Source organism: Gordonia sp. DT30 (genome assembly GCF_049844915.1).
Taxonomy (GTDB): Bacteria; Actinomycetota; Actinomycetes; order Mycobacteriales; family Mycobacteriaceae; genus Gordonia.
Map to the genome: position 1 here is coordinate 57,672 of NZ_JBNCLY010000003.1, position 57,304 is coordinate 114,975.

The 57,304-nt window shown below is 67.4% G+C and carries 56 protein-coding genes (2 of these 56 only partly in view); 15 read left to right on the top strand and 41 right to left on the bottom strand.

Going from position 1 to position 57,304, the window contains the following annotated elements; all coding sequences use genetic code 11:
- From era to hrcA, 9 genes are all read right to left on the bottom strand, one after another.
- A protein-coding gene (gene era, locus ACLQ3C_RS03955; RefSeq protein WP_425703639.1) for a GTPase Era crosses the window boundary here: on the bottom strand, window positions 1–577 show its 5' portion. The gene continues 335 nt to the left of window position 1, outside the view; 577 of the gene's 912 nt are visible here — the first part of the coding sequence; it begins with the start codon at window positions 575–577; its stop codon lies beyond the left edge, outside the window.
- Window positions 574–930: a cytidine deaminase gene (locus tag ACLQ3C_RS03960; protein WP_425703640.1), complete on the bottom strand. Its 357-nt coding sequence runs from the start codon at window positions 928–930 to the stop codon at window positions 574–576. Before ACLQ3C_RS03960 ends, era begins: the two co-directional genes overlap by 4 nt.
- Window positions 927–2,345: a hemolysin family protein gene (locus tag ACLQ3C_RS03965; protein ID WP_425703642.1), complete on the bottom strand. Its 1,419-nt coding sequence runs from the start codon at window positions 2,343–2,345 to the stop codon at window positions 927–929. The genes ACLQ3C_RS03960 and ACLQ3C_RS03965 overlap by 4 nt, the downstream gene beginning before the upstream one ends.
- Window positions 2,342–2,944: an rRNA maturation RNase YbeY gene (gene ybeY / locus ACLQ3C_RS03970; protein ID WP_425703644.1), complete on the bottom strand. Its 603-nt coding sequence runs from the start codon at window positions 2,942–2,944 to the stop codon at window positions 2,342–2,344. Before ybeY ends, ACLQ3C_RS03965 begins: the two co-directional genes overlap by 4 nt.
- Complete coding sequence (locus tag ACLQ3C_RS03975) at window positions 2,941–4,035, bottom strand: PhoH family protein (RefSeq protein ID WP_425703646.1); 1,095 nt, start codon at window positions 4,033–4,035, stop codon at window positions 2,941–2,943. Before ACLQ3C_RS03975 ends, ybeY begins: the two co-directional genes overlap by 4 nt.
- A gap of 112 nt (window positions 4,036–4,147) precedes the next feature.
- Window positions 4,148–4,918, bottom strand: coding sequence for an alpha/beta hydrolase family protein (locus tag ACLQ3C_RS03980; protein WP_425703648.1), 771 nt, complete (start codon window positions 4,916–4,918; stop codon window positions 4,148–4,150).
- 11 nt (window positions 4,919–4,929) lie between these two features.
- Window positions 4,930–5,679, bottom strand: a complete 750-nt coding sequence (locus tag ACLQ3C_RS03985) for a 16S rRNA (uracil(1498)-N(3))-methyltransferase (protein ID WP_425703650.1) — start codon at window positions 5,677–5,679, stop codon at window positions 4,930–4,932.
- A gap of 13 nt (window positions 5,680–5,692) precedes the next feature.
- Window positions 5,693–6,838, bottom strand: a complete 1,146-nt coding sequence (gene dnaJ, locus ACLQ3C_RS03990) for a molecular chaperone DnaJ (protein WP_425703652.1) — start codon at window positions 6,836–6,838, stop codon at window positions 5,693–5,695.
- A gap of 133 nt (window positions 6,839–6,971) precedes the next feature.
- On the bottom strand, window positions 6,972–8,006 hold the full coding sequence (gene hrcA / locus ACLQ3C_RS03995; RefSeq protein WP_425703654.1) for a heat-inducible transcriptional repressor HrcA: 1,035 nt from the start codon (window positions 8,004–8,006) through the stop codon (window positions 6,972–6,974).
- Window positions 8,007–8,177: 171 nt separating this feature from the next.
- Here hrcA and ACLQ3C_RS04000 point away from each other — a divergent pair, with 171 nt between their 5' ends.
- Complete coding sequence (locus ACLQ3C_RS04000) at window positions 8,178–8,633, top strand: type II toxin-antitoxin system VapB family antitoxin (protein ID WP_425703656.1); 456 nt, start codon at window positions 8,178–8,180, stop codon at window positions 8,631–8,633.
- A 7-nt stretch (window positions 8,634–8,640) separates the two neighbouring features.
- On the opposite strand, the gene hemW is transcribed toward ACLQ3C_RS04000, so the two are convergent.
- The gene (gene hemW / locus ACLQ3C_RS04005) at window positions 8,641–9,873 is read right to left on the bottom strand and encodes a radical SAM family heme chaperone HemW (protein ID WP_425703658.1); all 1,233 of its coding nucleotides are present in this window, start codon (window positions 9,871–9,873) and stop codon (window positions 8,641–8,643) included.
- Window positions 9,849–9,980 (bottom strand): hypothetical protein, encoded by a 132-nt coding sequence (locus ACLQ3C_RS04010; RefSeq protein ID WP_425703660.1) that lies wholly within the window; start codon window positions 9,978–9,980, stop codon window positions 9,849–9,851. Before ACLQ3C_RS04010 ends, hemW begins: the two co-directional genes overlap by 25 nt.
- A 310-nt stretch (window positions 9,981–10,290) precedes the next feature.
- On the opposite strand from ACLQ3C_RS04010, the gene ACLQ3C_RS04015 reads away from it, so the two are divergent.
- Genes ACLQ3C_RS04015 through ACLQ3C_RS04035 form a run of 5 tightly spaced genes read left to right on the top strand, consistent with a single transcriptional unit; the run spans window position 10,291 to window position 15,890 of the window.
- A complete protein-coding gene (locus ACLQ3C_RS04015) occupies window positions 10,291–12,108 on the top strand; it encodes a nitrite/sulfite reductase (protein WP_425703661.1) in 1,818 nt (605 codons plus the stop codon).
- Window positions 12,105–12,872 carry a phosphoadenylyl-sulfate reductase gene (locus ACLQ3C_RS04020; protein ID WP_425703662.1) on the top strand — a complete coding sequence of 256 codons (768 nt, stop codon included), beginning with the start codon at window positions 12,105–12,107 and terminating at the stop codon, window positions 12,870–12,872. Before ACLQ3C_RS04015 ends, ACLQ3C_RS04020 begins: the two co-directional genes overlap by 4 nt.
- A complete protein-coding gene (gene cysD, locus ACLQ3C_RS04025) occupies window positions 12,854–13,825 on the top strand; it encodes a sulfate adenylyltransferase subunit CysD (protein ID WP_425703664.1) in 972 nt (323 codons plus the stop codon). Before ACLQ3C_RS04020 ends, cysD begins: the two co-directional genes overlap by 19 nt.
- Window positions 13,825–15,153, top strand: coding sequence for a sulfate adenylyltransferase subunit 1 (locus ACLQ3C_RS04030; protein ID WP_425703666.1), 1,329 nt, complete (start codon window positions 13,825–13,827; stop codon window positions 15,151–15,153). Before cysD ends, ACLQ3C_RS04030 begins: the two co-directional genes overlap by 1 nt.
- Window positions 15,150–15,890, top strand: a complete 741-nt coding sequence (locus tag ACLQ3C_RS04035; protein ID WP_425703668.1) for a sirohydrochlorin chelatase — start codon at window positions 15,150–15,152, stop codon at window positions 15,888–15,890. The genes ACLQ3C_RS04030 and ACLQ3C_RS04035 overlap by 4 nt, the downstream gene beginning before the upstream one ends.
- Before the next feature lie 40 nt (window positions 15,891–15,930).
- Here ACLQ3C_RS04035 and ACLQ3C_RS04040 read toward each other — a convergent pair whose 3' ends face one another.
- The 8 genes from ACLQ3C_RS04040 to lepA form a co-directional block, all read right to left on the bottom strand.
- Complete coding sequence (locus tag ACLQ3C_RS04040; RefSeq protein WP_425703670.1) at window positions 15,931–16,926, bottom strand: sulfate/molybdate ABC transporter ATP-binding protein; 996 nt, start codon at window positions 16,924–16,926, stop codon at window positions 15,931–15,933.
- Window position 16,927: 1 nt separating this feature from the next.
- Window positions 16,928–17,878 (bottom strand): sulfate ABC transporter permease subunit CysW, encoded by a 951-nt coding sequence (gene cysW / locus ACLQ3C_RS04045; RefSeq protein ID WP_425703672.1) that lies wholly within the window; start codon window positions 17,876–17,878, stop codon window positions 16,928–16,930.
- Window positions 17,875–18,756 carry a sulfate ABC transporter permease subunit CysT gene (cysT, locus tag ACLQ3C_RS04050; RefSeq protein WP_425703674.1) on the bottom strand — a complete coding sequence of 294 codons (882 nt, stop codon included), beginning with the start codon at window positions 18,754–18,756 and terminating at the stop codon, window positions 17,875–17,877. Before cysT ends, cysW begins: the two co-directional genes overlap by 4 nt.
- Window positions 18,753–19,805 carry a sulfate ABC transporter substrate-binding protein gene (locus ACLQ3C_RS04055; RefSeq protein WP_425703974.1) on the bottom strand — a complete coding sequence of 351 codons (1,053 nt, stop codon included), beginning with the start codon at window positions 19,803–19,805 and terminating at the stop codon, window positions 18,753–18,755. Before ACLQ3C_RS04055 ends, cysT begins: the two co-directional genes overlap by 4 nt.
- 319 nt (window positions 19,806–20,124) lie before the next feature.
- A complete protein-coding gene (locus ACLQ3C_RS04060; RefSeq protein ID WP_425703676.1) occupies window positions 20,125–20,325 on the bottom strand; it encodes a hypothetical protein in 201 nt (66 codons plus the stop codon).
- A 229-nt stretch (window positions 20,326–20,554) separates the two neighbouring features.
- Window positions 20,555–21,478 (bottom strand): cation diffusion facilitator family transporter, encoded by a 924-nt coding sequence (locus ACLQ3C_RS04065; RefSeq protein ID WP_425703678.1) that lies wholly within the window; start codon window positions 21,476–21,478, stop codon window positions 20,555–20,557.
- Window positions 21,479–21,606: 128 nt separating this feature from the next.
- Window positions 21,607–23,673 carry a M3 family metallopeptidase gene (locus ACLQ3C_RS04070; protein ID WP_425703680.1) on the bottom strand — a complete coding sequence of 689 codons (2,067 nt, stop codon included), beginning with the start codon at window positions 23,671–23,673 and terminating at the stop codon, window positions 21,607–21,609.
- The gene (lepA, locus tag ACLQ3C_RS04075; RefSeq protein ID WP_425703975.1) at window positions 23,670–25,529 is read right to left on the bottom strand and encodes a translation elongation factor 4; all 1,860 of its coding nucleotides are present in this window, start codon (window positions 25,527–25,529) and stop codon (window positions 23,670–23,672) included. The genes ACLQ3C_RS04070 and lepA overlap by 4 nt, the downstream gene beginning before the upstream one ends.
- A gap of 98 nt (window positions 25,530–25,627) precedes the next feature.
- On the opposite strand from lepA, the gene ACLQ3C_RS04080 reads away from it, so the two are divergent.
- Window positions 25,628–26,299, top strand: coding sequence for an alpha/beta fold hydrolase (locus ACLQ3C_RS04080; protein WP_425703682.1), 672 nt, complete (start codon window positions 25,628–25,630; stop codon window positions 26,297–26,299).
- Window positions 26,296–26,712 (top strand): type II toxin-antitoxin system PemK/MazF family toxin, encoded by a 417-nt coding sequence (locus ACLQ3C_RS04085; protein ID WP_425703684.1) that lies wholly within the window; start codon window positions 26,296–26,298, stop codon window positions 26,710–26,712. Before ACLQ3C_RS04080 ends, ACLQ3C_RS04085 begins: the two co-directional genes overlap by 4 nt.
- Here the strand turns inward: ACLQ3C_RS04085 and ACLQ3C_RS04090 are convergent, their stop codons facing one another.
- The 4 genes from ACLQ3C_RS04090 to ACLQ3C_RS04105 all read right to left on the bottom strand — a co-directional run bounded on the left by ACLQ3C_RS04090 (window position 26,713) and on the right by ACLQ3C_RS04105 (window position 31,660).
- Entirely contained in the window at window positions 26,713–27,561 is an 849-nt protein-coding gene (locus ACLQ3C_RS04090) for a transglutaminase family protein (RefSeq protein ID WP_425703686.1), read from the bottom strand. It abuts the gene before it with no gap.
- The gene (locus ACLQ3C_RS04095; RefSeq protein ID WP_425703688.1) at window positions 27,558–28,541 is read right to left on the bottom strand and encodes an alpha-E domain-containing protein; all 984 of its coding nucleotides are present in this window, start codon (window positions 28,539–28,541) and stop codon (window positions 27,558–27,560) included. The genes ACLQ3C_RS04090 and ACLQ3C_RS04095 overlap by 4 nt, the downstream gene beginning before the upstream one ends.
- Window positions 28,538–30,193, bottom strand: a complete 1,656-nt coding sequence (locus ACLQ3C_RS04100) for a circularly permuted type 2 ATP-grasp protein (protein ID WP_425703976.1) — start codon at window positions 30,191–30,193, stop codon at window positions 28,538–28,540. The genes ACLQ3C_RS04095 and ACLQ3C_RS04100 overlap by 4 nt, the downstream gene beginning before the upstream one ends.
- Window positions 30,194–30,508: 315 nt before the next feature.
- Window positions 30,509–31,660: a sulfotransferase family protein gene (locus ACLQ3C_RS04105; protein ID WP_425703690.1), complete on the bottom strand. Its 1,152-nt coding sequence runs from the start codon at window positions 31,658–31,660 to the stop codon at window positions 30,509–30,511.
- Window positions 31,661–31,870: 210 nt separating this feature from the next.
- Here ACLQ3C_RS04105 and rpsT point away from each other — a divergent pair, with 210 nt between their 5' ends.
- Window positions 31,871–32,131 carry a 30S ribosomal protein S20 gene (gene rpsT, locus ACLQ3C_RS04110; protein ID WP_425703692.1) on the top strand — a complete coding sequence of 87 codons (261 nt, stop codon included), beginning with the start codon at window positions 31,871–31,873 and terminating at the stop codon, window positions 32,129–32,131.
- 128 nt (window positions 32,132–32,259) lie between these two features.
- On the opposite strand, the gene holA is transcribed toward rpsT, so the two are convergent.
- From holA to ACLQ3C_RS04180, 14 genes are all read right to left on the bottom strand, one after another.
- On the bottom strand, window positions 32,260–33,237 hold the full coding sequence (holA, locus tag ACLQ3C_RS04115; protein WP_425703693.1) for a DNA polymerase III subunit delta: 978 nt from the start codon (window positions 33,235–33,237) through the stop codon (window positions 32,260–32,262).
- Window positions 33,225–34,763 (bottom strand): ComEC/Rec2 family competence protein, encoded by a 1,539-nt coding sequence (locus ACLQ3C_RS04120; protein ID WP_425703694.1) that lies wholly within the window; start codon window positions 34,761–34,763, stop codon window positions 33,225–33,227. The genes holA and ACLQ3C_RS04120 overlap by 13 nt, the downstream gene beginning before the upstream one ends.
- Window positions 34,764–35,885, bottom strand: a complete 1,122-nt coding sequence (locus ACLQ3C_RS04125; RefSeq protein WP_425703695.1) for a helix-hairpin-helix domain-containing protein — start codon at window positions 35,883–35,885, stop codon at window positions 34,764–34,766. It abuts the gene before it with no gap.
- Between the two features lie 112 nt (window positions 35,886–35,997).
- Window positions 35,998–36,861: a DegV family protein gene (locus tag ACLQ3C_RS04130; RefSeq protein ID WP_425703697.1), complete on the bottom strand. Its 864-nt coding sequence runs from the start codon at window positions 36,859–36,861 to the stop codon at window positions 35,998–36,000.
- 109 nt (window positions 36,862–36,970) lie between these two features.
- Window positions 36,971–37,717 (bottom strand): diglucosylglycerate octanoyltransferase, encoded by a 747-nt coding sequence (octT, locus tag ACLQ3C_RS04135; protein ID WP_425703699.1) that lies wholly within the window; start codon window positions 37,715–37,717, stop codon window positions 36,971–36,973.
- Window positions 37,714–38,418, bottom strand: a complete 705-nt coding sequence (locus tag ACLQ3C_RS04140; RefSeq protein WP_425703701.1) for a histidine phosphatase family protein — start codon at window positions 38,416–38,418, stop codon at window positions 37,714–37,716. Before ACLQ3C_RS04140 ends, octT begins: the two co-directional genes overlap by 4 nt.
- Entirely contained in the window at window positions 38,415–38,822 is a 408-nt protein-coding gene (gene rsfS / locus ACLQ3C_RS04145) for a ribosome silencing factor (RefSeq protein WP_425703702.1), read from the bottom strand. Before rsfS ends, ACLQ3C_RS04140 begins: the two co-directional genes overlap by 4 nt.
- Before the next feature lie 85 nt (window positions 38,823–38,907).
- Window positions 38,908–39,654 (bottom strand): nicotinate-nucleotide adenylyltransferase, encoded by a 747-nt coding sequence (nadD, locus tag ACLQ3C_RS04150; RefSeq protein WP_425703703.1) that lies wholly within the window; start codon window positions 39,652–39,654, stop codon window positions 38,908–38,910.
- A 74-nt stretch (window positions 39,655–39,728) separates the two neighbouring features.
- The gene (locus ACLQ3C_RS04155; protein WP_425703705.1) at window positions 39,729–41,156 is read right to left on the bottom strand and encodes a vWA domain-containing protein; all 1,428 of its coding nucleotides are present in this window, start codon (window positions 41,154–41,156) and stop codon (window positions 39,729–39,731) included.
- Window positions 41,156–42,109: an AAA family ATPase gene (locus ACLQ3C_RS04160; protein WP_425703707.1), complete on the bottom strand. Its 954-nt coding sequence runs from the start codon at window positions 42,107–42,109 to the stop codon at window positions 41,156–41,158. Before ACLQ3C_RS04160 ends, ACLQ3C_RS04155 begins: the two co-directional genes overlap by 1 nt.
- A gap of 29 nt (window positions 42,110–42,138) precedes the next feature.
- Complete coding sequence (locus tag ACLQ3C_RS04165) at window positions 42,139–43,410, bottom strand: glutamate-5-semialdehyde dehydrogenase (protein WP_425703709.1); 1,272 nt, start codon at window positions 43,408–43,410, stop codon at window positions 42,139–42,141.
- Window positions 43,411–43,547: 137 nt separating this feature from the next.
- Entirely contained in the window at window positions 43,548–44,336 is a 789-nt protein-coding gene (locus ACLQ3C_RS04170) for an HNH endonuclease family protein (protein ID WP_425703711.1), read from the bottom strand.
- Window positions 44,278–46,515 carry an ATP-dependent DNA helicase RecG gene (locus tag ACLQ3C_RS04175; RefSeq protein WP_425703977.1) on the bottom strand — a complete coding sequence of 746 codons (2,238 nt, stop codon included), beginning with the start codon at window positions 46,513–46,515 and terminating at the stop codon, window positions 44,278–44,280. The genes ACLQ3C_RS04170 and ACLQ3C_RS04175 overlap by 59 nt, the downstream gene beginning before the upstream one ends.
- Before the next feature lie 116 nt (window positions 46,516–46,631).
- Entirely contained in the window at window positions 46,632–48,263 is a 1,632-nt protein-coding gene (locus tag ACLQ3C_RS04180) for a DAK2 domain-containing protein (protein ID WP_425703978.1), read from the bottom strand.
- Between the two features lie 367 nt (window positions 48,264–48,630).
- Here ACLQ3C_RS04180 and rpmB point away from each other — a divergent pair, with 367 nt between their 5' ends.
- Window positions 48,631–48,822: a 50S ribosomal protein L28 gene (gene rpmB, locus ACLQ3C_RS04185; protein WP_005180428.1), complete on the top strand. Its 192-nt coding sequence runs from the start codon at window positions 48,631–48,633 to the stop codon at window positions 48,820–48,822.
- A gap of 108 nt (window positions 48,823–48,930) precedes the next feature.
- Window positions 48,931–49,746, top strand: coding sequence for an enoyl-CoA hydratase/isomerase family protein (locus ACLQ3C_RS04190; RefSeq protein ID WP_425703713.1), 816 nt, complete (start codon window positions 48,931–48,933; stop codon window positions 49,744–49,746).
- A gap of 25 nt (window positions 49,747–49,771) precedes the next feature.
- Here ACLQ3C_RS04190 and ACLQ3C_RS04195 read toward each other — a convergent pair whose 3' ends face one another.
- The 3 genes from ACLQ3C_RS04195 to ACLQ3C_RS04205 all read right to left on the bottom strand — a co-directional run bounded on the left by ACLQ3C_RS04195 (window position 49,772) and on the right by ACLQ3C_RS04205 (window position 52,095).
- Window positions 49,772–50,452, bottom strand: a complete 681-nt coding sequence (locus ACLQ3C_RS04195; RefSeq protein ID WP_425703715.1) for a uracil-DNA glycosylase — start codon at window positions 50,450–50,452, stop codon at window positions 49,772–49,774.
- 2 nt (window positions 50,453–50,454) lie between these two features.
- Window positions 50,455–50,976: a gamma carbonic anhydrase family protein gene (locus ACLQ3C_RS04200; RefSeq protein ID WP_425703716.1), complete on the bottom strand. Its 522-nt coding sequence runs from the start codon at window positions 50,974–50,976 to the stop codon at window positions 50,455–50,457.
- A gap of 81 nt (window positions 50,977–51,057) precedes the next feature.
- The gene (locus ACLQ3C_RS04205) at window positions 51,058–52,095 is read right to left on the bottom strand and encodes a thiamine-phosphate kinase (protein ID WP_425703718.1); all 1,038 of its coding nucleotides are present in this window, start codon (window positions 52,093–52,095) and stop codon (window positions 51,058–51,060) included.
- A gap of 159 nt (window positions 52,096–52,254) precedes the next feature.
- Between ACLQ3C_RS04205 and ACLQ3C_RS04210 the strand changes: the two genes are divergently transcribed.
- On the top strand, window positions 52,255–52,500 hold the full coding sequence (locus ACLQ3C_RS04210; RefSeq protein ID WP_425703720.1) for an Lrp/AsnC ligand binding domain-containing protein: 246 nt from the start codon (window positions 52,255–52,257) through the stop codon (window positions 52,498–52,500).
- A 20-nt stretch (window positions 52,501–52,520) separates the two neighbouring features.
- Complete coding sequence (locus ACLQ3C_RS04215; RefSeq protein WP_425703722.1) at window positions 52,521–53,150, top strand: DUF3515 domain-containing protein; 630 nt, start codon at window positions 52,521–52,523, stop codon at window positions 53,148–53,150.
- A gap of 55 nt (window positions 53,151–53,205) precedes the next feature.
- Here ACLQ3C_RS04215 and ACLQ3C_RS04220 read toward each other — a convergent pair whose 3' ends face one another.
- Window positions 53,206–54,213 carry an NAD(P)H-dependent glycerol-3-phosphate dehydrogenase gene (locus tag ACLQ3C_RS04220; protein WP_425703724.1) on the bottom strand — a complete coding sequence of 336 codons (1,008 nt, stop codon included), beginning with the start codon at window positions 54,211–54,213 and terminating at the stop codon, window positions 53,206–53,208.
- A 293-nt stretch (window positions 54,214–54,506) separates the two neighbouring features.
- On the opposite strand from ACLQ3C_RS04220, the gene cofC reads away from it, so the two are divergent.
- Both cofC and ACLQ3C_RS04230 read left to right on the top strand, forming a co-directional pair.
- Complete coding sequence (gene cofC / locus ACLQ3C_RS04225) at window positions 54,507–55,220, top strand: 2-phospho-L-lactate guanylyltransferase (protein ID WP_425703726.1); 714 nt, start codon at window positions 54,507–54,509, stop codon at window positions 55,218–55,220.
- Window positions 55,221–55,279: 59 nt separating this feature from the next.
- Window positions 55,280–57,304, top strand: the 5' portion of a protein-coding gene (locus ACLQ3C_RS04230; protein ID WP_425703728.1) for an RNA degradosome polyphosphate kinase. The gene runs 159 nt beyond the window's last position; only the first 2,025 of its 2,184 coding nucleotides appear in the window; its start codon is at window positions 55,280–55,282; the stop codon falls past the right edge of the window.

The window sequence follows — 57,304 nt, forward strand, 5'->3', positions numbered from 1 at the left end:
GAACCTGCTCGGGTTCGTCGGTGAGTTCACCGTCCGGGTAGAACGCCGGGCCGGGTTCCATCAACGACACCAGCACCTCGGTCAGCACGTCGACCTGCTCGCCGGCGGTCGCCGACACCGGCACCACCTCGCTGTCGGGTCCGAGGAGCTGCGAGAGTGCGAGCAACTGTGCGGCAACCTGCTCTGGACCGACCCGATCGATCTTGGTGACGACCCCGAGCACGGTGGTACCCGGTGCCATCTGACGCACCTGGGAGACGATCCACCGGTCGCCGGGTCCGATCCGCTCGTCGGCGGGCACGCACACGCCGATCACGTCGACCTCGGTGTAGGTGTCGCGGACGAGGTCGTTGAGCCGCTGCCCGAGCAGGGTGCGCGGCCGGTGCAGCCCAGGGGTGTCGACCAAGATCAGTTGGGCGTCGGGCCGGTTCACGATGCCGCGGATGGTGTGGCGGGTGGTCTGCGGCCGGTTGGAGGTGATCGCGATCTTCTCGCCCACCAGCGCATTGGTCAGGGTGGACTTCCCGGTGTTCGGCCGGCCGACGAAACAGACGAAGCCGGAACGGAATTCGGTCATTGCCGGACGTCCGATGCGTCGGCGGCGCGTAGCCGTGTGAGTACTGAACCGCCGGTATCGGTGAGCACGAGCACCGCGTCGGGGCCGATCTCGGCCAGCGTCGCCCGACCAGGGTCGTCGACCGCACCGCCGACGATCACCGCCGCCTCGAAAGTGTTTGCCCCGCTGGACAATGCAGTGGCCAGCGCGACCTGGAGGGCCGACAGCGTCAGCGTCGTCGTGGCGACGTCGGCGCCTGCGTAGGTACGGCCGTCGCCGTCGCGTACCGCGGCGCCCGTCGGCGACTGTGCCCGGCCACGCGCGCCGCGGGCGAGTACCACCAGTTTCTGGTCCTCGTCGCCGAGCTCGCTCACATGGCCTCCTTGTGCTGGGTGTTGGTGCGCTCAGCGTATTCGCCGGTGCGGTGCGTGCGCTCGGCCCCCCGTGAACCATTGCGCCGTGCGCCAGATGTCTCCCGCCGCTCGTCGCGGGCGCCGGACCCTTCGCCGGATGCGGGTTCCTCGACACGCTCGACGCGGACCGTGGTGATGCGTTGGCGTCCTTGCCGATTGGGTCCGCCCTCGGCATGCAACTGCAACCCATGGCTCATCACCCGGGCGCCGGGCAGCGGTACACGGCCGAGTTCGAGACCGACCAGACCGCCGACCGTCTCGACCTCGTCGTCAGCGAGGTCGATGTCGAACAGTTCACCGAGATCGTCCACCGGAAGTCGTGCCGACACCCGGTAGCTGCCGTCGCCGAGATCCTCCACCGGAGCCACCTCACCGGTGTCGTACTCGTCGGCGATCTCGCCGACGATCTCCTCGAGCACGTCCTCGATGGTGACAAGTCCGGCGATCCCGCCATATTCGTCGACAAGCAGCGCCATGTGGTTGTGGTTGCGCCGCATGTCCTCGAGGACCCGGTCGAGCGGTTTGGAGTCGGGGATGAACTCGGCCGGCCGCATCACCGCGGACACGGTGACCGTGCGGGCGTCCTCGCCACGCGTCGAGCGCTCCACGAGATCCTTGAGATAGACCACGCCGAGGATGTCGTCCGGGTTCTCTCCGATCACCGGGATCCGCGAATGACCACTGCGCACGGCAAGACTCGTCGCCTGCGCGGCGCTCTTGTCCTGCTCGATCCAGATCATCTCCGGTCGGGGCACCATCACCTCGCGGGCATTGGTGTCGCCGAGTTCGAACACCGACTGGATCATGCGGCGTTCGTCGGCGGCGACGACGCCGCTGGCCTCGGCGAGGTCGACCACCTCACGCAACTCGACCTCGGTGGCAAAGGGGCCGTTGCGGAACCCCTTGCCCGGCGTCAGTGCGTTGCCGATCAGGATCAGCAGGCGCGTCAACGGTGTGAGCAGGACCCCGAGGATCTGCAGGGCCGCCGCCGACGCCAGGGCAATGGAGTACGCGTGCTGACGACCGAGCGTGCGGGGCCCGACCCCCGCCGCCACATACGACACGACCGCCATCCCCGCGATGGTGACGACCAGGCCCCACCCTAGGCCCAACCGGTCGACGGCGACCACCGCGATCAGCGATACCGCCGAGGTTTCGCACACCACGCGCAGCAGTACCGCCAGGCCGACGTAGGTGGCGCGGGCGGCGAGGATGCGCATCAGCCGCAGCGCACCCGGGCGGCGTTCTTTGACCATGTCCTCGACCCGCGCGATCGATACGGTCGAGACCGCGGTGTCCACCGCCGCAAACACCCCGCTCGCGGCGACGAGGACGAGCGCCGAGATGGCAAACCAGACGTAGGTACCTGCGGTCACTGATCCGGCGAACCCGTGCGCCGTTGCGGCGCGGGGCTCTCGTCACCCCCCGGCGGGTCCGGGAAGGCCCCATCGGTGAACCCGATGTTCGTCAGCAGCCGCGTGTCACGGTCGGACTGTCGCTGCTGCTGCGCCTCGCGGTGGCGCTGCGCGTAGAACTCCTCGAGGAGACGGTTCTGCAGGCCGAACATCTCCTTCTCCTCGTCGGGTTCGGCGTGGTCGTAGCCGAGCAGGTGCAGGACGCCGTGGATGGTGAGCATCGCGAGTTCATGCTCGACGGACCGACGGGTCTCACGCGCCTGCCGGGCGGCGAACTCCGGGCACAACACGATGTCGCCGAGGATGGCCGGGCCCGGTTCCGCGGCGTCGGGACGCCCGCCGGGTACGAGTTCGTCCATCGGGAAGCTCATCACGTCGGTGGGCCCGGGCAGGTCCATCCACTGCATGTGCATGTCGGCCATCGTGGACTCGTCGACACACAGCACCGACAATTCCGCGCCGGGGTGCACGTCCATCGCATCGATTGCGAATCGTGATGCGGCGAGGACCAATTCGGCGGGCACCTCGACGCCGGACTCGTTGGCGAACTCGATGCTCATGAATGCCGGCCCTGACTCGCGGCGCGCCGGGCCGCACGATTGCCGCCGAGGCGATCGGAGTCTCGCAGCCGCGGGTTGGCCCGGGCGGCTTCCTCGGCCCGGCCATACGCGTCGACGATGTCGGCGACGAGCCGATGGCGCACCACGTCCTGACTCGTCAGGGTCGAGAAGTGGATGTCGTCTATACCCTCGAGGATGTGTGTCGCGGTCATCAGTCCACTCCGCGCACCGCCCGGTAGGTCGACCTGCGTGGTGTCGCCGGTGACGACGACCTTGGAACCGAATCCCAAGCGTGTCAGGAACATCTTCATCTGCTCGCCGGTGGTGTTCTGCGCCTCGTCGAGGATGATGAAGGCGTCATTGAGCGTCCGGCCCCGCATATATGCCAGTGGCGCGACCTCGATCACCCCGGCGGCCATGAGCTTGGGGATCGAGTCCGGGTCCATCATGTCGTGCAGCGCGTCATAAAGGGGACGCAGATAGGGGTCGATCTTCTCGCTCAGCGTGCCGGGCAGGAAGCCGAGACGTTCACCGGCCTCCACGGCCGGGCGGGTGAGGATGATCCGGTTCACGCTCTTGGACTGCAGTGCCTGGACGGCCTTGGCCATCGCCAGGTATGTCTTGCCGGTGCCTGCGGGGCCGAGCCCGAAGACGATGGTGTTGTTGTCGATGGCGTCGACGTAGCGCTTCTGGTTCAGCGTCTTGGGGCGGATGGTCTTGCCGCGTCGCGACAGGATGTCCAGCGACAGCACGTCCGCGGGCGACTCCGATGATCCCGCCGACAGCATGGAGACGCTGTGGCGCACCAGATCGGGGGTCAACGGGGTGCCGCGGCCGACGAGGTCGACCAGTTCGCCGAGGACCCGCTCGGAGGCCGCGACCTCGGCGCCGGCGCCGCGCAGGGTCACCTGGTTTCCGCGGACGTGGATGTCGGCGGGCAGCAGCTGTTCGAGTGTGCGCAGATTGACGTCGCTGGTGCCGAGCAGGCCGAACACCACCTCGGGAGGGACATCGATGTTGGAGGTGACCACAGGTCCGCCCCCTGCGGTGCCGCGCGTCGGCGCGCTCACGTCGGGGTTGTCGTCACTCACGTATCAGATCACTCCTGGAGTTCGAGGGGGCGCCGGGTGGCGATATGCGCTCAAGTGTATCCCTGCCCAACAGCCGATCCGCGAGCGAATATTCCGTTCCGGCCCGACCGGGCTACAGGCCCAGTGCCCGGATCGTCTGCCGGTTGCACACGCTGCGCGGGTCGACGAAGGCGTCGTGGCCCTCGTCGCCGACCACGATGAGTTCGGCGGATTGGCCGCGTGCGGCCACCACCTCGACGTAATGCCTGCTCGACTGGACGGGGATGGCGGCGTCCCGGTCACCGTGGATCACCACGACGTGCGCGTCGAAGGGGCCTTGTTCGATGGGCGAGGCCGCCCGATACCGTTCGGGCGCCTGCGCATGGGGCCGCCCCATCAGTGCCTGCACCGACGGCCGCCCGGCCTGGCCCGCAGTCTCGAGGTCGAGTGCGGCCGACTGCGCGACGACGGTGGTGATCCGGGTGTTCGCAGTCCGGGCATCCAACTGCGCGGTGGCCCACACCGCGAGTTGGCCTCCGGCCGAATGCCCAACGACAGCAACCGAATTCCAGTCCACACGCTCGGCGACCGCACGGTCGCACGCGTTGGGGACGGCGCCGTCGAGCGCCCGGATCGCGGCGATGACATCACGTCCGGTGTTCGGCCAGCCGCCGCCGTCCTCGCCGATACGCCGGTATTCGACGTTCCAGACCAGCGCCCCGCGTTCCGCGTACTGCCGGGCGATGGCCGATTCGATCGTCAACGAGAATTCGGTGGTCCAGTATCCGCCGTGGATGAGCACGACCGGCCGTACGGTCGCGGGCAGATCGGCCTCGGCCGCGGCGTGGTACAGATGCCCGAACTGCGAGTTCGCCTCGCCATAGGCGATCGTGGTCCGATGCACCGCGCATCGTCTCACCGTGCCCACCGGTCGGTGAGGACCCCCAGGGCGCCCAGCGCCACCGACGCGGCCGTCGAGGTTCGCAGCACCTCCGGTCCGAGGATCACCGATCGCGCGCCGAGTGCGGTGAGGTCGGCGATCTCGCTGTCATCGAGGCCGCCCTCGGGACCGACCACCAGCATGATCGCGGACGCCTCGGCCAGCGGCAGTTCACGAATCGGCGTCGCGCCCTCCTCGTGCAGAACGGCGACCACCCCGTGACCGGCCATCGTCTCCGCGGCGTATGCGCGCACGTCGATCGTGGTGGCGAGCTCGGTCACCTCCGGAATCCAGGGCCGACGACTCTGTTTGGCGGCAGCCGATGCCGCGGTACGCCACTTGGCCACCCCTTTGTCGGCCTTACCCGCCCAGCGGGCGACGCACCGCGCGGACTGCCAGGGAACGATGCGATCCACCCCGGCCTCGGTGGCCAGGTCGACGGCCAACTCGGATCGCTCGGACTTCGGTAGTGCCTGCACGAGCGTGACCATGGGTTGGGGCCGATCGGTGAACGTGAAACGGTGCGCCACCACACGCAGCGCATCCTTGCCCTCGACGGCGCTCACCTCGCAGGACGCCATGGCCCCGGCACCGTCCCCGAGCAGCAACGACTCACCGGGACGCAGCCGTGCGACGGTCACCGCATGCCGGCCTTCGCGACCGGAAAGGACCATCGACGCGCCGGCCGGCGGTACCTCCTCGACCCAGAACAGCGGCGGACTCACGTGGTCGGACCGATCAGCGTCCGGCGAAGGCGTTGCGCAGCCGGGAGAACAACCCGCCCGGCCCCGCCGCCGCCGAGGTGGTCACGAGATCGATCGAGTCGTCGGAGGCATCGCGTAACGCCGTCAGTGCTTCGGTCTGCGCGGCCGTGAGCTTGCCGGGCACCGTGACATCGAGATGTACGTGCAGCGCACCGCGTACTCCGGTGTTCACATGCGGCATGCCCTGCCCGCGCAGTTTGACGACCTGGCCGGGCTGCGTGCCCGGCTCGACGGTGACCGTGGCGGTATCGCCGAGGATCGTGGGCACCTCATAGCTCCCGCCGAGCGCGGCGTCGGCGATCGGCACCCGCAGCGTGCAGTGCAGGTCGTCCTTGTCCCGGATGAAGACCTCATGCGGACGCTCGCCGACCTCGACGTAGAGGTCGCCGGCCGAACCCCCGCCCGGGCCGACCTCGCCCTGGCCGACCAGCCGGACCCGCATCCCGCTCTCGATGCCTGCCGGGATCCGCACCGTCATGGTCCGCCGTGATCGCACTCGGCCCTCGCCGCCACATTTGGGACAGGGATCGGGGATGATCTCGCCGGTGCCATGGCAAGTGGGGCATTCGCGTACCGTCATCACCTGGCCGAGCAGGGAACGCTGAACAGCCTGGATCTCACCCGCACCCCTACAGGTATCGCAGGTCACCGGCTTGGAGTCGCCGTGGGTCCCCGATCCGTGGCAGGTGTCGCACAGGATCGCGGTGTCGACGGTGATCTCCTTGCTGACCCCGGCCGCGCATTCCTCGAGGTCGAGTTCGACTGCGACCAACGCCGGTTCACCCGGCTGCACGCGGGACCGCGGTCCGCGGCTACCACCGAAACCACCGCCGGAGCCGAAGAACGCCTCGAACACGTCCCCGAGGCCCCCGCCCCCGAAATTTGCGCCGAATCCACCCGCTCCCGGACCAGCCAGCGGATCTCCGCCGGCGTCGACGATCCGGCGCTTCTCGGGGTCACTGAGCACCTCGTAGGCGGTGGTGACCTCTTTGAAGCGCTCTTCTTCGCCCGGGTTCACGTCGGGGTGCAGCTTGCGGGCCATCTGCCGGTAGGCCCGCTTGATCTCCTGGTCGCTCGCACCTTTGGCGACGCCCAGGGTTCCGTAGTAGTCAGTTGCCACGGTTGTCTCGGTCCTTCGTTCTTCAGCTCACGTATCGTGCCGGGGACGCATATAGGTCCCGGCACCTGGGACATACGACGCGACGCGGCGTCGGCCACCACAACCGTCACGGGCCGCGTTCGGGCGTCGGAGGTCACCGCTCGGCGAGCACCTCGCCCACATACTTGGCAACGGCCGCAACCGACGCGATGGTTCCCGGATAGTCCATGCGGGTGGGCCCGACGACGCCGACTCCGCCGAACACGGTGCCCGAAGCACCGTACCCCGTCGACACGACCGAGGTGCCACGCAGGTTCTCCGTCTGGGTCTCCTCACCGATCTGCACGGTGACCCGCCCCATCCGCTGGCTTGTCGCGAGCAGCTTGAGCACCACGACCTGCTCTTCGAGTGCTTCGAGAACCGAATCCATGCCGCCGGTCAGCGGCGCGAAATCGGCTGCCGCCCGTGCGAGATTCGAGGTCCCGGACAACACCACCCGGTCTTCGCCGCGTTCGACGAGCGTCTCGACGAGCACTGTCGCCACGTTGACGGTCGCGACACGGATGTCGGCGGGGGCGTTGTTGGCCACCTCGGCCACTGCGGCGGACGCCTCCTCGAGCCGTTTGCCGTGCAGTGCCACGGAGAACATGTCGCGAAGCCGCACGATGTCGGCGTCGTCGAGATCCTGCGCGAGCGCCACCATGCGCTGCTCGACGCGCCCGGTGTCGGCGATGACGATCAGCAACAGCCGCGACGGCGACAGGGTGATCACCTCGAGGTGACGCACCGACGCCGTGGAGAGCACCGGGTACTGGATGACGGCCACCTGCCGGGTGAGTTGCGCGAGCAACCGCACCGATCGGCGCAGCACGTCATCGAGGTCGACCCCGGAATCGAGCACCGACAGGATCGCGCGCCGCTCGGCCGACGACAGCGGTTTGACCTCGCTGATGCGGTCGACGAACATGCGGTAGCCCTTGTCGGTGGGCACGCGTCCCGAGCTCGTGTGGGGCTGCGCTATGTAGCCCTCGGCTTCGAGCACCGCCATGTCGTTACGGACCGTGGCACTCGAGACACCGAGTTGATGCCGCTCGACGAGTGCCTTCGATCCGATCGGTTCCTGGGTGGAAACGAAGTCGGTGACGATGGCGCGAAGGATCTCGAACCGCCGTTCATCGGTGGTCGACACCGGCCAGACCTCCTCTCGAGCGCCCGCTGCCCTACAGTGGGTGCGTTCCAGTCTACGAAACCGCCGCATCTACCGAACCGGAGCACGCAGTACGGTTGCGCGTGACCCGCCCGCGAGGCGTAGTCGTCGAACATCTCGATCACCGCCCCAACGACCACAGGAAGAGTCCCGATGATCTTCAAAGGCGTCCGGGAGGGCAAACCCTACCCCGATCATGCGTTGACGCATCGTGGTTGGGCCAAGATCCCGCCCCGGCAGTTCCGGCTCGATGAACTGATCACCGTCACCACGGTCCTCGCGCTCGACAAGCTGCTCAGTGAGGACTCCACTTTCTACGGCGACCTGTTCTCGCATGTGGTGCGCTGGAACGGCAATCTCTACCTCGAGGATGGCCTGCACCGGGCAGTTCGCTCGGCTCTGCGCAATCGCACCGTCGTGCACGCCCGGATGCTCGACCTCGACGCGCTCGACCTGCACCCTGATGCCCCACCCCTCGACGAGCAGCTGGCCACCGAAACCGACGAACTCCCCCTCACCCGCGGCGAGTTGCCGCCGCGGGATGCGTCGCCGGGCGGCGGTCACCGGCGGGCGGCACGTGCGACCGGATGGACCCTGCCGCGGCGGTGAGGCCGATTCAGGACCTTTCGCCGGCGACAAGGATGTCGCGCACCACCGCGTCGGCGAGCAGCCGGCCGCGGTCGGTGAGGACCAGCATCCGGCCGACCGGCCGGAGCAGCCCGCGCTCGGTGAACCGCTCGGCGGCCGACAACTCGGCGGCGTCGAGATCATCGCGTCGCAGTCCGCTGCGGCACCGCGCGGTCAGCATCACCGACTCGACGTGCCGGTCCGCCGGCGTCAGCACCTCATGGGCCGCCACCGGCAGGTCGCCGTCGGCCAGCGTCGTCGCGTAGCGCGCCGGGTGTTTGAGATTGGACCACCGCACCCCGTTGACGTGCGAGTGCGCACCCGGCCCCACCCCCCACCAGTCGTGGCTGTACCAGTAGGCCAGATTGTGCCGACACCACGCCGGCTCGGAGGTCGCCCAGTTCGATACCTCGTACCAGTCGAAACCGTTGGCGCCCAGCCGTTCATCGATGCGCGCGTACCGCGCGGCGAGTACGTCGTCGTCGGGCGCAGGCAGCTCGCCGCGCCGCACCCGGCGCGCCAGAGCGGTACCGTCCTCGACGATCAGCGCATACGCCGACACATGATCGACCGGCACGGACAGGACCGCATCCAGACTCGCATCGAGGTCGGCATCGGTCTCGCCAGGTGTGCCGTAGATGAGGTCGAGATTGATGTGGGCGAATCCGGCGTCGGCGGCCTCGCGCGCAGCGGCCACCGCGCGGCCCGGCGTGTGGGTGCGGTCGAGCGTGGCCAATACATGCGGCGCCGCCGACTGCATCCCCAGCGAGATGCGGGTGAATCCGGCCGCACGCAGCCGCGCGAAGAACTCCGGCGACGTGGATTCGGGATTGGATTCGGTGGTGACCTCGGCATCGTCGGCGAGCTCGAACCGACTGCGAACCGCAGCGAGCAACCGCGCCAATCCGTCGTCACCCAGCAGTGACGGGGTGCCGCCGCCGACGAAGATCGTCGAGACCTTCCGGGCGGGCGCGAGCATCCCGGCCGCGAGATCGAGTTCGCGGGTCACCGCCTCGAACCACGAATCCGGCGACGCCGAGGACCCCAGCTCCCCCGCGGTGTAGGTGTTGAAGTCGCAGTAGCCGCACCGGGAAGCACAGAACGGCACATGCAGGTAGAGCCCGAATGGGCGGTCGGGTTCCACCGCGCCGCAGGCCGTCCGGATGTCCTGCGGCGCGAGAGGGGCGGATATGGACGTCACGTCCCCATGATGCGCGCGCATCCGGTGGAACCGAAATCGGACGTCGAGGCGGCCATGACCTCGAGATCACGCTCGCGCCCGCCCGCGGGAATACCCATGTCGCCGCATGCCTTGGTCTCCAACGACATCACCGCTGCGCCGTCGACCCTTCTGGCCCGCCCGACATCGATGCAGGCCAGTTTGCCTCAGCGTGGTGAAAAGTATTCCCAAGTAGACGCCGGACGGAGGCACGTGGCACTATGGAGTGCGTGAATTTCCCCGGGGTGTGGCTCGCCGCGCGACGCCACGTCGATCTCAAGCGCGTCTGCAGCGCTTCCTGTCGTCGCTAGACGACGTCCGGCCCCGGAGAACAACCGCATTTCTCGCCGCGGTAATGCCGCCACGTCACAGCCCAGACCGTGCGATCGCCGGTGCTCGCGTGCCGGTACAGGAGAATTCATGACGTCAACGACGGACCTCACCGAGGCGAACGGTTCGCCCGTACCCGAGAAGTCCGGCCCCGCCCGGCGGAACCGGCCGACGCGAGCCGCCGGCACCCCCAACGGCGGCGACCCCGCCGGTGGCACCGGAGGCGACGAGCGGGCCGTCCGCAAGAAGACGCGCCCGGCCAAACGACGCGCCGAGGGCCAATGGAAACTCGGCTATCGCGAACCACTCAACGCCAATGAGCAGTCCAAAAAGGACGACAACCCGCTCAACGTGCGCGCTCGCATCGAAAACATCTATGCCAGGCAGGGATTCGACTCGATCGACAAGGGCGACCTGCGCGGCCGCTTTCGCTGGATGGGTCTCTACACCCAGCGCACCCAGGGCTACGACGGCACCTACACCGGCGACGACAACGCCGACCTCCTCGAGGCCCCGTATTTCATGATGCGGGTGCGCACCGACGGCGGTCAGCTCGATCTCGCCCAGGTACGCACACTCGCCGGCATCTCCCGCGATTTCGCCCGCGGCACCGCCGACGTCACCGACCGCCAGAACATCCAGTTCCACTGGATCGAGATCGAGAACGTTCCGGAGATCTGGCGCCGCCTCGAGGAAGTCGGCCTCGAAACCACCGAGGCCTGCGGCGACTGCCCGCGCGGCATGCTCGGCTCCCCCCTGGCCGGGCTCCATCCCGATGAGGTCGTCGACGCGACGCCGGCACTGCGAGAGATCAAGCGCCGCTACATCGGTGACCCCGAGTACTCCAATCTGCCGCGCAAGTTCAAGACCGCCGTCTCCGGCCTGCAGGACGTCGTCCACGAGATCAACGATGTCGCGTTCGTCGGCGTCGTGCATCCTGAACACGGTCCCGGCCTGGACCTGTGGGTCGGTGGCGGGCTGTCCACCAATCCGATGCTCGCCCAGCGCGTCGGCGCATGGATCCCGCTCGACGAGGTTCCCGACGTCTGGGAGGGTGTCGTGGCCATCTTCCGCGACTACGGATACCGCAGGCTGCGTTCCAAGGCCCGCCTCAAATTCCTCATCAAGGACTGGGGCATCGAGAGGTTCCGTCAGGTCCTCGAGGACGAGTACCTGCACCGCAAGCTCATCGACGGACCGGCACCCACGCCGCCGACGCACCCGATCGACCACGTCGGCATCACCGATCTGACCAACGGGCTCAAGGCCGTCGGCTTCTCTGCGGTATCCGGACGACTCTCCGCCGAGCTCCTCGACGCCATTGCCGACGCCGCCGAGAAGGCGGGCAGCGACGACGTCCGACTCACCCCGTACCAGAAACTCGTGGTGGTCAACGTCGGCGACGACAAGGTCGCCCAACTCGAAGCGGATCTGACCGTCGTCGGGCTCACCGCCCGCCCGTCGATCTGGCGGCGCAACCTCATCGCCTGCACCGGCCTGGAGTACTGCAAACTCTCGTTCACCGAGACCCGAAGCCGCTCACAGAGTCTCGTACCGCTACTCGAGGAGCGGATGGCCCAGCTCAATGAAACCCTCGACGTCCCGGTCACCATCAATTTCAACGGCTGCCCCAATTCCTGCGCGCGCGTGCAGGTCGCCGACATCGGCCTGAAGGGACAGCTCATCGACGACGGGAACGGAAAACCAGTGGAGGGCTTCCAGGTTCACCTCGGTGGAAGCCTCGGCGAGGATTCGGCCTTCGGACGAAAGTTGCGTCAGCACAAGATCTACGCAACCGAGGCCAACGAATACATCGAGCGGATCGTGCGCAACTTCGCCGAGCAGCGAACCAACGGTGAACGATTCGCGCAGTGGGCCGTTCGCGCCGACGAGGAGGCATTGCGATGAGCACCACCACCGACACCACCGCCCGCGACACCACGCCGGCCGGCCGCCGGTTCGGAAAAGACGAACTGCGCGCACTCGCCGAGCAGGGTGCCGCCGAACTCGGGTCCGACGCGACTCCCGAGGAGCTACTGGCCTGGACCGCGCGGACTTTCGGTGACAACTTTGTCGTGGCCTCCAACATGCAGGACGCCGCGCTGGTGGATCTCGCCGTCAAGCACGTCGATCAGGAACTGCTGGGCGGGGATCCGGTCAAGGTGTTGTTCCTCGACACCGGTTACCACTTCGCCGAAACCATCGGCACCCGGGACGCGGTCGAGCAGGTCTACGGCGTCGAGATGGTCGATCTGACCCCCGAGCACAGCGTCGCCGAGCAGGATGAACTGTTGGGCCGCAATCTGTTCGCGCGGGATCCCGGCGAGTGCTGCCGGTTGCGAAAGGTGGTGCCGCTCAAGGCTGGTCTGCAGGCATACGACGCGTGGGTGACCGGCATCCGTCGGGTGGAGGCACCCACTCGCGCCAACGCGCCGCTGATCTCCTTCGACGAAGGCTTCGGCCTGGTCAAGATCAACCCGATCGCCGCCTGGTCCGACGAGCAGATGCAGGACTACATCGACGCCAACGGTGTGCTCGTCAATCCGTTGGTCGACGAAGGCTATCCCTCCATCGGGTGTGCCCCGTGCACGGCCAAACCCGAACCCGGATCCGATCCGCGCAGCGGCCGCTGGGCCGGCCGCGCCAAGACAGAATGTGGGTTACACGCATGACCGTCACCGATTCCTCCACCGACCCCGCCTCCGTGGCCGTCGGCGCGCTCGCCGACACCGACGAGTTCACCACCCTCGATGCACTCGAGTCCGAGGCGATCCACATCTTCCGTGAGGTCGCCGGCGAGTTCGAGCGACCGGTGATCCTGTTCTCCGGCGGCAAGGACTCCACCCTGTTGCTGCATCTGGCACTCAAGGCGTTCTGGCCGGCGCCGCTGCCGTTCTCGCTCCTGCACGTCGACACCGGCCACAACCTGCCCGAGGTCCTCGAGTTCCGCGATCAGGTGGTCGCGCGTCACGATCTGCGCCTGCATGTGGCCAAGGTCGAGGACTATCTCGCCGACGGACGCCTGACCGAGCGCCCCGACGGTGTCCGCAACCCACTGCAGACCATCCCGTTGCTCGATGCGATCACCGAGAATCGCTTCGACGCGGTCTTCGGCGGTGGCCGCCGCGACGAGGAGCGCTCGCGCGCCAAGGAGCGGATCTTCTCCCTGCGCAACGCTTTCGGCCAGTGGGACCCGAAACGTCAGCGCCCCGAGTTGTGGAATCTCTACAACGGCCGCCACGCCCCGGGCGAGCATGTGCGCGTGTTTCCGCTCTCGAACTGGACCGAGCTCGACGTGTGGCGTTACATCGCCCGCGAGCAGGTGCTGCTGCCCCAGATCTACTACGCCCACCAGCGGGACGTGTTCGAACGCGACGGCATGTGGATGACCCCCGGACCGTGGGGTGGACCGCGCGAGGGCGAACAGATCCGACGACTCTCGGTGCGTTACCGCACCGTCGGTGACGGATCGTCGACCGGCGCGGTGCTCTCGGACGCCGCCGACAACGAGGCCGTCCTCGCCGAGGTCGCCGCGTCGCGACTGACCGAGCGCGGCGCCACCCGCGGCGACGACCGGGTGTCCGAAGCAGCGATGGAAGACCGAAAACGTGAAGGATACTTCTGATGGCGAACAACACTCTCGGACACGTCCCCGATCTGCTGCGCATTGCGACGGCCGGCAGCGTCGACGACGGCAAGTCGACCCTCGTCGGACGGCTGCTCTACGACACCAAATCGGTTCTCGCCGACCAGATCGACGCCGTCACCAAGGCCTCGGTCGACCGCGGCCTCGCCGGTCCGGACCTCTCGCTGCTGGTCGACGGACTGCGCGCCGAACGTGAGCAGGGCATCACGATCGACGTGGCCTACCGCTACTTCGCCACCCCCACACGCTCATTCGTGCTCGCCGACACGCCCGGGCACGTCCAGTACACCCGCAACACCGTCTCCGGCGCATCCACCGCACAGCTGGTCATGCTGCTCGTCGACGCCCGCAATGGTGTTGTCTCCCAGACACGTCGACATGCGGCGGTGATGGCGCTGCTCGGGGTCCCGCAACTGGTGCTGGCCGTCAACAAGATCGACCTGGTCGACGACGCCGCGAGCGTTTTCACCGAGATCGCCTCGGAATTCCGCGATCTCACCCGAACGTTGGGTTGGTCTGACGATCAGGTGACCGCAATCCCGGTGTCGGCGCTACACGGCGACAACATCGCCATCCGGTCGCAGAACACACCGTTCTACGATGGCCCCACCCTGATCGAGTTCCTGGAGACGGTCCCGAACGGCACCGATGCGGCGACCGGACACAAGCATTCCGAGGTGGGCCTGCGATTCCCGGTGCAGTATGTGATCCGTCCCCGCACCACCGAATACCCGGACTACCGCGGTTATGCGGGTCAGATCGCAGCCGGGCGCGTCTCGGTCGGCGACCAGGTGGTGGTGCTGCCGTCCGGCGTCCGGACGACGGTCACCCAGATCGACACGGCCGATGGACAATTGGCCACCGCCCACACCGGCCGGAGTGTCACGTTGCTCCTCGCCGACGATGTCGACATCTCGCGCGGTGACCTCATCGCCTCGGCCGGCGACGCGCCCGAGCCGGTCCAGCAGTTCTCCGCCACCGTCTGCTGGCTGGCCGACAAGCCGCTGCGCCCAGGTGCCCGGCTACTGCTCAAACACGGCACCAAGACCACCCAGGCCATCGTCGGCACCCTCGACGTGCTGTTCGACGAACAGAATCTGGCGCTCACCGACGCACCGGACACATTGGAGCTGAACCAGATCGGTCGCATCACCGTACAGACAGCCGAGACGATCCCCGCCGACGACTACCAGGTCAACCGCGAATCGGGCAGCTTTCTGTTGATCGATCCGCAAGGTGGCAACACGCTGGCCGCCGGCCTGGTCGGCGACGCGCTCGCGTCGCTGCACCTCAAAGAGCTGGTGTGAGTCCGACCCTGTTGCTCGTCGCGCACGGCAGCCGTGATCCCCGATTCGGGGACACGGCCCGCCGGGTGCGAGATGCGGTGGCACAGCGTTTGCCGCATGTGGAGGTCCGGCTGTCCTACCTCGGTCTCGACGAACCCACGGTGGCCGACTCGATCTCCTCGGTCGACGGCGAGCTGGTGATCGTACCGCTCCTCCTGGCGCCCGGGTATCACAGCGAGATCGATCTGCCCCGCATCGTCGCCGCCGAATCTACGCCGGCCGCGGTGGTGATCACCGACGTGATCGGTCAGGCCTCGCTGACCTCGGCGCTTGCCGACCGGCTGGCGCAGGCCGGGCCCGGCGACTCCGACGGGATCCTTGTCACCGCGGTGGGATCGTCGAATCCCGCTGCGGCGCTTGTGGTTCGGCGTCGCGCGATCGAGCTGTCCACTCGCCTGCACCGACCGGTCGACGTGGTCTTCGCGACCCAGCTCGGTCAGGACGAGATCAAGCTGCGGGGCGCCCTTCGCCGACTGTCGGCGGCCGGGGCCCATCGGATCGCGCTGAGCCCGTACTTCCTGTCCGCCGGATTGCTGATCGAACGCGTGGAGGAAGCCCTCGACCGACTCGCCCCGGGCGCGTTGGTGGCCGGTCCCCTCGGGGCACATCCCCACGTCGTCGTCGCCATCCTCGATCGCTACCGAACGGCACTGCCGCGGTTGCGGTCCGGGGATCTGACCGCCGAGCAGCGGACCTGAACCGAACGCCCGCGCCGCCACCTGGCGTGTGTCTGCTTGCTCAGCTATCGGTCAGCGCCGCCACCTTGGTCGCCCGCGCATAGATCGTCTCGCCCGCCTGCAGATTCAGGGCGTTCTGGTCACCTCTGGTGATCTGTGCCACGAACTCCTCACCGGAGGCCGCCGACACGAGTTCCACCCGCGTCTCGAAACCCAGGTTCACCACTCGTTGAACGGTGGCCCGCAGGACACCGGTGTCGAGCGTCGGATCGGTTGCCGGCCATGCCAACTCGGGGGTGCGACCGATCCGGATGTCGTGCGGCCGGACGAGTTCGCCGTTGAGACGCACCGTGGAACCGAGGAACGACGCCACGAACGGATTGACCGGGCGGTCGTAGAGATCGTCGGGAGATCCGACCTGTTCGATCCGGCCCTTGTTCAGGACGGCGATGCGGTCGGAGACGTCGAGCGCCTCCTGCTGATCGTGGGTGACCAACACCGTCGTCACGTGCACTTCCTCGTGCAGACGACGCAACCATCGGCGCAGTTCGTCACGGACCTTGGCATCGAGCGCACCGAACGGTTCGTCGAGCAGCAGCACCTTGGGATCGACGGCCAGCGCACGCGCCAATGCCATGCGCTGCCGCTGCCCGCCGGAGAGTTGGGCGGGGAATCGCCTCTGGAACACCGTGAGTCCGACGATCTCGAGAAGTTCGTCGACCTTGGCATCCACCTCGGCCTTGGGCCGCTTGCGGATCTTGAGGCCGAAGGCGATGTTGTCGCGGACCGTGAGGTGCTTGAACGCGGCGTAGTGCTGGAAGACGAATCCGATGTCACGCTTTTGCGGCGCCTTCTTCGACACGTTGTCGCCGTTGATGATCACGGTGCCCGAGTCGAGGGCGTCGAGGCCGGCGATCGCGCGCAGCAGCGTCGACTTCCCCGAACCGGACGGACCGAGGAGCGAGGTCAGCTGACCGTCGGGGATGTCGATGGACACATCATCGAGGGCCGCGAAGTCGCCGTAGCGCTTGTTCGCGCCGATCACCGAGATGGACATGTCAGACGCCTTTCTGGCGGGCGGTGAGATTCTCTGGAACACGCTCGGCGACAAGCTGATGCGCATCGATCGCTTCCGGGCCGTGCGGCACCGTCAGCTCGGCTTCGACCACGGCGTCCGCGCCGGTCGACTCGCTGGCATCGGCCAGCCGGGACCTGGCACGCCGGTCGACGAACGACATCAGGACCAGCACCACGATCGCGACGAACATCAACAGCGTTGCGGCCGCATACGCACCGAATTCGTTGTAGTCGTCGGTGTAGCGGGAGTTGACCAGCAGCGTCAGGGTCTGGGAGATGCCCGGATAGTTCGACGACACCATGGTGACCGCCCCGTACTCACCGAGCGCTCGCGCCACCGTCAGCACGATGCCGTAGGTCAGGCCCCACCGGATCGCCGGCAATGTCACACGCCAGAAGGCCTGCCAGGCATTGGCTCCGAGAGTTGCTGCGGCTTCTTCCTGTTCGGTACCGATCTCCCGCAGGACCGGCTCCACCTCACGCGCGACGAACGGCAAGGTGACGAACAGCGTTGCGAGTACGAGTCCCGGGAATCCGAAGATGACGCGGAAGCCGAGACTCTCCACACCCCCGAACCAGCCGCCGTATCCCCACAACAGGATCAGGGCCACACCGGCGACGACCGGCGACACCGCGAACGGCAGGTCGACGACCGCCTGCAGCAGTCCCTTGCCGGGAAAGCGTCCACGTGCCAGGGCGAGTGCGGTGAGTACGCCGAACACGACGTTGAGCGGAACGACGATGACCACGATCAGCAGACTCAACTGCAGGGCCGAGATCGCCGCCGGGGTGGTGATCCAGTCCCAGAACTGCACGATCCCGTGCTCGAAGGAGCGGTAGAAGATGGTGCCGACCGGCACGATCAACAGGATGAACAGATAGACGAGCGCAACGGTACGCAGCCCATAGCGGGCCAGCGGGGATACCTTCATCGATCCGCATCCTCCCGAGTCGACTGCCGCCGGCCCGCAATACGCAGGATCAACAGCGTCACGAAGGCTATGAGCAGCAGCACCACCGAGATCGCCGCGGCGTTGACCGGCGCATCGATCTCGATCTGCTGCTGGATGTACTGCGAGGCCACCTGGGTCTCGCCGGGGATGTTGCCGCCGATCAGCACGACCGAGCCGAATTCCCCGATCGCCCGGGTGAAGGCGAGTCCGGCTCCGGTCAGGATCGACGGGAGCAGCGCGGGCAGGATGATCTTGCGGAACGTCGTCCAATTCTTGGCGCCCAGAACCGCAGCGGCCTCTTCGACGTCGACGTCGAGTTCGAGAAGCACCGGCTGCACCTGGCGGATCACGAACGGCAGTGTGACGAAGGTCAGCGCGATCACCAGTGCCGGCTTGGTGGCGTTGAGCTGGATGTCCAGTGGACTGTTGGGTCCGTACAGGGAAAGCAGCACGAGGCTGGCCACAATCGTCGGCAGCGCGAACGGCAGGTCGATGATCGCGTTCACGAATCCCTTGCCGGGGAAGTCATCTCGCACCAACACCCACGCGATGATGGTGCCGAAGACCACGTTGATGGCCGCCGCCACCACCGACACGAGCACCGTGATCCCGAGTGCGTCGAGAGCGGCCGGCGCGGTGACCGCATCCCAGAACCCGCTCCACCCGTCGTCAAAGGACTGCACGGTGATCGCGGCGAGCGGCAGCAACACGATGATGCTGAGCCACAGCCACGCCACCCCGATGGTCGCGGGGCTGACACCGGTGAAAGTGCGTGCGCGTCCGAGAAACCCACCAGGCGGCCGTGATTGCGGGCGTTCGCCCGCGTCCGGGGTGGTCGTCGAGACGTTCGAGGTCACTGTCTGCCCCCTGCGTCGTAGATCTTGGTGATCGCACCGCTGGTCCCGAACAATGCCGAGTCGACGGCCTTCCAGCCGGTGAGGTCCACGCCGTCATTTTCGGCGGCGGTCCCGGCACCGAGGACCTTACCGAGATCTTTGATGGTCCACAGCTTCTCGATGGTGCCGGGGAACAGGTCGCGGGTCTCGGCGATCACCGACGGCACCACCGGACGGAAACCCTGCTTCGCCCAGATCCGCTGCGCCTCGTCGGTGAACAGGTAGCCCACAAATGCGCGCGCCGCCGCGAGATCCTTGGTGGTGTTGACGATCGCGACCGGATTCTCGATCTTGAACGTCTGCGGCGGGATGAGGTACTCGACCTGGTTCTGCGGGCTCGCGTCCGCGTTCGCCCGGTCGAGCATGATGGCCTCGTTCTCATAGCTGATCAGCACGTCGCCCTGCCCCTGCTCGAAGGCCGTGGTGGCCTCACGACCGGATTTCGGGACGACGCGCACATGGTCACGCACGAGTTCCGACACGTAGTCGAGGCCGGCCTGCGGATTGCGTCCGCCGTTGCTCAACGCCGCGTACGGGGCGAGCAGGTTCCACTTCGCCGAACCCGAGCTGCCCGGATTCGGGGTGACCACCTGAACGCCCGGCTTCAGCAGGTCGTTCCAGTCGTGGATGTTCTTCGGGTTGCCCTTGCGTACGACCAGTGCGACGACCGAACCGAATGGCGTGCTGTTGTTGGGCTCCTGCTTCTTCCAGTCCTTGTCGACCAGGCCGGCCTTCACCAGCCTGGTGATGTCGGGTTCGACCGAGAAGTTCACCACATCGGCCGGAACTCGCCGGGCCACCTTGCGGGACTGGTCACCGGAGGCACCGTAGGACGAGGAGAAGCCGATGTCGGCGCCTGCTGCGGTTGCCCGAAAGGCCGGGATGATGTGGTCGAAACCGGGTTTGGGCGTCGCATACGCCACGAGGTCGAGGTGACGGCTGCCGCTGGAGATGTCCACACCACCGGGTTCGTCGGTGGAACCACCGCCGCAACCGGAGAGCGCGGTCATCGCGAGGGCCAGCAGAAGCACCAGTACCGGCGTACTGCGTCGCGAGATGACGGCAGCGCTCACTGACACGTTCCTCCATGATTGGGCTGTGCACGATCCGATCCCGAACGCCGATCGGGTCCGAGGGACAGCGGAGGTCTCCATCGACCACTGCCCCGGCGGACGACTCACGCTAGCAATCACATCGGGCCGGACTGACCCGCTCGGACGTCCCTCTTTACCCGGCCGCGCCGAGATGCTATCGCGTCAGGAGCCAGGCGAGCAGGATGAGAACGACCAGCGCCAGCAGCGCCCAGGTCACACGTGAACGGATCACCGGTTACAAACCCTTCCTGTCCTCATCGGCGAAGCGTCGCCGATCGATCACCGACATCACGCCGTCGACCAGCGCATTCAGCACAATCGCGACGAGGATGGCGCATGGCACCAGAACGACGAGGGTGACCAGCAGCTGTGGCACGAAGGCCAGGCCGGTCAGCCATTCCTCCACGCCATCCCACCAGGCGAGTAGGCCGCTCACAGTGATCTCCTCATCCATCGGCGGTCGTCGCCGGAATTTCGTTCAGCATGATTGGAAATCCCGGTTCGTACGATTCGGGCTCGTCGTCCGGGGCTGCCCGGACCGCGTGTCATGGTATCGCCACCACAGGTGATGGCCCGCCGGTCCCCTCGACCGTACGCCGTGGACGCGTACGGTCCACTTCCCAGCAGGTTCGGCGATCGGTTGCCGGTCCGGGGAACCCGTCCGGTCAGTCCGGGCGATCGAGCCGCCACGATTCGTAGGCGCGTGGGTCGTCGATGGGTTCCATGTGGATGGTGACCCGGAGATGGTCGAGCGCTCCATGTAATTCGGTCTCGACCCGTTCGGCGAGGTCGTGTCCACGGTCGATGGTCCACTCACCCGGCACCAGCATGTGCATCTGCAGGAATCGCTCATGGCCGGACTCTCTGGTCCGGATGTCGTGGAAGTCGATCCGCTGTGCCCGGAACACGTTGAGGACTGCGTCGATTTGCGCCAGGTCCTCATCTGGCAGCGCGGCGTCGAGGAGCCCTCCACCCGATCGCCACACGAGCCGGCCACCGACGACGAGGATGTTGATCGCGACGAGTATCGCGACGATCGAGTCCAGTGGCTGCCATCCGATCACGATCACCAGGAGCACTCCGACGACCACGCCGACGGTGGTCCACACGTCGGTCAGCAGATGCTTGCCGTCTGCCTCGAGGGTCATCGAGCGGTGCCTTCTACCTGCTCGGAGCAGGACCACGGCGACGGCGCCATTGATCACCGTCGCGACGACCGAGATCACGAGTCCCAGCCCCAGCGCCTCGAGTTCGGCCGGATGCAGCAGACGATCGACGGCGGCCACGATGATGGCGATCGCCGCGGCAACGATCAGTACGCCCTCGAACACTGCCGAAAAGTACTCGGCCTTGGCGTGACCGAAGTTGTGTTCGGCGTCGGCAGGTCGCGAAACCACCCGCAGCGCAAGGAATGCTGCGATGGCTGCGGCCAGGTTGACCAGTGATTCCAGTGCATCCGACAGCAGACCGACCGAGCCGCTGACCCGCCAGGCCACCAGCTTCAACACGATCACGACGATGGCGGTCGCGATACTCAGCAGCGCGTAGGGCGTCAGATCCTGACGCGTCTGGGCGGACCCGGAAGCCATGGGCTCATTCCATCACGATCGTCGGGGCCGTCGGCTTCCCGCTCAACGATTTGCTTCCCGCTCGACGAGATCATCGAGCGGGAAGCAAATGAGTGCGCGGGAATCACTGGGGATGCCTCTGCGCACCCTCACCCGACCAGGCCGCGCCGGCGCATCAACGGACCGATCTCCGGCCGGTGGCCGATCAACTCTTCGTGCGCTGCGAGCGGTTCCACACTGTCGCCGCGCGACAGCGTCGACTCGGCGAACCGTCTTCCGTTCTCCCGGCGCAGACCGCCCCCGGCCAGGAACCAGCGTTCGGTCTCCGCGTCGAGTACCTCCGACCAGATGTAGGAGTAGTAGCCGGCCGAATACCCGCCGCCGAAGATGTGATTGAAATAGGCGCTGCGATATCGCGGGGGGATCAGGTCGGTGCCGACACCGGATTCGCTCAGCGCCCGTGCCTCGAACTCCTCGACATCGTCGACCGCGTCGGCTTCCTCGACCGAGAGCCGGTGCCATGCCAGATCGAGAGCCGACGCCGCCAGGTATTCGATGGTGCCGTGGGCGGTGTCGGCGCCGGCGTTCGCACGGGCGGCATCGGCGAGCTCGTCGGGAATCGCCTCACCGGTCTCATGGTGACGCGCGTAGTTCGCGAGGACCTCGGGGTGCAATGCCCACATCTCGTTGACCTGCGAAGGGAATTCGACAAAGTCCCGGGGCACCGACGTCCCCGACTGCGACGGATAGTCGACTGCCGACAACAGGCCGTGCAACGCATGCCCGAACTCGTGGAACAACGTGGTGAGCTGGTCGATGCTCAGCAACGCCGGCTCACCATCGGCGGGCTTGGGCACGTTGAGGACATTCACGACGATGGGCCGGGTCGCCAGGACAGACGACTGGTCCACGATGTTGTTCATCCAGGCGCCACCACGCTTGGACGGTCGCGCGAAGTAGTCGCCGAGGAACAGCCCGATGCTGGTGTCGTCCTGGTCGAAGACCTCCCAGATACGGACGTCGGGGTGGTAGGCACGCAGGTCGGGGCGTTCGGTGAACCGCAGACCGTAGAGCCGGCCGGCCGCAAAGAACACTCCCCTGGTGATGACCGTGTCGAGTTCGCAGTAGTCGGCGAAGCCGTCGAGATCCACCGGAGCACTCGAACGACGCTGTTGTGCAAGCCAATACGTCGCATCCGCGGCGCCGACCTCGACCGAGGAATCCTGGCTACGCGCGAACTCGGTGAGCGCAGCCAGCTCTTTGTCACCGGCCACCATCGCCGAGGAGATGAGTTCGCCGAGCAGGTCATCGACCGCGGCCGGATCCGGTGCGGTCTGCTCGTCGATCACGTATTCGGCGTGATCGCGATATCCGAGCAGCTGTGCGCGCCGCGCCCGCAACCGCACGATCTCCAGAATGAGCTCGCGGGTGTCGAACTCGTTGCCGCGTGAGCAACGCGATACCGATGCGTCGAAGACCCGCCGGCGTGTGGCCGGATCGGAGAGCTCGGTGAGCACCGATTGGCTGGTCGGCAGTTCCAGACCGATCAGATACCCCACGTCGTGCCCGGCCTGCTCAGCGGCGCGCCGCGCCGACGCGAGATAGCCGGTCCCGAGGCCGGCCAACACCGCGACATCGTCGGCGTAGACCGCCGACGCGTTGGTGTCGTCGAGAATCCGCTGCGAGAAGGTGGTCGTCAGATATGCCAGGCGCGCAGAGATCTCGCGCATCTCCTGCTGCCCGGGCGCGTCGAGCGCCGCCCCCGCGCGCACGGATTCGCGGTAGCGCGTTTCCAACAAGCGCCGCTGAGGTTCGCTCAGTCCGAGATCGGCGATACGCGCGTGGAGGTCCGAGATCCGGGCGAACAGCGCCGGATTCATGGCGACGGTGTTCCCATGATCGGTCAGCCGGGTGGAGAGTTCCTGGGAGATCGCGTTGCGTTCGGGGTTGGCGTCCGACCCGACGAGATTGAAGAAGATCCCCGACGCCCGCGCAAGATCGCGCCCCGACAACTCCAGCGCCTCAATGGTATCGGTGAATGTCGCCGGTTCGGGCAGCTCGGCGATCTCGGCCACCTCGTCGAGATGTGCGGCCATCGCCGCGGTGAAGGCGGGCAGGAAGTCGTCGTCGGAGATCGAGGCGAAGTCGGGCAGTCCGTGTGGAAGTTCACTATGCGCCAGAACCGGATTAACCTTCGGCCCGCTCGATGTCATCATTTTCCCTTCGGCTTGTCACCCTGCGAATCCGTCGACAGCGCCGCCACGAACGCCTCCTGTGGCACATCGACCCGCCCGATCGTCTTCATGCGCTTCTTGCCTTCTTTCTGCTTCTCCAGCAGTTTGCGCTTACGACTGATGTCACCGCCGTAGCATTTGGCGAGAACATCCTTACGGATCGCCCGGATATTCTCGCGCGCAATGATCTTCGCTCCGATGGCCGCCTGGATCGGTACCTCATACTGCTGACGAGGGATCAGTTCTTTCAGCTTGAGCGCCATCTTGTTGCCGTAGGTGTAGGCCGCGTCACGGTGCACGATGGCGCTGAACGCGTCGACGGCTTCGCCTTGCAACAGAATGTCGACCTTGACCAGGTCGGCCTCCTGTTCACCGGCCTCCTCATAGTCCAGACTGGCGTAACCACGGGTCCGGGACTTCAGCGAGTCGAAGAAGTCGAAGATGATCTCGGCCATCGGCATGGTGTAGCGCATCTCCACCCGCGTCTCCGACAGATAGTCCATGCCGCCGAGCTCACCACGCCGCGACTGGCACAATTCCATGATGGCGCCGATGAATTCGCTCGGAGCGATGATCGTCGTCTTGACGATCGGCTCGAAGATGTTGCGGGCCTTGCCCTCAGGCCAATCCGACGGATTGGTGACGATGTGTTCGGCACCGTCCTCCATGACCACCCGGTACACGACATTGGGCGCAGTGGAGATCAGGTCGAGATCGAATTCGCGCTCGAGTCGCTCCCTGGTGATCTCCATGTGCAGCAGCCCGAGAAACCCACAACGGAAACCGAACCCGAGCGCCACCGACGTCTCCGGGTCATAGGTCAGCGATGCATCGTTGAGCTGCAGTTTGTCAAGCGCATCACGCAGCACCGGATAATCCGATCCGTCGACCGGGTACAGCCCCGAATAGACCATCGGCCGCGGTTCGCGGTAGCCGGTCAGCGGCTCGGTTGCGCCGTTCCGGGCGGCGGTGACCGTGTCACCGACTTTGGATTGGCGCACATCCTTGACGCCGGTGATGAGATAACCCACCTCCCCGACACCGAGACCCTTCGACGGCTTCGGGTCCGGCGAGACGATGCCGACCTCGAGCAGCTCGTGGGTCGTACCGGTCGACATCATCGCGATCTTCTCTCGGGGAACGACCTTCCCGTCGACCACACGCACGTAGGTGACCACACCCCGATAGGTGTCGTAGACCGAATCGAAGATCATCGCCCGCGGCGGCGCGTCGGGATCGCCCTGCGGGGCCGGAACCTGCCGGATGACCTCGTCGAGTAGCGCGGGCACCCCCACGCCGGTCTTTCCCGACACCCGCAGGACGTCGTCGGGTTCGCAGCCGATGATGTGCGCGATCTCTGCGGCATATCGGTCGGGATCGGCCGCAGGCAGGTCGATCTTGTTGAGCACCGGAATGATGGTCAGATCGTTGTCCATCGCGAGATACAGGTTCGCCAGCGTCTGCGCCTCGATGCCCTGTGCGGCGTCGACCAGCAGCACGGCCCCTTCGCACGCCTCGAGCGCACGCGAGACCTCGTAGGTGAAGTCGACGTGCCCGGGGGTGTCGATGAGGTGCAGCACGAATTCCTCGACGGTGCCGTCCGCGCGCGTCACCGTCCAGGGCAGCCGCACGTTCTGCGCCTTGATGGTGATACCGCGCTCACGCTCGATGTCCATCCGGTCGAGGTACTGCGCGCGCATGTCCCGGTCCGCGACCACACCGGTGAGCTGCAGCATCCGGTCGGCCAGGGTCGACTTCCCGTGGTCGATGTGCGCGATGATGCAGAAGTTCCTGATCTGCGCGGGATCGGTGAAGGTGGTGTCGGCGAAGCTGGGAATCGGACTACTCCTCGGTCAGAACACGGTGCTGCTTCCCACCAGTTTCTCATGCGAGCCCGACCTGGCGCCGGGGCCACGGTCTGACCGGGCGCGATAGCGTGGGACCCGTGCCTGCGCCCACGACCGAACTCGTCGACGACGATGACGTCGTCGCCACCGTCCACCATCCTGCGCAGTCCGCGATTGCGACCGTGATCCTGGCCCACGGGGCCGGCGGAAACCGGGACAGCGCGATCCTGGTGGCTTATGCCGACGAACTGTGCGCGCGGAGCCTGACCGTCGCGCGGATCGACCTTCCCTACCGGCAACGACGCCCGAAGGGTCCGCCCAGTCCATCGACGGCCGCCGCCGATCGTGACGGGATCCGGGCGGCGTGCGCGGCATTGCGGGGGCATTCACGCGGCCCCCTGATCATCGGTGGCCACTCCTACGGGGGACGCCAGGCGTCCATGGTCGTCGCCGAGGATGGCGGCGCCGCGGCAGCCGGTCTGCTACTCAGCTCATATCCGCTGCATCCGCCGGGCAGACCGGACCGGTTGCGGACCGAACACCTGCCGTCGATCACCATCCCGACCCTTGTCGTCCACGGTGCGTCCGATCCGTTCGCGGCCACCGACGAGATCCGGGCGGCCCTCGAGTTGATCCCCGCACCGACACATCTGGTGGAGATCGACAAGACCGGCCACAGCCTCGACCCGACGAAGAAGCCGACCGCTACGCTCGCCGCCGATGCCCTCGAGGCGTTCCTGCTGCCGCGGATCATCACATGAGGCGCCGAATCAGCCGTGCCACCGCCGAGCTGGCGCGGGCGGTCAGCTACTCCCCCGACCTCGACGGCGCGGCCGATCCGGGCGAGATCGTCTGGACCTGGGTCGAATTCGAGGACGACCCGACCCAGGGGAAAGATCGCCCGGTCCTTGTGGTCGGCCGTGATCGAAACGAGGAGCAGACCGACGACGTCCTCGGACTCATGTTGTCCAGCAAGGAGTATCACCGCGACGACGCCAACTGGGAGTCGCTCGGTTCCGGCGCCTGGGATACGCAGCACCGGGAGAGCTTCGTACGTCTCGACCGGGTGCTCGTCGTCGACGCCGACGGCATCCGCCGCGAGGGCGCGATCCTGCCGCGCGAGCAATTCGACGCGGTCGCAAGCCGATTGCGCCACAGCTACGGCTGGCGATGATCACGCCAGCCGCGTGATCTCCACGACGACATCGAGATCGGTGGCCTGCCCGCCGGTGTAGATGCCCTTGAGCGGCGACACGTCGGAGTAGTCGCGTCCGACCCCCACCGACACGTGTTGCTCGGTGATCGACGTGAAGTTGGTCGGGTCGAATCCCCACCACCCACCGGTCCACGCCTCGATCCAGGCATGACTCTGGCCTTCGACCGTCTTGTCCACGGCCGCTTCGGGTTCGGGGTGCAGATAGCCCGACACGTAGCGGGAAGGTATGCCGAGGCCACGCAACATCAGCAGGGTGAGGTGCGCATAGTCCTGACAGACGCCCTTGCGCTCATTCCACGCGTCGACGGCGGTGGTATGGACCCCGGTGGTGCCCGGTACGTACTCCATCTCGTCGTAGACATACCGGCAGACCGCCTCGACTGCCTCCTCCGGGTCGAGGCCCTTGACCAGTCGTCGCGCGGCAGCGGTCAGCGATCGATTGCGCGGCACATACGTTGTGTTCGAGAGCGTCTCGTCGTACCGGTCCTCGACGTCTGTGTTCCGGATGCCTTCCCAGTCACGTCTGCGTTGGGCCCCGGGACGGTCGCCGGCTTCGGTCTCCACGACCGACATGCCCGACACCTCCAGTTCCTCGTGTGGCGCATGGAGATCGAAGGCGGTGACCGCCGACCCCCAGTAGTCGGTGTAGCGATAGGAACGGGTCGCCGGGACGGTTTCCACCCGGTTCACGATGACGTTCTGCCTGCCATCGCTACGCGGCGTCAGGCGGGCTTCGTTGTAGGACGAGGTGACCGGATTCTTGTAGGCGAATCCCGTCGAATGCACGACCCGCAGTCGCCAGCTCACAATTCACTCTCCTCGATGACATGTTCTTCACCGTCGCTGACCCGGGCATCCGCCCACGACACGTATGGGGAGACATGGAAGTACTGGGCGGTGACCGCCTCGTTGACCGCGCGACAGGTGTCCTGCAGATCCAGCAACCGCTCCTGCAGACCATCCAGCAGATCCCCTGGCTCCAGGAACTCCAGCGAACTGCGTGCGCGACCGAGCAACAACAACGCCTCGGCCTGCGCGCCCGTACGGCTGGGCCCCTTCTCGAGATCGGCCAGGTGATGTTCGGCGACGCGGAGCGCATGGAACACCGATCGCGGAAACAGCCGGTCGAGCAACATGAATTCGACGATGTTCTCGGCGTTGATCACGCCCCGGTAGGTACGCAGAAAGGTGTCGTGGGCGCCGGCGGAGACCAGCACGTTGACCCAGGCGGGTGACCCGGCACGATCACCGGCGCGCGCGAGCAACATCCGGATCGTCATGTCCACGCGCTCGACCGAACGTCCCAGCAGGAGGTATCGGTAGCCGTCGTCGTGGCTCAGGGTGGCGTCGGCGAGGCCGGCGAACATGGCGGCCCGGTTCTTCACATACGACAGGAATTCGTGCGGGCCCAGGCGTCGCGACCGTCGCTCGGCGTCGGCGAGTCCGTTGTAGGTGGTGTTGAGACATTCCCACATCTCACTCGACGTGACTTCCCGGGCGCCCCGGGCATTCTGCCGTGCCGAGCGAATGAGGTCGACGATCGATCCCGTCGAACCCTTGGCGTAGGCCACCCGCTCGGTGAGCGCCCATACATCGAGTTCTGCGCCATTTGCCGGCGGGTCGAGACCCAGCACCTGGATCACCTGACGCACCGAACTGTCGACGTCGGCAGTGGCGTCCTCGAGCAGCTGGTGTATCGCCACGTCGAGTAGCCGTGCCATGTCGTCGGCACGCTCGACGTAGCGCCCGATCCAATAGAGCGACTCGGCGTTTCGGGCGAGCATCATCGGCCATCACCGCCTGGTGCGACCGGCACCGACTGCGTCTGCGTCATCGAACCCGTCGTCTGACTCTGGATGCCGTGGGATTGCATGCCCTGGGTCTGGATGCCGTGGGATTGCATGCCGTTGGTCTGAATGTCCTTGCTCTGCTGCTGTTGTTGTTGTTGGGTCTGGGCGACCAGCGGGTCAGGAGCACTCTCGGCAGGCCGCGCCGCCGCGACACTGCTCTTGGTGACCACCTTGGCGCCCGCGAGTTCACGTTCGCCCTCGGAGGAGCGCGTGGCCAGCACCCACGTGTCCTTGGACCCTCCGCCCTGACTCGAATTGACCACGAGCGACCCCTCCGGCAACGCCACCCGGGTGAGTCCTCCGGGCAGCACCCACACCGACTCGCCGTCGTTGACCGCGAACGGACGTAGGTCGACGTGGCGGGGACTGAGGTTGTCGCCGGCCTTGGTCGGCACCGTGGACAGCTGCACGACCGGCTGCGCAATCCAGCCGCGCGGGTCGGCGCGCACCTTACGGGCGAGTGTGTCGAGTTCGGCACCGGTGGCGTCGGGCCCGAAGACGATGCCGTAACCGCCCGATCCCTCAACGGGTTTCACGACGAGCTCGTCGATTCTGTCGAGTACCTCCTCGCATTCCTCGGGCAACCAGCACCGCAAGGTGTCGACGTTCGACAGGATCGGCTTCTCACCGAGGTAGTAGTCGATGATCTCCGGCACATAGGTGTAGATCAGCTTGTCGTCGCCGACGCCGTTGCCCACCGCCGACGAGATGACCACATTGCCTGCGCGCGCGGCGTTCAGCAGTCCGGCAACGCCGAGCATCGAGTCCGGACGGAACTGCATCGGATCGAGATATTCGTCATCGACGCGCCGATAGATGACATCGACACGCTGTTCGCCCTCGGTCGTCCGCATGTAGACGACGTTGTCGCGGCAGAACAGATCTCGGCCCTCGACGAGTTCCACTCCCATCAATCGGGCAAGCAGCGAATGCTCGTAGTACGCCGAATTCGCCACCCCCGGGGTGAGGACGACGATGTTCGGGTCGGCCTCGTTGAAGGCGGCCGAAGCGCGCAACGCCCGCAGCAGGTGGCTGGGATAGTCGGCCACGGCACGCACCTTGTGGGAGGAGAAGAGGTCGGGGAACACGCGAGCCATCGTGCGCCGGTTCTCCATCACATATGACACGCCGGATGGAGATCGCAGATTGTCCTCGAGGACCCGGAAATCTCCGTTCGCGTCGCGGATCAGGTCGATACCCGCGACATGTATGCGGACGCCGTTGGGCGGCCTGATGTTTGCCGCCTGCCGATGGAAGTGTTCACACGAATGAACCAGCCGTTTGGGCAACACGCCGTCACGCAGGATTTCCTGCTCGCCATAGACGTCGTCGAGGAAGAGCTCCAGCGCCTGCACGCGCTGGGTGATCCCGGCTTCGAGTTTGGACCACTCGCCGGCTGAAATCACCCGTGGCACAACGTCGAGCGGGAACGGACGCTCCATACCCGAGAGCGAGAATGTGATGCCCTGATCGATGAACGCACGTCCGAGAGCGTCGATACGTCCCTCGATGTCGGCACGTTCGGATTCGGCCATCACCTTGAAGATTCCGCGATAGGCCGGCCGCACGTCACCGTTGCCGTCGAACATCTCGTCGTAGGCCACGCCAAATGATCTAGCCGCCTCGTAGTCGGCGAAAATCCCTGTCTGCGTCGGCTTTACGACAACCTTCGCCGATTTCGCCTTCCCCTGCCGGGCATTCGGTGCCGATTTGGGCTCGACCTTGGCGGCCGGTGTACGCCCCGGGGCGGTCTTCGCGGTGGACGTCTTACGCACCTTCTTCGCGGGCGTATCCGTCTGTGCAGGACTCATAACCTGACATGGTGCCTCAGATCGACCGATTCGGCATGGTGGTCGCGCGACGCGCGGTTCACCCATCACCTCTCGATGATCGCGCGCACCCGGTCAGGCTCCGGCTCTCGAGGAACTGCCGATGGAGCGACGCGCGGCCAGTATGCGCCGTCGGGCGCGGCGCACCAGATTCATCGCCCGCGTCTGCGGCGCGGGCCCGATGCTGGGCATCGGCTCGCCCAGGATCATCTCGGCGAGTACGTCGAGTGCCGCGTCGAGGACGTCCTCGGCCGGGGTGACCGCCGCCGAGTCCCCGGCTACCCGGGACACGCGCAGGTCATCGAGCGAACCGACCACCGGGTATCCCGCTGCCTCGATTCCGCCGATCATCACGTCGGCCCGATCGGCCACCCAGGCACGCTGGTCGGCTGACAGGCCGCGCGCCGCACCGCTGGAACGGCCGGCCATGATCTCGGCAACCACGCGTTCCTTCACCACACGTTCGTAACGCGGCCAGTCCACGACGTCGGGCTGGAGGCGCCCGTTGAGCCGCCGTAGCAATTCCGTCTGTGCGCTCGACAGCGACGAGTTGAGATTCGGCACCGGAACGGTGAGCGGGGCCGGATCGACGCGAAGGACCGAGAGGAACCGCTCCCACAGTCCGTCACCGGCGGCAGGAGTCCGCGGCACTGTCACGACGTGAATGCGCTCGGGGCCCACCACTGCCGCCCAGCGGGCCAGGATCTGTACATAATCCTGGAACTCCCAGAACGGCTCGGTATCGGTCAAGTGCTCCGACGAGGTAGTGGCCTCGGCCTGCTCCCGCACCGAGATGAAGAACTCGTCGAAGGACGCACAGCGCTGATTCTTGACGTTCTCTTGCCACACCGAAGGCAGTTGACGCGCGAGATCGCGCACGGTCGCGATCACCTGCACCTCATCGGCAAACGACAGATCGTCGACGAGCCGACCGACCGACTCCGTGGTCGCGGTGGCGAGGAGTTCGTGGGAGATCAGCGACGTCTGCGGCCACGGCCGCATCTGCGCGACCATCGCCGGCCAGGCATCGGCGAAGGCGGGATCCACCCAGTCCAGGTATCGCTCGGGCTGCAGATGTACCGCGGCGTGGAAGTGATCAGAGATCACATTTCCCGGATACAGCAGGCCCGATTCGCCTAGCGCGAGGTCGCGGTTGTGCCACAGTCGATCCTGCAAATGGGTGGTACCGGTCTTGGGTAAGCCGATGTGAACGTAGACGACGGACATGGTTTCTTCACCGTATCCCCGCCGCCTGCCGTATCCCGCCGCCTGCCGGATTCCCGGGGCTCCGGCCACGGCGCACGACGACGGCAATTTTGGGGCCGACCTCACCGACTGGTAAACTCGATCGCTGTCGCAGCGTCACGAGCGCCCGTTCGCGGATTTGCGTCTGACCTGCCGAAACAAGCACGAACCAAACAAACGAGGTACACACGCGTGGCAAATATCAAGTCCCAGATCAAGCGCAACCGCACCAATGAGGTCCGGCGTCAGCGCAACCAGTCGGTCAAGTCTTCCCTGCGCACCGCGATCCGCGGTTTCCGTGAGGCCGTGGACGCCGGCGACAAAGACAAGGCAGGCGATCTCCTCGTGAGCACCAGCCGCAAGCTGGACAAGGCTGCGAGCAAGGGCGTCATCCACGCCAACCAGGCGGCCAACAAGAAGTCGGCGATGGCGGTCGCCGTCAACAAACTCTGATCCTCGTCTGAAGCGACGGTCGCATCTTGAGCGGCCGAGAATTCTTCTCCTCACCCCGGTGACTCCCACGCGGTCGCCGGGGTGAAGTTCGTGCACCGGCGTGGTCCGGCGGGCGCCGATCGTGTCCGTCAGCCGGCCCGCCGCCGGCCGGCCGGGCGGAGCGATGCGATTCGGGCAACCGCATCGGTCAGTGCGAAGTCGGCGTCGGCGGCCTGTCCTTTCACATCACCGTTGAGCGCGGCCGCCACGACCACCGCCGCCGCGATCGATTCCGAATCCCACGCCCGGCCCTGCGCCTGGGCATTCTTCACCCGCCGGGGCGACATGCCCAATTCGGCCGCCGCCGACGCATCGACATTTCCCAGCGCGCGGACCCGCGCGATCGCGTGCACGGCTTCGGCCAGCGCGTCGGCCAGCAGCACCCGTGGAACTCCGTGATGGAGGGCCCACGCCAGCGACTCCAGGGCGCCGGCGCGATCGCCCGCGACCGCCTTGTCGGCGACCTCGAACCCGCTGACCTCCGGGCGGCCCTGGTAATACAGCCGGACCGAATCCTCGTCGACCCTGCCGCCGGTGTCGGCGACGAGCTGGCTGCACGCGGCCGCGAGTTCTCGTAAACTCGCACCCACCGACTCGACGATCACCTCGACGACATCGTTGGGGACCCGCACGTCCAGGGTTCGAAACTCGTTGCGCACGAAGGTCATACGTTCCGACGGCCAGCGTGGGGCGACACATTCGTGCACGGTTGCCCCGGCCTTGCGAAGATCGGCGGCCAGCGCCTTGGCGCGGCCGCCACCGCTGTGGATCACCAGGAGGGTGATGCCGTCGGGCAGTGCCCTCGCCGTCTCGGAGATGAGGGCGGCCGGCTGCTTTCCCGCGTCGGCGGCCGACTCGACGACCACCATCCGCTCGTCGGCGAACAGGGACGGACTGAGCAATTCGGCCAGTTCCGGACCAGTCACGTCACCGGCGCGCACCCTGGTGACCGGGACGTCGCCGCCGCTCGCGGCACGACGCTCGGAAACGACCGCGTCGACGACTCGGCCGGTGAGGAAGTCGTCGTCCCCGACGAGCAGATGCAGGCGTTCGGTCACGGCGCCCATCGTGCCAGACCGCGCCGACACCGGGCCAGTGCCCGCCGCAGCCCGTCGCCGTCGATCCGACGCGCACCGGCCACCGCCGCGACGACCGTGGCCGACAACCCGGTGGCCACCGCCAGCCCGGACCAGCCATCGGGTATCTCGATCACTGCCCACTGCGCCGACCCGAGGCGCTCGGCGCAACTGATCATCCACCACATCTCCGGTGCCATTGCCCGGATCAGCAACTCCGAGGCCATCATTCCGATGCCCTGAGCACCCCCGATCCCGCCGATCAGGGCAGCCGCGGTCCCGACGATGCCGATCACCGCGACCACCGGAGCCACCGCCACATTGGCCACGACCGATACCAGACTGAGGGTGCCGGACAGATACGCGATCATCGGCGCGGTGGTCACCTGTGCCGCGACCGCCATCGCCACCAGCTCGGCCACCCCGCCCGGGACCCGCGCCGCGCGCAGCATGTCACGGACTCCCGGTGCCACCACGACCAGACCGGCGGTCGCCACGACCGAGAGGACGAATCCCGGCGCGCGCGCCAGTTCCGGCCACCACACCAAGCCGCCGATCACCGCCCCGCCGAGCGCCGGTAGTGCCTGCACACGTCGTGACGAGAGCACCGCGAGCAGTCCGACGGCACCCATCATGGCTGCCCGCAACACGCTCGGCGACGGGCGCACCAACACGACGAAGCCGATGATGGACAGTGCCCCGGCGATCACGACCACCTTCGGCGGGGCACCGCCGAGCCGCAAGGCGAAGATGACCGCGCCGCACACCAACGCGAAGTTCGCACCGGAGACTGCGGTGAGGTGCAGCAGTCCCGCGTCCCGGAAGTCTTCCCGCACATCCGGATCGAGGGCGCTCTCGTCGCCGAGAACCAAACCGGGGAACAGTCCGGAGGCCTTGGGTGACAATGCCCGCGACGAGCTGCGCTGCAACCGGTCGCGCAGGTGCGCGGCGAGTCGTTGCATCGGGGGTGGCCGGCCCAGCCGTTCGGGTGTGCCCGACGCACGCAACCGGGCGACCACCAGCTCGCCCGGCCGCGCGGACCCCACGGTCACCACCGCGCGAACCCGCTGCCCCGGCGACAGGTTCGCCCACGACTGCGCGTTCCCGATGAGTTCGGCCGAGGCTGCCGGCACCGATCGCCGCGCGACGGCGTGGATCTCGACGCGGGCGCGAACCGTCCCCGCGGACACCGGGCCGAACGGGACCGGGTCTTCTTGTAGGGACAGCCACATCGTCACCTTGCCGTGCATCTCGTGAACCGGGTGCCGGTCACGGGTCTCCAGCCGCATCGCCATCGCCGTGGCGCAGCCGGCCGCGAGCAGCGCACATATCAGTGCCGGACCCGTGAACCCCCACCGCAGCCGGCCGGCACACCACATCGCGGCGACGGCGAGGCCCAAGAGCGCTGCGCCCACCGCGATCATCACCGCTGTGCGGACCGTCGCGCCCAGGCAGACGCCGGTGACGATCCATACCGCAACCGACGGCAACAGCAACCGCAGATCCTGGTCTCGCATTCACACCGTCACCAGGCTGCGTAACTTGGCCAGTCGCGACGGACCGATCCCGTCCACCTCCGCCAGTTGGTCGACGGAACTGAATGAACCGTTGCGCGTGCGCCATTCGATGATCGACTTGGCGGTGACCGGGCCGACGCCCGGCAATGCGTCCAACTCGCTTTCCGACGCGGTGTTCAGATTCACCAGAGTTCCGGCAGCGCCTGCCGACCCCGAGGTGCCTCGCGCCGGCGGGGTTTGTGTTCCGGCCGCAGACGGATGCGGGCCCGCGCCCGTCGGAGGCGGGCCCGCTGCGGGGGCACCGGCGGCCGCAACCACCGCGCTTCGCAGCGTGAGTTGCCCCTGTCCGTCGGTGTAGCCGACCAGGATCTGGTCGCCATCGCGGAGTACCTGTGCCAGATTCAGCGATACCGTGTCGGCGCCGTCGCGGGTACCACCGGCTGCCGCCAGCGCATCGGCGACCCGGGAATTCGCGTTCAGCCGTACCAATCCCGGTCTATGGACGAGGCCGACCACGCTGACGACGACCTCGGCGGCGGGTGTGGCGGGCGGTGTGCCCGGCCCCGAACCGCCTGCCGGCGTCGCCCCCGACGTCGCCGGCGCGGCACCGGGCGTCGGGAAGTCCACCGCGGGCGCCTCGTCGGACCCGCGGAACAGGCCATAACCTGCGATCACACAGGCCACGACACCGACGAGAATGATCGCGATCGCCGCCGGTGGCGCAACCGCGAACCGTCGTCGTGGTGGGTCGTCGGGCTCATCGAGGTCATCGGAGTCGTGGGGCTCGCCGAACGCACCGCGCTCGCCTTCTCCGAAAACAGTACGGCGACTGCCGGTTCGGTGATCGGGCTCGGGTGGGTCCAGCCAGGCCGGCAACGCGACCGCTCCCCACCGGTCGTCGACGGGGGCCTGTTGCGCCACGGGCTCGGCCTGTTGCGCCACGGGCTCGGCCTGCGGCGCCTCGGGCTCGGCACCGACATCGTCGTCGGCGGCAGGCACGGGGACGGCCGCCGCCGTCGGTGGACGGTCGAGCCCGGTGAGTCGGTCGAGGGCCGACCGACGCCGCGTCCCGGCGGGACCGACCTCACCGGCCCGGCGCGGTGTCCGTGCGGTGTCACTCATGCGGCGAGCCTAGGAGGCGCGGACCACGTCTGGGAGCGTCCGTCTACCCGGCGGACGAGTGCTGTGGAACGACGCGGTTCTGTGGAGAGCCGTTACGCCCGGCCGGCCCGCGTCAACCGATGTCGTCGGCACCCACGATCGGATCCAGATGCGTCGTCACGGTCACCCCGAGCGCCCCGGGACCGACGTGGGTACCCAGGATGGGGCCGAGATCAACGGTGAGCTCAGAGGTCACCAGGCGCAGGCGAGTGCGGACCTGCTCGGCCAGATCGTTTGCGGCATCGGGGTTTTGGCAATGCTGAATACCAAGGGTGACCACGCGTCCGTCGGCGAAGTCGACAGCTGTGTCCACCATCTTCGCCACCGCCCGCGAAAAGGTACGTTGACGCTCACGCAGTGTCAGCATGCCGTCGTCGAGCGCCAGAATCGGTTTGATCGACAATGCGGAGCCGAACAGTTTTCCCGCCGCGCTGATCCGTCCGCTGTTGCGCAGGTTGTCGAGGCTGTGCACGCAGATCAGGGACTCGATGGTGGACGACTGCCGGATCGCAGACTCATAGACGCGATCCCGGTCGGCACCTGCGCCGGCCGCCTGAGCGGCCGCGATGGCGACGAAACCGAGACTCAAACCCACCGCACGGGAATCGACCACCCGAACCTGGCCGGGAAAGTTCTCCGCGGCCAGCCGCGCCGCGCCCCACGTTCCCGACAGGCGCCGCGACATCATGACCGCGACCACGCCGTCGCCCGCGCCGGCCTCGACTGCGACACCGAACGCCTCGGTGAGCTCGTGCGGATTCGCGCCCGACGTGGTCACTCCCGGCTTGGTGATCAGGTCGCCGGGGATGTCGTCGACCCCATCGCGATAGTCGACGCCGTCGAGCGCCACGTGCAACGGCACCACCATGATCTGGTAATGATCGGCGATCGCCCGTGGGAGACGAGCCGAGGAATCTGTGACGACAACGACAGGCACGCGTCTACGTTAGCCGTTGCATTCGGGCGGCCCACGCCGGTGCGTGTCACCGCGACATGCGCCGGCGTCACGGGCGCCGGTCATCCGACCGATACACCCATGCCACCGATCAGGGACGCAGGACCGGTTCGACCACGTCGGTGACGGCGTCGGCGATCTGCGCGTGACACTCGAATCCCCAGTGGATGCCGTCGGGGTTCATCTCGACGGCCGGGTCGGCGAAGAGATCGCGGGTGATCGGATAGAAATCGACTGTGGGCAGCCCCGCACCGGTGGCCCACCGCAGCATCGCCGCGGTGGTCGGCACCCGGCCGGTGTGCACGCTCCCGTAGTACGGGCTGCGGTGCGTCGGGGGCAGACACACCACGATCGGCAGCTCCGGCCGTAGCGAACTCAGCGCGCCGCGGATCCTTTCGAGATGTTCGATGGTGACCTTGGGCGGCAGCGCCATCGGCCAGCCGATCCGTGCCGCCCGCGGCTGCACCCATTGGTAACCGGTGCGGACGCTCTGGCGCAGCCGCGGCGGCCGCAGATAACGGATCTGCTCACGCAGCGCGGTCGGCAACGGTGACGGCAGACTGTCCATCCCGCCGATCGCGATCACCACAACCCGGGCCGCGGGAACCGCCGCCCAGATGTTCGGGTCCTGGGTCAGCGCCCACCACACGTCTCGGCTGGTCCAACCGATCCGCCCGAACAGACACGTCGACAGACCGACCCGATCGCCGACGAGATTCGGCCAGATCCGCCGATCGTCGGCGGGCAGCCCGCCGCCCGGACCGTAGTAGGCCAGCGAATCCGACAGCACCAGCACAGAACCGTCCGCCGAGTGCGCCGGATGGCGGCGATCGATCACTGGATCGCCGCGTCGGCTGCCTCCGCCGAGGCGTTCCAGACGTCGAGCCGCCACCGGGGGGCCTGGCCGGGGAGTGCGTGACCGGACAGTTGCACCCAACTGGTGTTGGCCAGTCCGCCCAGCACCGGCCAGCGCTGCACCGGCAGATCCAGCAAGGCCGCCGTCAGCGCGGCGATGACGCCGCCGTGGGCGACCAAGACCACCGGTGACTCCCCACTCCCCCAATCACCAAGCGCCTCAACGAGTTCGTCGACCACTGGCACAGCGCGGGCGGCGACGTCTGTGCGGCTCTCGCCCCCGGGCGGTGCCCAGGTGGCATCATCGCGCCACCTCGCCCGCGCTCCTGGCATCGCATCGTCGACCTCGAGGTGTGTCATGCCCTGCCAACTGCCCAGATGCGTCTCGCGCAGGCGCACGTCGGTGTCGACGGAAAGCCCGGTGGCCCGTGCCAGCGCCTCGGCGGTATCACGGGCGCGTCGCAGATCCGAGGACCGGATCAGTATCGGACGCTTCTCCGCCAGTGCTCCGGCAGCCGACTTCGCCTGCTGCACACCGAGTTCGGATAGCTCAGTGTCCAGCTGCCCCTGCATCCGGCTGGCCGCATTGTATTCGGTTTGTCCGTGGCGCAACAAGATCAGTCGACGTACCACCGGCGTCAGACGCTCGACCGAGGTGTCACCGCCGTCGGGATCGCCACTCACTTCACGTCCCCGGCGGACGTGTCCCCGGCCGGCGCATCATCGACCGGACCACTCGTGACGTCCACGGTCGGACAGTCCTTCCACAGACTCTCCAGTGCATAGAAGGCGCGCTCGTCGGCATGCTGGATGTGGATGACGATGTCGATGTAATCCAGGAGCGCCCAACGACCTTCGCGGGTCCCCTCGCGGCGGGCCGGCTTGTATCCGGCCGCACGCATCTTCTCCTCGACCTCGTCGGTGATCGCGTTGACCTGCCGCTCGTTGTCGGCAGAGGCGATGACGAACAGATCGGTGATGACCAACTGTTCGGAGACATCGATGACGGTCACGTCGTGGCCGAGTTTGTCCTCGGCGGCCAGCGCGGCCACCTGCGCCATCGTCCGTGCCTCGGCTGATGCAGTCACACAAGTCCTTTCCTGCGTTGAGTCGGCGACCCCGCGGGGCCGCCGGTTCTCTCCGGTTCTGACGTCGGTATCGCGCCGCGCGTGATCATGGCGCCGACACGCGTGGGGAATTGTTCCGTAACGGCCGGTAGAGCCGGCGTTTGGCGATGTACTGCACCACCCCGTCGGGTACGAGATACCACACCGGCCGCCCGTGCGCGGCGCGCTCCCGGCACTCGGTAGAGGAGATGGCCAGTGCCGGGATCTCCAGCATCCGCAACGTATCCGGCGGCAGATCCTGCAGATGCTGGGCCAGATGGCGGACGTTCAGCTCGTAGCCGGGCCGGCTGACGCCGACAAAGTTGGCGAGCTCGAACAGCTCCTCCCAGTTCTGCCACGACAGGATCGACTCCAGCGCATCGGCGCCGGTGATGAAGAACAGCTCGGCGTCGGGCAGGGTCGCGCGCAGGTCGCGGAGCGTATCGACGGTGTAGGTATAGCCCGCCCGGTCGATGTCGACCCGGCTCACCGAGAACTGCGGGTTGGAGGCGGTCGCGATCACGGTCATCAGGTAGCGATCCTCGGCCGGCGACACCTGCTTGCTGTGTTCCTCGTCGAGGCCGCGCTGCCTGTCCGCACCACCGCGGGGCAAGCCCACCGGTTGCGCACCCGCCCGCTCGGTGCCGTCGAGAAGCTTCTGCCATGGCCGGCCCGTCGGCACGAAGATCACCTCATGTAGCGAGAAGCGATGGGCGACTTCGCTGGCCGCGACGAGGTGACCGTTGTGGATCGGGTCGAATGTGCCGCCCATCACGCCGATTCGGCGGCGCGCCTGCGGGCGGTCGATGGACATGGAGGGTGAGTCTACGCGGTGTCACCGGCCGAGCGGGTGACGGCGCCGCCGATACCGCAGGCGGCGGCGGCCGCTCACACCGGAAGCAGGTCGCCGATGACGGTTGCCAGCTGCCGGGCGTTACGGCATTCGAACATGTCGATGACCTCCGCATACTCGTCGGCCACCGAATCACCGGTGCCCCACTCGGCGCCCGGCTCGGGATTGAGCCAATAGGCGTGGCGCGCCCGCTCGACGAGTTGCGCGAGGAGCTCGGTACGGGCAAACCCGAAGTTGGTGCGGGCGTCCCCGAGGATCAGCAGAGCCCCGCGATGGGTCAGCGTCTCGGCGTACTCGCCGACGAATCCGCGCAGCATGTTCCCATAGTCGGAGTGCCCATCACGGGTGATCAGCCGCGCCGTCTCGATCATCTGTGACATCGCGGCGCGGGTGTCTCCGCCGAATCCGGCGTCGGCATCGTTGCGTGGATCGAACAGATCGGTCACCTCGTCGACGCTGTCGATGAATGCGAAGACGCGGACCTTCGAGAACTGTTGGCGCAGCGCATATACGAGGTTGAGGGTAAACGCCGAGAAGCCGGCGACCGAGCCGGAGACGTCGCAGATGACGATGAGCTCGGGGCGTCCGGGCCGGGGTTTCCGGTGGCGCAGTTCGATGGGGACACCGCCGGTCGACATCGACGCACGCAACGTGGCGCGTACGTCGGCCGGCCCACGGCGCGCACGGCGCCGACGGGTCTCGAGCCGCGAGGCCAGCAGCCGCGCCAGCGGGTCGACGGTTCGGCGCAACTCTGCCTGCTCTCTGGCCCCGGCGGTGAGGAAGGCGATGTTCTCGGGCAGCTTGGGCACCGCGTACTCGCCGACGCGTTCACGCCCGTTGCGGGCCGACATCCGGCGCTGGGTCTCGCGTTCGATCGCGGCGCGCACCACCGCGGCCCGGTCGCGGGCGGCACGCCGGAACATGGGTTCGGTGCCCACGTCGAGTTCCGCGGGTCGGCCACCGGCCATCGCGGCCGCGATCCGGGCGATCAGTGTCTGCGGCTCGATCGACGAGAGCGCCTGGTAGGCCGAATATGCATCGCCCCGCGCGGACTCGTACCGGCCGAGCACCTCCACGATTTCGGCGACCATCGCGTCGAGACGACCGTCGGACTCGGCGTCGGGGTCGGCGAGCACGCGCGCCAGTTCGTCGCGGGTCGCGGCGATGTCGACCGCACCGTCCTCGGTGCGCGGCAGTTCCTCGGCGGTCGACCGTGCGCCCGGGGCGGCCGGAAACCACAGGTCGAAGAGCCGGTCGAACGCCGTGCGGTGCAGATGGTCGTCGAGCAGTGTCGCCGCCAGGCCTTCTCGCAGACTGCGGCGGTCCAGCAGGTCGAGCACCTCGACCGCGCGGGCTGCGTCGATCAGATTCGACGGCCCCACCACGACGCCGCGGCGCCGCAGTTCGTCGACGAAGTCGGTGAGGTGCGCGACGAACGGCGCGGTGTCCGGCCCGGCCGTCATCAGCCGAGCTTGAGTTCTTTGATCGCGGTGTTCAGATCCGGCCGGTGTTTGAGCACCACTCCCAGGGTGCGGGCGATCAGTCCGTTGTCGAGACCGCGGCCCGACCGCGCTCGGTGGTCGGGATCCTGACCGGCACCGAGCGCCAGCAGCGTGTTCGCCCAGTCGATCGTCTCGGCCACCGACGGCTTCTTGCGGATGTCCAGACCACGCAGCACCCCGACGACCCGTATCAGCTCGGCGGCCAGCGAATCCGAGAGTGCGGGTACCCGTGACGCCAGGATCTCCTTCTCCCGCTTGGCATCCGGAAAGTCGATGTACAGGTATAGGCAGCGCCGTTTGAGCGCTTCGGACAGTTCCCGGGTGGCGTTGGAGGTCAGCAACACGATCGGGCGCCGCGCGGCGACGACAGTTCCCATCTCGGGGATGGTGACCGCGAAATCGCTGAGGACCTCCAGCAGCAGCCCCTCCATGTCCACATCGGCTTTATCGATCTCGTCGATCAGCAGCACCGTGGCGCCCGGCCGCGAGATGGCCGTCAGCAACGGCCGCGGCAGCAGGAATTCCTCGGAGAAGATGTCGGTCTTGGCCTCGGCCCAGTCGCGGGTGCCGGTCGACTGGATGTGCAGGATCTGTTTGGCATGGTTCCACTCGTAGAGGGCACGCGCCTCGTCGATGCCCTCATAGCACTGCAGCCGCACCAATTCGGCGTCGGTGGCCCCGGCGATCGCCTTGGCCAACTCGGTCTTGCCGACCCCCGCGGGGCCCTCGACCAGCAGCGGTTTGCCGAGGCGATCGGCGAGAAAGGTGGCGGTGGCGGTGGCGTCGTCGGCGAGGTATCCGGTGCCGCGCAGCCGGGTGGCCACGTCGGGCACATCACGGAACGACGGTTGCACGGTGGCCTCGGGGTGGGCACTGCCCGAAGTGTGGGCTCGCGCCGGTGTCTGCGGTGTCATGGGTTCACCTGTGTCTTGTCTATCGGGTTTCACGCCGGCCGGATATGGCCGTCGCCCCAGACGATCCATTTGGTGGACGTCAATTCGGGCAGACCCATCGGACCGCGGGCATGCAGTTTCTGCGTCGAGATGCCGATCTCCGCGCCGAAACCGAACTGCTCCCCATCGGTGAACGCGGTGGAGGCGTTGACGATCACCGCCGCGGCGTCGACGCGGTCGGTGAATTCCTGCGCCGCGGACAGATCGGTGGTGATGATGGCCTCGGTGTGTCCGGTGCCGTAGGTGTCGATGTGCGCGACCGCGGCATCGAGACCGTCGACGATCTTCATGGCGATGTCCATCGACAGATATTCATCGGCCCAATCGGTTTCGGTCGCCGGCTCCATGCCGTCCTCGTCGCCGTGGATGACCACCCCCTGCGCCTGCAGCGCCTGACTGATCTTCGGGACGGCCTCTGCGGCGATGGCCTTGTCGATGAGCACCGTCTCGGCGGTATTGCACACACTGGGGCGACGCGTTTTGGCGTTGAGGACGATTCGGGTGGCGATATCGATGTCGGCGAGGGCGTGCACGTAGACGTGGCAGTTGCCGGTGCCGGTCTCGATGGTCGGCACGGTGGCGTTGGCGACCACCGCATTGATCAACCCGGCACCGCCGCGCGGGATCACCACGTCCACCAGGCCGCGCGCCCGGATCAGCGCGGTCACGCTGGCCCGGTCGTCGCTGGGCAGCAGCGCAACGGCATCAGCGGTCACTCCCTTGCTGCTCAAGGTGTCTCGCAGAATTCGCACGAGTTCGGTATTGGACGAGGCGGCCGAGGAGGACCCGCGCAGCAACACCGCGTTCCCGGACTTGAAGGCGATCCCGAAGGCATCGACGGTGACGTTGGGGCGCGCCTCGTAGACGATGCCGACCACCCCGAGCGGTACCCGCTCCTGCCGCAGCCGCAACCCGTTCGGCAGGGTCTTGCCCGCAATGACCTCGCCGATCGGATCGGCCAGCAGCGCGACCTGCCGCAAGCCGGTGGCGATCGCGGCGACGCGCTGCGGGGTCAGTCGCAGACGGTCGAGCAGGCTCGCCTCGGTTCCGGCGGCCTCGGCGCGCGCGATGTCCTCGGCGTTGGCCGCCACGACGGCTTCCGTCGCGGCCTCGATCGCGTCGGCGGCGGCGAGCAAGACATCGTTCTTGGCGGCGGTGGTCACTCGGCCGAGCGCGCGTGATGCGACCTTGGCGGCCTTGGCCAGGTCGGTGACGATCTGCTCGACGCCGGTGTCGGCGGGACTGACGGCGGGTGCGCTCACGGATTCCTCCCGAATGCTCTCCCGACCGCGATACTCGGCGATCCCAATGCTCCACCACACCGGCCGGGTTATGACGACCACCAGACTACGTGCGGTCCTCGGCGCGGCCCAACGTCGACCCCGCCACCGGCCCGCGGTCAGCAGGACTCGAGGACATCAGCGAGGACCTTCCGGCTCGCCATATCGATGCTGAGTCCGTATCCGGCGACCACTTCGACGAATTGGACCGCGTAGCGGCAGTGGAACGCCGTCAGCGGCGGCATCCACACCGCCGGTTCGGCATCGCTCTTGGCCTGATTCGACTCGCCGTCGACCGCCACCAGATTCGCCGGATCGTTGGCGAAGTCGGCGCGACGCTCCGCGGGCCACGACCACGCGCCCATATCCCATGACAACGCCAACGGGACAATGTGATCGATCTGCGCAGCGGTGGCACCGCGATCACGGCGGAACACCACCGTGTCACCGGTGTACGGGCTGCGGAACTCGCCGGAAAGGATCGCCGACGGGCAGGACCGGACCGGTCCGACGGTCACGTCCGAGAGGTCGCGGCGCAGGATGTCGTTACGGGTGTCGCACCCGTTGTGCCCGCCGCGCACCGACACCGCGTCGGTCCACGCCACGCCGAATGCGCCGCGCTCATAGTCGTCGCGATCGGGCCGTCGCGGTACCGTCGGCACCCGGACGAGGACCGCGAGTGCCGCCACCGCGTGTGCATGTGCGGCGGGATCAGGACGCGCGCGATCGAGGTTGACCGTCACCGCGACGATCAAAGCCGTTGTCACGCAGGCGATCAGAATCACCCAGCGACGAATCGGCCACGAGACGGCGCCCGGGGCGCCCACCCGGCCGCGTGCCGCCGGACCGCTACGACTTGTCCAGGTATGCGATCTTGTCCGGAACCAGGATCGCGTCGACCAGAGCATCCATTTCAGGGTGGTCGGCCAGTGTCCGGTCCGCAGCGGTGATCTGCTGGGCCAGTTCGCGGGCGTCGGCGATGATGTCGGCGTCGTCGAGGAGCGACAGGAAGTGCAGCGACGTCTTGCCGCCGGATTGCAGCGAGCCGAGGACATCACCCTCCCTCCGCTGTTGGAGATCCACCCGGGCCAGGACGAATCCATCATTGGACGCAGCGACCGCCCCCAGTCGTTCCATCGATTTCGATTCCGGTGCACTTGTGGTCATCAGCAGGCACAACCCGGGCAGGCCACCACGGCCGACGCGGCCGCGCAACTGGTGGAGCTGACTGACGCCGAAGCGTTCGGCATCGACGATCAGCATCATGGTCGCGTTGTGGACGTCGACGCCGACCTCGATCACGGTCGTTGACACCAGGATGTCGATCTCACCGCGCCCGAAGGCGTCCATCACCTCGGCCTTCTCCTCGGCCGGCAGCCGTCCGTGCAGCATCGCGATGCGGTGTGCGCCCAACGGGGACGCGAGCAGCTCGTGGTACTGGTCGAGCACCGCCACGGTCTGGTCCTCGGCGTCGTCGGTGGCGTTGCCCTTCTTCTTCGCCGGCGCCTTCGCCGGCGTCTTCGCGGGTGCGTCGGGATCGTCGCCGATCCGTGAGCACACCACGTAGACCTGCCGTCCCGCGGCGACCTCCTCGGCGACACGCGCCCACGCCCGGTTCACCCATTTGGCGTTGCCGGTCGGCACGACGGTGGTGGTGATGGGCCTGCGGCCTGCGGGTAGTTCGGTCAGCACGGAGGTGTCGAGATCACCGAACGCCGTCATGGCGACCGTGCGCGGGATGGGGGTCGCGGTCATCACGAGCATGTGGGGCACGACGCCGTCGCGGCCCCGCCTGCGCAGGGTGTCACGCTGTTCGACTCCGAAGCGATGCTGCTCGTCGACCACGACCATCCCGAGGTCGAAGAACGTCACGTTCTCCTCGAGCAGAGCGTGGGTACCGATGACGATCCCGACCTCTCCGGTGACCACGTCGAGCAACGTTTGGCGTTTGTCCTTCGTCTTCATCGAGCCGGTCATCAGCGCGACCCCGGTGGCACCGTCGGCCGCGCCGAGGCGACCGGCCGTCCCCAACTCGCCGAGCATCGACCCGATGGTCCGATAATGCTGGGCGGCAAGGACTTCGGTGGGCGCGAGCAGCGCGCATTGATGTCCGTTGTCGACGACGCGCAGCATCGCGAGCACCGAGACCAAGGTCTTACCCGAACCCACCTCACCCTGGAGCAGTCTGCTCATCGGCTGCTCACGACCGAGATCGTCGCCGATCTCGGCGCCGACATCTCGCTGTCCGGCCGTGAGGGTGAACGGCAGCCGCGACAACAGGCGTTCCTCGAGTCCGCCGGGGACGTATGGACAGGCGGGTGCGGTATCGGTGCGCCCGTCGAGCCGGCGCTGCGCCAGCACCAACTGGATCGCGAGTGCCTCATCGAATTTCATGCGATCGCGGGCCGGAGCGATCTCGGCATCGGAATCGGGCAGATGTACCGCGCGGATCGCGTCGTCGGTCCGGATCAGTCCGTGCGTGCGACGCTCCTCGTCGTCGAGGGCTTCCGGCAGCGGCCCCAAGAGATCGAGAACACGACGGACGGCGCTCCAGATCTCCCAGGTCTGGCAACTGCTCGTCGCGGGATACATCGGGATGATGGCCCGGTCGAAAAGCGCGAGTAGCGGATTCGGCCGGGACGGGTCCGATCCGCTCGCCCGGCGTTCGAGTTCGTACATCTCGGTCATCATGGGCGAGCCGATGACCTTGTCGACGTCGGCGCCTTCTTCGGGAAGAACCAACCACTGTGGATGGGTCAGCTGCGGCTGCTCGCGGAAGAACTTCACCGTACCGGCCAGCATCACGCGGGTACCGGGTGTGAGGATCTTCAGTAGCCGGCGGGCATGGAAGAAGCTGACGTCGAATGACTGCTTCTCGTCGTTGACGGTCACCTTCAGGAACTCACCGTGACGCTTGTGCATCTGGATCATCTGCGCCCTGGCGACCCGACCGATGATGCTGACCCACTCGCCCTCGTCCAGATCCTGCGCTGCCGAGGCCTGCCCACGGCGCACATACCGGCGCGGCGCGTGGCGCAGCAGCTCGCCGACGGTGGTCGCCCCCAGCGTGGCCAGACCGGCCGCCATCTTCGGGCCCAGCACCGCCTCAAGCGAATCCGACGGTTCGGCGCTCGTCGCTTCCGGACATTCCCCGGGGTCTGGAGCACCACCGGAACCCGGGCGGTCGGGTGAGTGTGCGGCCACTACTCGATCCCGACCTGGATCAGATCGTCATGCTGGCCGGTGGGATACACGGCGAGTTCGATTCCGGCATAGTTGCGTCGCATGTGTTCGCGCAGGGAGTCCAGGGCGGCCTCGTCGACGTCGGAGCCGGCCAGGACGGTCACCATCTCCCCACCGGTCGCGAGCATCAGGTCCAGCAGCGCGGTGCCCGCCTCGATCTGGTCCGGAGCGATCACCAGCACGTCGGAACCGATGAAACCGAGGATGTCACCGACCTCGCAGGTGCCCGCCAGCGTCATCACTTTGGTGTGGGCACGCCGCAACGAGCCCCAGCGGGCGCCCGCGGCCGCCTCGGCCATCGCGTAGGCGTCGGCGTCGGCCGACGCGGTGGGATCGTGGACGGCCAGCGCGGCCAGGCACTGCGCCATCGACAGGGTCGGCAGGGACACCACCGACCGCTGTTGCGAGCGGACGTCGGCGGCCACGGAGACGAGGTCCTGGCTGGTCATCGCACCGTTGGCCATCACGATGACGTGGGCGGCATCGGTGTCGCGGATCGCCTGGGCCAGCTCGTCGGTGCCGACGCCGTCGTCGGCGCGCACCACCGCCGCGCCGGCTTCGGTGAACAATGCCGCCGCCCCCTCACCCCGCACCACCGCGACGACGGCGCGTTTGAACCGCGGCGGCGGCTCGGCGGTGTCGACCTGCGAACGGATGGCGTCGAGGGCGAAGCAGCTGATCCGGATGTCCGACATCTGTCCGACGACCAGACCCACCTGCACCGCCTTGCCGGGATCGCAGGTGTGCACGTGTACCGAGAAGCGTTCACCATCACCGCTGGAACTGTCACCGACGATGACGACGGCATCGCCGATCGCCTCGAGATCGGTGCGCAGTTTTCCGATGAGTTCGCCGGCGCCACCGTCGAGGAGGTACATCACCTCGAAATCCATCTCCGAGGATTCAGTACAGGGCGTGTCCGCGGGGTGGCCGGGCCGACCGCCGCCCGTCAGCGTGCCGCGGTAGCTTCGGCGACGCGCCGACACCCCGGTGATGACCGCGACCAGCGAGTCCAGCAGGACCAGGAATCCACGCGCGCCCGCGTCGACGACACCGGCGTGCGCGAGCTCGGGAAGTTGGTCGGTGGTCTCGTCGAGTGCTTCGGCGGCGGCGTCGGCGATCGCCCGGACGAGATCGCCGGGCGAGTCCTCGGCATGGTCGGCAGCGGTCCGGGCTGCGACGGAGATGACGGTCAGCACGGTGCCCTCGCGTGGCTCGCTGACCGCCCGGCGGGCGGCCAGTCCGGCCAGCCGCAATCCGGCACCGGTGAGGTAGGACAACGAGAGCTCGCCGGGCGCGGCGACCTCGACCGCATCGGCCACACCCACGAGTACTTGCGAGAGGATGATCCCGGAATTGCCGCGCGCCGCGCCGACCGCGGCATCGGCCAATGCGCGCGCGACGGTCGCGATGTCGGCGCCCTCGGATAACGCGGCCGCGGCGTCGGCGGCCGCCCGCATGGTGTGGGCCATGTTGCTGCCGGTGTCGGAATCGGGGATGGGAAAGACGTTGAGATCATTGATCTCACCCCGTGCGGCGTCGAGCGCATCGGCAGTGGCCGCGGCCCAGTCCCGCAGCAGCTGCGGACTCATGGTCTGTGTGATGCCACCCTCGAACGCCACCACGACCACCTCCCACCGACACCGCGCCCACCATCGGTGGGCCATCCAACAGTCCGGTTGTCGGCGCCGGCGCCGACAACTGTGTTCGAGGTTACTCGTGGCCGCCGACGAATCCGGCACCGCCGGATCTGCACCGACGGATCTGCACCGACCGACCCCGCGGGCGACCATCGGCCGGATTTGGTCGTCGGCACCGCTCCCGCTATTCTTGCAGGGTTGCCTTGCCGCGAACGTGGCTCCGTCACCGGATGTACACATCGTCGTACCCCGTCCCCGGACGCCCGCAGCTGCGGCAGGCTGACCGAGAACCACACCCACTCACCCCGAGGAGTTCGATATGGCTGCCGTCTGTGACGTCTGCGGCAAGGGTCCGGGCTTCGGCAAGTCCGTTTCGCACTCGCACCGCCGCACCAACCGCCGGTGGAACCCGAATATTCAGTCGGTTCGCGTCGAGGTCGCACCCGGCAACCGCAAGCGCAAGAACGTGTGCACCTCCTGCCTGAAGGCCGGCAAGACGACGCTCGCCTGATCTCGAGCCGGTCGACGACCGGCCTTGATGGCTGCGAGACCCGACCCGACCGAGCAAACGCTCGGCCCGGCGTCGGGTCTTTTTCGTGTTCGCGTTACGGTGACCGCCATGACCGCGAGTACCGATACCCCTCCCTCCCCCGTCATCCAGTCCGGCGACGTCCTGACCATCGCCGTGTCCAGCGCCGCGGCCGGCACCTCACTCGACGACCGGGCGGTGATCGAGGGCGCCGCGGCGCTCGGCGAGATCGCCCGCGGGGAACGTGCGGCCGGCGCGATCCTGCTGATCGGTACCGGGGCGAATTTCTGCGCCGGCGGCAATGTCCGGGCTTTCGCCACCGCCGAGAACAGACCCGCCTACCTACAGCAGATCGCGAACGATCTCCACATCTTCATCCTCGCGCTGGCCGCCGCCGACCGGCCCGTCGTCGCCGCGGTGACCGGTTGGGCCGCCGGCGCCGGCATGAGCATCGTGCTCCACGCCGACGTCGCGATCGGCGGTAGCCGAACACGGCTGCGCCCTGCCTATCCCGGAATCGGCCTCACCCCCGACGGCGGCATGTCCTGGACCCTGCCCCGCGTGGTCGGCGCCGCCCGGGCCCGGGAGATCATCCTCACCGATCGGGTACTCGACGCCGACGAAGCGGTGTCCCTCGGCATCCTGTCGCGGGTCGTCGACGACGCGCAGGTGACGGCGCAGGCGCGCGCCACGGCGGAGAAACTTGCGGCCGGACCACGGTCGGCGCTGGCCGCAACCCGCCGGCTGCTCACCGCGTCGGCGACCACGTCACTGGCCGAACAGCTTGTTGCCGAAGCCAATTCGATCGCCGCGCGCAGCGGCGACGCGGAGGGCGTCGAGGGGGTCGACGCGTTCATCGGCAAACGTGCCCCGGACTACGCCGCGGTGCGTGCACAGACCCGGTGAACCGGGCGCGGGCAACCGCACCCGCTCAGGACGGTAATCGCCAGTCGACGGGCTCGCCGCCGAGGTCCTCGAGTTCGTCGTTCGCCCGGGAGAACGGCCGCGACCCGAAGAACCCGCGGCTCGCCGACAGCGGCGACGGATGGGCCGAGACGATGACAGGCACGTCGGGCATCCACTGTTGCAGTCCGGCTGCGTCACGGCCCCAGAGGATCGCCACGAGCGGCTCGTCGCGGGCGACGAGCGCCTTGATGGCGCATTCGGTGACCTTCTCCCAGCCCTTGCCCCGATGCGACGCGGGTTCACCGGGCGACACGGTGAGCACCCGGTTGAGCAGCAGAACACCCGAGCGTGCCCACGGAGTCAGATCGCCGTTGGCCGGACGTGGGTAACCCAGATCTGCGCAGTACTCGGTGTAGATGTTGCCCAATGAGCGCGGGAGGGGCGAAACCTCCGGCGCCACCGAGAAACTCAGGCCGACCGCATGCCCCGGAGTGGGATAGGGGTCCTGGCCGACGATGAGCACCCGGACATCGTCGAACGGATGGGAGAACGCGCGCAGCACGTTCTCCCCCGCGGGCAGATAACTGCGTCCGGCCTCGCTTTCGGCACGCAGGAACTGCCCCATCTGGGCCACGACGTCGGCCACCGGTTCGAGGGCATCGCCCCATCCGGGATCGATGAGTTCGGGAAGTCGCTTGGGCGCCATACTCAGTCGAGCCTCCGCAGCGATTTCCGGTAGTACTGGGCGTTCTGGAAATACATCTCGACATTGAGCTCGAGGTGATCGGCGGGCACCTCGTATCCCTCGCGCACGCGCGCCGGGACACCGAGCGCCATCCGCCGGGCCGGGATCTGTGCGTCGAAGGGCACGACCGCACCGGCACCGACGATCGCACCATCACCGATCGCGGATCCGTTGAGTACCACCGATCCGGACGCGATCAGCACGTCATCGCCGATCGTCGAACCCTCGATGTGCGCGTTGTGCCCGACGACGCATCCGGCACCGATGACGGTGGGATGGATGGGCGTGCAATGGATGACGGTGCCGTCCTGGATGTTGGTGCGGGCCCCGATGGTGATGGTGCCGTAATCCCCGCGCAGCACCGCCCCCGGCCAGACCGAGACACCATCGGCGAGTGTCACCGCACCGATGACGGTCGCGTCCGGGTGGACGTAGACGTCGTTTCCCAGTTCCGGTTCTCGGTCGTCGAGTGCGTAGATCGCCATAGGGGGAATCTAATCACCGCCGGAGGTGCCGGCGGCCCTGCCCCCTTGGTGGACACCGGCGTTCGAATCCGCGCGGTGCGATCACTCGGCGAAGGCGCGCCAGCCGCTGAGCCCGCTGATGTCGCGCCCATCGATGGTGACGTGTGCCGGCCCCGCCTCGACCGCACCGATCACGGTCCACCCGGGCGGCACCGCATCGGATTCGATCGCGACGAGCAGTTCGTGATCCTCACCGCCGGTGAGTGCCCAGGTCCGCGCGTCGGCGCCGAGCAGTCTCGCGACGTCGTCGACCGCGGCGCGGCGCGGCACGGCGGCACCGGTCACCGCCAGCGCCACATCCGACGAATTGGCAATCGTCAGCAACTCTTCGACGAGCCCGTCAGAGATGTCGGTCATGGCATGTGCACCTGCCCGCGCCGCCACCACACCTTGGCGCGCATCCGGTTCGGGCAGGAGGAAGGCCGACACCACCTCGGCCCTCGGGTCCCGCTCACGCTGCCAGCGGGCCATCGGCGGCGACCCGGACCGGGAGAGGACCGCGAAGCCGGCAGCGGCCGTCCCGAGTGGGCCGCTGACGGCCAGCACATCGCCCGGACGTGCCCCCGACAACGTCACCGGAGTGCGACCGTCGAGCGCCCCGACCGACGTGATGCTCACCATCACCTCGTCCGCGGCGACGAGGTCGCCGCCGAGAACCCGGGCACCCAGTCGGTGGGTGGCGGCGACGATGCCGCCGTTGAGATCTGCGAGCCAGCCCACGGTCGTGCGGGGCGGACAGGCCAGGGCGACGACGACGCCCACCGTCCGTCCGCCCATCGCGGTGATGTCGGCGGCGCTCTGTACGACGGTGCGGGCCCCGATCTGTTGTGGGGTCGACCAGTCGAGCCGGAAGTGCCTGTCCTGCACGGCGGTGTCGGTGCTGATGACCGTCGGCCCGACGTCGAAGACCGCGGCGTCATCGCCCGACCCGATCACGATGTCGCCGCCGCCGGGCAGTTCACGGTCACCGGTCGCCGCGCCGGTGAGCATCGCGATCACCGCCCGCTCACCCACCTCACCCAGCGACTTCGCCCGGTCCACATCCGGCCCGGTGGGTGCGCCGAGGTCGTCCGATGGCACCTCGACTCCCCTCGTTCGCGCTGCCGACTCGCCACGCAGGGGGTTGTCGGCGACAATGTGTGCCAGCAGTGTAGTGGTTGCGGGACTGCGTCCCGGTCAGCGCGACACCGCCTGCGGGGTCATCAGCCCGATTCCCGCGACGTGGCAGATGTGGAGAGGATGGCCGTGGTTCAGGCATACATACTGATCCAGACCGAGGTCGGACGTGCAGCTCTGGCAGCGGCGACCATCGCAGAGATCTCGGGCGTCGCATCGTCCGAAGAGGTCAGCGGGCCCTACGATGTGATCGTCCGCGTCGACGCCGCCGACGCCGCACACCTGAGCAACGATGTGGTCCCGCAGATCCAGAAGGTCGACGGCATCACCCGCACCCTCACCTGCCCGGTGGTGACAGCCGCGCACTGAGGGCCCACTAGGGTGGGCATGTGAGTTCGCCCGATGAGCCCCACGGCAGTGGACCGGAGCCGGAACCTGCTGGAACCCCAGAACCGGAGCCCGCCGACCACGAGCAGCCAGAGCAGGACCACACCCGGCACGACCACCGTTCGGGTCCGCGACTGAGTCCGGCACTGATCGCGACGCTCATCACGATCCCGGTGATGGTCATCGTCGGTTTCATCACATTCGCGGCGCTCAAGTCGTCCGACCAGCCGAAAACCCCGGTCGATTCATACGCTTCCGCCGGATCGGCCTCCGGGGCCGACTGTGCCAAGTTGCTCGGCGCACTGCCCCCCACATTCGACGGTTTCGGCAGCAAGCAGGTCGACGGGGACACCGCGACGTGGTCGGGATCCGACGGCGCCGACCCGGTGACCGTTCGCTGCGGGGTGGGCCGGCCGAGCGAACTCGCGCCGTCGAGCAACCTGCAGACGGTCAACGGGGTCCAGTGGTTCATCACCGACACCATCGACGGTCGCGGGCAGGCATATGTCTGCGTCGATCACCGGCCATACGTGGCGCTATGGGTCCCGGCGTCCGGCGGCAACGCGTCCATCACCGATGTGTCGGCGGCCATCGGTCGGGTATTGCCGCCCGGCCCACTCGATTTCGGGTAGCGACGACAGCTCTCGTCCCGGTCGACGCCGTCCCGGTACACCGGTCGGCGGCCGATCAGTCCCGGTAGACCTCGGGCTTGGTGGTCCGGCCGAGCAATGACGCCACCGCGTCGGCGACCGACACCCCGGAGTGGCAGACCCCATGCACGGCGTCGGTCAGCGGCATCGAGACCCCATGCTTCTCGGCGAGCGCCCGTACCGACGTGCAGGACTTCACTCCCTCGGCGACCTGCCCGTTGGTCGCGTCCTGCGCTTGCGCCATCGTGGCGCCCTCGCCGAGGCGCGCACCGAAGGACCGGTTGCGCGACAAGGGAGAAGAGCAGGTGGCGACGAGATCACCGATCCCGGCCAGCCCGGCAAGCGTCTCGATGCGTGCGCCGACCGCCACGCCGAGCCGGATCGTCTCGGCCAGGCCGCGCGTGATGATGGTCGCCAGGGTGTTCTGTCCGAATCCGACACCGCTGGCCATTCCGCAGGCCAGTGCGATGACGTTCTTGACCGCCCCGCCGATCTCGCATCCGGTGACGTCGGTGTTGGTGTAGGGGCGGAAGTATCCGGTGTTGAAGGCTCCCTGCAGCTGTGTCGCCCGGTCCTCGTCGCTGCACGCGATCACCGTCGCCGCGGGCTGTCCCTCGGCGACCTCCCGAGCAAGGTTGGGCCCGGTCAGCACCGCGATCCGGTTCTGTCCCACCTCGCCGACCTCGGCGATCACCTCGCTCATCCGCAACAGCGAATGGGTCTCGATCCCCTTGGCCAGCGACACCAGGGACGCATCGGCGCCCAGGTACGACTTCCACGCGGATAGGTTGTCGCGCAACGATTGCGACGGCACCGCACACACTACGATGTCGGCGCCGGGCAACACTTCTTCGAGCTCACTGGAGGCACGCAGTCGGTCGGGCAGTGCGATCCCGGCCAGGTAGTCGGGGTTGGTGTGTTCGGCGTTGATCGTCGCGGCGAGCTCCGGCCGACGGGCCCACAGGACCGTTTCGGTCCCGGCATCGACAAGGACCTTCGCCGTTGCCGTTCCCCACGACCCGGCACCCATCACCACAGCGCGCACGTTCACACCCTTCGACGATCGCTTGTGGCCTTCACCCTAGCCCCCACACCAACCACCGACCATCGCGATCGGGTTCTGCTCGCATCGGGTCATCGGGGTCATCTGGTCGTCGGGGCAAGCGGGACCGAGACGCAGCCGACGCGCCGCCGGAAACCGACGTCGTCCATCATGGACAGGTGAAAGGTGGACACGGTCACCGACAGGCGAGCCCGGACACCGGGCGCCCCGACAGCCCACGCCCGGACACAACGCGCGACGATACATGTTCGGACACACCCGGATCGGCCTCCGGCGTGGCTGCGGTGCTGGTGGTCAAACATCTCGCAGCCGCGAAGACGCGGCTGGCCGCCTCGCTGGGAACCATACCCGGCGCAAGTGTCGCCGGTGCCGGTGCGCGTGGTCCGGTGATGCCGATCGGGGAGCATCGCGAACTGGTTCTTGCGATGTTGCTCGACACCGCCGCCGCGGTGCGCGCGGCAGGTCTGGCGCCGATCGTCGTCGTGAGTCCCGACGACGAGGTGCTCGCGGCGATCACCGCGGCCGGGGCACAACCGCTCCGGGAACGTCCACGTAGCGATCCGTCGCTCAATCACGCGTATGCGCAGGGCACCGCGTGGGTTCACGCGCAACGGCCCGGCGTGCGGCAGGTGCTGATGGTGCAGGCCGATCTGCCCGCCGCCCGTGCAGCCAGCATTCGTGAGGTGCTCGACGCGGCGAACGATCTCGCCGAGGCGTTGGTCAGCGATGCCGGTGGTGATGGGACGGCGCTGCTGCTGCGACACGCACACGTCGACCGGCCGCCGCGCTTCGGTATCGGGTCGGCCGCCGCGCACCGCGGTGGTGGGGCCGTCGAACTCGATCCGGGGCACGCGCGCTGGCCGGATCTGCGTACCGATGTCGACACCGCCGCAGACCTCGATGCCGCCATCGCGCTGGGCGTCGGGCCGCACACCCGGCGCGCGCTGGGATTGGGTGGCGTGCCCGACTCCCCTGCGGAGCACCCATGATCTGTCGCCTCCACCGGTGAAGGCTGCAACCCACCGGACCGATAGGTCATGATTGAACGGTGAGCCCAGCCGATGACACCTCCACCCAGCCACTGACCGCGATTCCCGGCGCACCGCCGGCGGCCACGCTGGCACCCGACGAGTCCGCGGATCTACCCGAAGACCGGTACCTGAACCGTGAACTCAGCTGGCTCGACTTCAATTCGCGCGTGCTCGCGCTGGCCGAGGACACCTCCCTGCCCCTGCTGGAACGCGCCAAGTTCCTGGCGATCTTCGCATCCAATCTCGACGAGTTCTTCATGGTGCGCGTCGCCGGACTCAAACGCCGCGACGAGACCGGACTCTCGGTGCGCTCGGCCGACGGCCTGTCACCGCGAGAACAGTTGCTGCGCATTGCCGGCCGCACCCAGACCCTTGCCGACCGGCATGCCCGGGTGTTTCTCGATTCGGTGCGCCCGGACCTGGCGGACAACGGGATTCATGTGGTGACGTGGCGGGCGCTCGATGCCGACCAGCAGAAGCGGATGGTGCAGTATTTCCATGAGCAGGTGTTCCCGGTACTCACCCCACTCGCCGTCGACCCGGCGCACCCGTTTCCCTATATCTCCGGGCTGTCGCTGAATTTGGCGGTGACGGTTCGTGACGCCAACGAGGGCGGTGAGCATTTCGCCCGAGTCAAGGTGCCCGACAACGTCAATCGCTTCGTGCGGGTCGACGAGCTCGCTCCCGGGGCGGCGCGCTCGGACAATCGCGGCCACCACCCGGCGGTGTTTCTTCCGATGGAGAATCTGATCGCCGCGAACCTGGAGCAGCTGTTCCCCGAGATGGAGATCGTCGAGCATCACGTTTTCCGGATCACCCGTAACGCCGATTTCGAGGTGGAGGAGGATCGGGACGAGGATCTCCTACAGGCTCTCGAGCGTGAATTGGCCCGGCGGCGCTTCGGATCGCCGGTCCGGCTCGAGGTCGCCGACGACATGAGCGAGCACATGCTCGAGTTGCTGTTGCGGGAGCTCGACGTCAATCCCGCCGACGTGATCCAGGTGCCAGGTCTGCTGGATCTGTCGTCGCTGTTCGAGATCCATGCTCTCGACCGCCCGCATCTGAAGGACCGTCCGTTCGTCCCGGCGACCCATCCGGCGTTCGGTGAGCGCGAGACACCCAAGAGCGTGTTCTCGACGCTGCGCGAGGGTGACGTGCTCGTCCATCATCCGTATGACTCGTTCTCCACGAGCGTGCAACGGTTCATCGAGCAGGCCGCGGCCGATCCTCAGGTGCTGGCCATCAAACAGACCCTGTACCGCACGTCCGGTGATTCGCCGATCGTCAACGCATTGGTCGATGCCGCCGAGGCGGGCAAGCAGGTGGTGGCGCTGGTGGAGATCAAGGCGCGTTTCGACGAGCAGGCCAACATCAAGTGGGCCCGCCAACTCGAGCAGGCGGGCGTGCACGTGGTCTACGGTCTGGTCGGCCTGAAGACACATTGCAAGACATGCCTTGTCGTCCGTCGTGAGGGCTCCACGATCAAGCGGTACTGCCACATCGGCACCGGCAACTACAACCCGAAGACGGCCCGGCTCTATGAGGACGTCGGATTGCTCACGGCCGCACCGGAGATCGGTGCCGATCTGACGGATCTGTTCAACACACTCACCGGATATTCGCGCAAGACCGAGTACCGCAACATCCTCGTCGCTCCGCACGGAATCCGCTCGGGGATCGTCGACCGCATCGATCGGGAGATCGCCGCCGCCCACGACGGTGATCCGCGCGCCCGGATTCGCTTGAAGGCCAATGCTCTCGTCGACGAGCAGGTCATCGATGCGCTGTATCGTGCCTCCCAGAACGGGGTTCCGGTACAGATCGTGGTGCGCGGGATCTGCGCGTTGCGTCCGGGCATGGCCGGTGTCAGCGACAACATCGCGGTGCGTTCGATTCTCGGGCAGTTCCTCGAGCACTCGCGGATTCTGCAGTTCGGCGCGCAGCAGGAGTACTGGATCGGCAGCGCGGATATGATGCACCGCAACCTCGATCGCCGTATCGAGGTGATGGTACAGGTGCGTGACGAACGCCTCACCGGCGAA

Excerpts from the sequence above, each read along its gene's own strand:
- ACLQ3C_RS04070 (WP_425703680.1), bottom strand. The coding sequence starts at position 23,673 with ATGATGACATCGAGCGGGCCGAAGGTTAATCCGGTTCTGGCGCATAGT.
- ACLQ3C_RS04105 (WP_425703690.1), bottom strand. The coding sequence starts at position 31,660 with ATGTCCGTCGTCTACGTTCACATCGGCTTACCCAAGACCGGTACCACC.
- holA (WP_425703693.1), bottom strand. The coding sequence starts at position 33,237 with ATGGGCGCCGTGACCGAACGCCTGCATCTGCTCGTCGGGGACGACGAC.
- ACLQ3C_RS04120 (WP_425703694.1), bottom strand. The coding sequence starts at position 34,763 with ATGCGAGACCAGGATCTGCGGTTGCTGTTGCCGTCGGTTGCGGTATGG.
- cysD (WP_425703664.1), top strand. The coding sequence starts at position 12,854 with ATGTGGGTTACACGCATGACCGTCACCGATTCCTCCACCGACCCCGCC.
- ACLQ3C_RS04020 (WP_425703662.1), top strand. The coding sequence starts at position 12,105 with ATGAGCACCACCACCGACACCACCGCCCGCGACACCACGCCGGCCGGC.
- nadD (WP_425703703.1), bottom strand. The coding sequence starts at position 39,654 with ATGTCCATCGACCGCCCGCAGGCGCGCCGCCGAATCGGCGTGATGGGC.
- ACLQ3C_RS04180 (WP_425703978.1), bottom strand. The coding sequence starts at position 48,263 with ATGAGTCCGCAGCTGCTGCGGGACTGGGCCGCGGCCACTGCCGATGCG.
- ybeY (WP_425703644.1), bottom strand. The coding sequence starts at position 2,944 with ATGAGCATCGAGTTCGCCAACGAGTCCGGCGTCGAGGTGCCCGCCGAA.
- ACLQ3C_RS04210 (WP_425703720.1), top strand. The coding sequence starts at position 52,255 with ATGGCCGTGGTTCAGGCATACATACTGATCCAGACCGAGGTCGGACGT.
- ACLQ3C_RS04160 (WP_425703707.1), bottom strand. The coding sequence starts at position 42,109 with ATGACACCGCAGACACCGGCGCGAGCCCACACTTCGGGCAGTGCCCAC.
- ACLQ3C_RS04175 (WP_425703977.1), bottom strand. The coding sequence starts at position 46,515 with ATGGCGGCCGGTCTGGCCACGCTGGGGGCGACCACCGTCGGCGAGCTG.
- ACLQ3C_RS04125 (WP_425703695.1), bottom strand. The coding sequence starts at position 35,885 with ATGAGTGACACCGCACGGACACCGCGCCGGGCCGGTGAGGTCGGTCCC.
- ACLQ3C_RS04190 (WP_425703713.1), top strand. The coding sequence starts at position 48,931 with ATGACCGCGAGTACCGATACCCCTCCCTCCCCCGTCATCCAGTCCGGC.
- ACLQ3C_RS04010 (WP_425703660.1), bottom strand. The coding sequence starts at position 9,980 with ATGTCGTTGGAGACCAAGGCATGCGGCGACATGGGTATTCCCGCGGGC.
- ACLQ3C_RS04030 (WP_425703666.1), top strand. The coding sequence starts at position 13,825 with ATGGCGAACAACACTCTCGGACACGTCCCCGATCTGCTGCGCATTGCG.
- ACLQ3C_RS04015 (WP_425703661.1), top strand. The coding sequence starts at position 10,291 with ATGACGTCAACGACGGACCTCACCGAGGCGAACGGTTCGCCCGTACCC.
- ACLQ3C_RS04095 (WP_425703688.1), bottom strand. The coding sequence starts at position 28,541 with ATGATGCTCGCCCGAAACGCCGAGTCGCTCTATTGGATCGGGCGCTAC.
- ACLQ3C_RS04055 (WP_425703974.1), bottom strand. The coding sequence starts at position 19,805 with ATGACCGCGCTCTCCGGTTGCGGCGGTGGTTCCACCGACGAACCCGGT.
- ACLQ3C_RS04085 (WP_425703684.1), top strand. The coding sequence starts at position 26,296 with ATGAGGCGCCGAATCAGCCGTGCCACCGCCGAGCTGGCGCGGGCGGTC.
- cysW (WP_425703672.1), bottom strand. The coding sequence starts at position 17,878 with ATGAAGGTATCCCCGCTGGCCCGCTATGGGCTGCGTACCGTTGCGCTC.
- ACLQ3C_RS04000 (WP_425703656.1), top strand. The coding sequence starts at position 8,178 with ATGATCTTCAAAGGCGTCCGGGAGGGCAAACCCTACCCCGATCATGCG.
- ACLQ3C_RS04195 (WP_425703715.1), bottom strand. The coding sequence starts at position 50,452 with ATGGCGCCCAAGCGACTTCCCGAACTCATCGATCCCGGATGGGGCGAT.
- ACLQ3C_RS04200 (WP_425703716.1), bottom strand. The coding sequence starts at position 50,976 with ATGGCGATCTACGCACTCGACGACCGAGAACCGGAACTGGGAAACGAC.
- rpmB (WP_005180428.1), top strand. The coding sequence starts at position 48,631 with ATGGCTGCCGTCTGTGACGTCTGCGGCAAGGGTCCGGGCTTCGGCAAG.
- ACLQ3C_RS04170 (WP_425703711.1), bottom strand. The coding sequence starts at position 44,336 with ATGCTCTGGTCGACGCGATCCTGGTTCCGGACAAGATCGCATACCTGG.
- ACLQ3C_RS04040 (WP_425703670.1), bottom strand. The coding sequence starts at position 16,926 with ATGTCCATCTCGGTGATCGGCGCGAACAAGCGCTACGGCGACTTCGCG.
- hemW (WP_425703658.1), bottom strand. The coding sequence starts at position 9,873 with ATGCGCGCGCATCATGGGGACGTGACGTCCATATCCGCCCCTCTCGCG.
- ACLQ3C_RS04100 (WP_425703976.1), bottom strand. The coding sequence starts at position 30,193 with ATGTTCGACGGCAACGGTGACGTGCGGCCGGCCTATCGCGGAATCTTC.
- ACLQ3C_RS04155 (WP_425703705.1), bottom strand. The coding sequence starts at position 41,156 with ATGACGGCCGGGCCGGACACCGCGCCGTTCGTCGCGCACCTCACCGAC.
- ACLQ3C_RS04065 (WP_425703678.1), bottom strand. The coding sequence starts at position 21,478 with ATGGCTTCCGGGTCCGCCCAGACGCGTCAGGATCTGACGCCCTACGCG.